We start from the raw sequence: 56,790 nt of genomic DNA, 5'->3' as shown, positions 1-56,790 counted from the left end.
CTTGGAGCCCTTGTTCTCGACCTCGATGGTGACCTTGCCGGCCGGGAACTCCGTCTGGGAGACCTCGCAGGCGCTGTCGGTCGCGTTCACGTGGATCGCGCCGGAGCCGCCCTTGTCGCTCTTCTCCGCGCATCCGGTCACTGCGGTGAGCGCGGCCGCCGCTGCTGCGGCGGTGAGGACGGTGAGGCGGGCGGGGCGCATGTGGGCTCCTGGCGGGGGTGAAGACTGGGGGGACGGGCCGGTGAGGCGGACCTAACTTAACCGAGGCTTACCTGACCGATACCCACTCGTCCAGTGATTCAGCTCTCACCTTCAGGCCCCGGACACAAGCCCGTCACGGCCCCTCCATGACCGTCTCAAGCGAGAGTCAAGCGGAAGTCAAGTGCCCGTTCGCCTTCCGAACGCCGACCCGCCTCCCGTCCGCCGGGCAGGTCCGCGGTCGCCGCGGTCCGCCCGGAGCGCGGGGCGGCGGCCGGTCGCGCACGCCGTGCTTGAATGCCAGCGTGAACGATCTAGACGTGATCAGGGTCTTCTGCGCGGGTGACGGCCGGCACGGCAACCTGCTCGGAGTCGTCCGCGACGGCCGCACCTGCCCGGACGACGCGTCCCGGCAGGCCCTCGCCGCCGAGCTGGGCTACAGCGAGACGGTGTTCGTCGACGACCCCGAGCGCGGGGTCGTCGACATCCGCACCCCCGGCACGCGCATGTCCTTCGCCGGGCACCCGCTGGTCGGGGTCGCCTGGCTGCTGGACATCGAGGAGCTCCAGCCGCCCGCCGGTCCCGTGTGGGCGCGCGACGACGGGGAGTTCACCTGGATCACGGCCCGCCCCGAGTGGGTCACCGGCAAGCGCACCGAGCAGTACCCGAGCCCCGCCGAGGTCGACGCGCTGCCCGCGCCGCCGCCCGGCGAGGGCTGGCTGTACGCCTGGGCCTGGGAGGACGAGACCGCGGGCCGGATCCGCGCCCGGGGCTTCCCGCGCCGCCCCGACGGCGTCATCGCCGAGGACGAGGCCACCGGCTCGGCGGCGATCCTGCTCACGGCGCAGCTGAACCGCGCCCTGAACATCACCCAGGGCGCGGGCTCCCAGCTCCTCACCGCCCCGAACCCCGACGGCACGGTCGAGCTCGGCGGACGGGTCCGCTTCGCCTCGTGACGCGACCGCGCGGAAGGAGGGCCGGCCGGGTGCACCCGCACCGGCCGCCGGCCCTCCTGCGCCCGCATCGCCCGGCCGGGGCCTACGCGCTCAGCCGGAACTCCTCGCCCAGCTCGCGGAAGACCGCGCCGTTGAAGTCGAAGGCCCGCTTGCACTCGTCGACGATCCGCTGCTTCTCCAGGTCGTCGGCGGCGATGGCGTCCAGCAGCTCCCGGTAACCCCGCTTGAAGGCGGCCGGGTTGGCGATGTCCGCGAAGACGTAGAACCGCACGCCGTCCCCCTTGCGCTCGAAGCCCCAGGCGCGCTCCGCCTTGTCCCGGATGATCTGGCCGCCGGAGAGGTCGCCCAGGTAGCGCGTGTAGTGGTGGGCGACGTACCCGCCAGGCCAGGAGGCCGCGCACTCGGCGACCCGGTCCGCGTACGCCCGCGTCGCCGGCAGCGCGGTGACCGCCTCCCGCCAGCCGGGGCCGAGCAGGTGCGCCAGGTCGCGTTCGATCTCGGCGACGCGCATCAGCTCGGGCCGGATGAAGGGACCCGCCACCGGGTCGTCCCGCAGGGAGCCGGCGCCCTCCTCCAGCGCCCGGTACACGAACCAGAGCTGCTCGGTGTAGCGGGTGTACGCGTCCACGCCCAGCCGTCCGCCGAGCATGTCGCTCATGAACGTGGAGGTCTCGGCTTCGGTGTGCTGCTCGTGCGAGGCGACACGGATGACCGTGGAGAAGGCGTCCAAGACTGACCTCCGGAGGAGAGGAAGCGGGCCCGGCGGCGCGGTGCCGCCACGCCCGATCCTCCTGTTTAGGTTTACCTAAGTCAATGTGTTCCCGACGTGCTGTCGGCAAAAACCCCCGCGGTGGCAAAAACTCCTGGCAGAAACTCCTACGGCAGGGTCAGGATCTCCGCGCCGGTGTCCGTCACCACGAGGGTGTGCTCGAACTGGGCGGTGCGCTTGCGGTCCTTCGTGACGACTGTCCAGCCGTCCTCCCACATGTCGTACTCGTGGGTGCCCAGCGTCAGCATCGGCTCGATGGTGAAGGTCATGCCGGGCTCGATGACGGTGGTGGCGTGCGGGCTGTCGTAGTGCGGGATGATCAGGCCCGAGTGGAAGGACGAGTTGATGCCGTGTCCGGTGAAGTCCCGCACCACTCCGTACCCGAACCGCTTCGCGTACGACTCGATGACCCGGCCGATGACGTTGATCTGGCGGCCCGGCTTGACCGCCTTGATCGCGCGGTTCAGGGCCTCCCGGGTGCGCTCCACCAGCAGCCGCGACTCCTCGTCCACCTCGCCGCACAGGTAGGTGGCGTTGTTGTCGCCGTGCACGCCGCCGATGTACGCGGTCACGTCGAGGTTCACGATGTCGCCGTCCCGCAGGACGGTCGAGTCGGGGATCCCGTGGCAGATGACCTCGTTGAGCGAGGAGCAGAGGGACTTCGGGAACCCCCGGTAGCCGAGCGTCGAGGGGTAGGCGCCGTGGTCGCACATGTACTCGTGCGCGACCCGGTCCAGCTCGTCGGTGGTCACCCCGGGAGCGATGTGCTTTGCCGCCTCCTCCATCGCCTGGGCGGCGATCCGGCCGGCGATGCGCATGGCCTCGATGGTCTCGGCGGACTGCACCTCCGGGCCGGTGTAGGGAGAGGGCGCGGGCTTGCCCACGTACTCGGGCCGGCGGATGTTTCCGGGGACGGAACGGACGGGAGAGAGCTCGCCTGGTACGAGCAGCGACTGGCCAGACATGCAAGCGAGTGTATCCAGCGGTCATGGGGCAGCATGGCGACGAGAAGCGGTATCGAACGGTATCGAGCGGCGGTACCGCGAGCCGGCGGCGAGAGGAGCCCGAAGGCGATGGCCCTGTTCAAGAAGCGCCAGGTGGGAAAGCCGGGCGAGTGGTTCTACTGCCTCGTCCACCACAAGGTCGAGGAAGGCCCCGAGTGCCCCGCCAAGGACCGCTTCGGCCCCTACGCGACCCCGGAGGAGGCCTCCCACGCCATGGCGACGGCCGAGGAGCGCAACCTCGAATGGCAGAACGACCCCAAGTGGAACGACAAGACCCGCGAGGAGGAGGACGGCGGCGGCGCCACCCCGTGACGGCCCGCACGGGACGGGCGGCGTGACGCCACCCCCGCGGCGGCCCGCGCCGGGCGGTGGGTGACGCCACCCCCGCGGCGGCCCGAGCCGGGCGGTGCAGCGGCCGGCTACCAGCGGGTGGGCGGTGGGGCGGTCAGCTGGTCGGCCAGCCGGGCCAGCCGGTCGCGCAGCCGCCGCCGCCCCCGCTGCGCCGGCAGGCCGTTCTCCCCGGCCGCCGCGCTGACCAGGTGCTGCACGGTGTCCAGGTCCAGTTCGCCGGTCGCGGCCGGCACCGACAGGGCGTCGTGCGCGAGGGTGCCGAGGTCCGGGTCCCCGCCGTCCAGGGACAGTACGGTCGCCCCCGCGCGCCGGGCGTCGCACACCCGCTCCAGCAGCCCCTCGCCGGGCCGCTCCGGAGCCACCACCAGCAGCGTGTGCCCGCGCCGGGCCGCCTCCAGCCGGCCCAGCCCCACCGACAGGTGCGGCGGCTCACCCGGCCGCACGTGATGGCGTACCAGCGTCGGCGCCAGCTCCGGCAGACCCGACCAGGCGGCCTCGTCCACCAGGTGCGCCGCCAGGTGCCAGGGCTCGTACTGCTCCGTGCCCACCAGCAGCAGGCTGCCGCCGGACGGCACCACCGACCGGCGCAGCGAGCCCGCGAAGCGCCGGGCCTCGCCCGGCCACTGGGTTCCGGCGAGCACCTCGCGCAGCAGCGCCACCCTCACGGCATCCATGGCGGCATCCTGCACCATCGCGGCGCCCGCCCGGCCCGACACGGCCCTCCTCGTCCCGGCTACCCGGCAGTACCCTCGCCCCCATGACTTCCTCAGACAGCACGCAGAAGCCGCCGGCCAAGGACCCCTGGGACCTCCCGGACGTTTCCGGCCTCGTCGTCGGCGTCCTCGGCGGCACCGGCGACCAGGGCCGCGGCCTCGCCTACCGGCTCGCCCGCGCCGGCCAGAAGGTGATCATCGGCTCCCGCGCCGCCGACCGCGCGCGGAGCGCCGCCGAAGAGCTCGGCCTCGGCGTCGAAGGCGCCGACAACGCCGAGTGCGCCCGCCGCAGCGACGTCGTGATCATCGCGGTGCCGTGGGAGGGCCATGCCAAGACCCTCGAAGCGCTGCGCGAGGACCTCGCGGGCAAGCTCGTCGTGGACTGCGTGAACCCCCTCGGCTTCGACAAGCAGGGCGCCTACGCCCTCCAGGTCGAGGAGGGCAGCGCCGCACAGCAGGCCGCCGCGCTCCTGCCCGACTCCCGGGTGACCGCCGCCTTCCACCACCTCTCCGCCGTCCTCCTCCAGGACACCTCGGTCGAGGAGATCGACACCGACGTGATGGTCCTCGGCGAGTCCCGCGCCGACACCGACGTCGTCCAGGCCCTCGCGGCCCGCATCCCCGGCATGCGCGGCGTCTTCGCGGGCCGCCTGCGCAACGCCCACCAGGTCGAGGCGATGGTCGCGAACCTCATCTCCACCAACCGCCGCTACAAGGCCCACGCGGGCGTCCGCCTCACGGACGTGTGATCCCCCACGCCCGCGGCCCCGCTCCGGCGGCGGGGTCCGGGCGGGATGGGGGACACTGGAGGGGCTCGACCCCGACCCGTGTTCCCGAGGAGCTGTTCCGGATGCCCCGCCTTGCCGTCTTCGCCCTTGTCGTCTGCGTCCTCGCCGTGGCCGCGGCCGTGGTCGCCTTCGTGGAGGGCAGCTTCCTCGGGATCGTGTGGGTGCTGCTGGCGGGCGTCACGTCCAACATGGCCTGGTTCTACGTCCGCAAGGCCAAGGCCGAGAAGCAGCGCGCGGCCTGAGGCGGTCCCCGTCGGGGCTCAGTCCTCGGGGACGGCGCAGAAGCCGTCCGAGTCCTGCCAGAAGCGGTACAGGTCGCGGCCGCAGTACGTCTCCGGGTCCGAGACGCCGAGCGCGCGCAGGACCCCGCGCACCACGTCGAAGAAGAACAGGTTGACCTCGGGGATCCACAGCAGCGCGAACACCCCGATCAGCGCGAACGGCGCCAGCGGGGCCAGCTCGCGGCGCACGCGGTGGGAGAGCCAGGGCTCGATGACCCCGTAGCCGTCCAGCCCCGGGACCGGCAGGAAGTTCAGGATCGCCGCCGAGACCTGGAGCAGCGCGAGGAAGGCCAGCGCGAAGCGGAAGTGCACCGGCACCCCGTCGAGGGCGTCCAGCCAGAACGGGGCGGTGCAGACGACGGCGAACGCCACGTTCGTCAGGGGGCCCGCCGCCGAGACGAGGCTGTGCTTCCAGCGGCCCCTGATCCGGTCGCGTTCGATGTACACGGCCCCGCCGGGCAGGCCCAGCCCGCCCAGGATCACGAAGACCACCGGCAGCACGATGCTGAGCAGCGCGTGCGTGTACTTCAGCGGGTTCAGGGTGAGGTAGCCCTTGGCCCCGACCGTGATGTCACCGCCGTGCAGCGCCGTGCGGGCGTGCGCGTACTCGTGCAGGCACAGCGAGACCACCCACGCGGCCGTGACGAAGAGGAACACGGCCAGGCCCGGGCTCGCCGCGTAGCCCGTCCACACCGCCCAGCCGGTCACAGCCATGACGGCGACGATGCCGAGGAACACGGAACTGATCTGCCGCTCGCCGCGGACGCCCTGATGACCCATGCGGCGAAACCTATCCCGGGCTCCGGGCCGCCCCGCTCCCGGGGCCGGGGACAATGGGCCGGTGCGTTACGCGATTCTCGGCACCGCCCAGGCCATCCGCGACGACGGGAGCCCCGTCGCCGTCGGCGGAGCCCGCCTGCGCGCGCTCCTTACCGCGCTCGCCCTGCGGCCGGGCCGCGCGGTCCCGGCGGGGCTGCTGGTCGCCGAGGTGTGGGACGCCGCGCCGCCGGGCGACGCCGTCGCCGCGCTCCAGGCGCTGGTGGGGCGGCTGCGGCGGGCACTGGGGCACGCGGCCGTGCGTTCCGTCGAGGGCGGGTACCTCCTGGAGGCGCAGCGGGAGGACATCGACGCGTACCGCTTCGAACGGCTCGTGCGCTCCGCCGCGGCCGACCCGGACCCGGCCCGGGCGGCGGCCCTGTACGACGAGGCGCTCGCGCTGTGGCGGGGCCCGGCGCTGGCCTCCCTCCCCGATCCGGCGGCCGAGGCCGCGCGCTGGAATGCCGTACGGATGGACGCGCGCCGGGGCCGCCTGGGCGCGGCGCTGGCGCTGGGCGAGGCGGAACAGGCCCTGCCGGAGCTGACCGAGCTGTGTGCGCGGCAGCCGCTGGACGAGTCCGCGCAGGTGCTGCGGATCCGGGCCCTGCGTGCGGTGGGCCGCCCGGCGGAGGCGCTGGCCGCCTACGAGACGGTCCGCCAGGGCCTCGCCGCCCGCCTCGGCACGGACCCGGGCCGGGCCCTGCGCGCCCTGCACACGGAACTCCTCTCCCCGCCCCCGGACGCCCCCGCCCCGGCCCCGACCGGAGTCCGGCCCGCCGCGCAGGCGGCCCCCGCCGCCCCGGCCCCCGCCCCCGCGCAGCCGGCCGCCCCCGCCCCCGGGAACCTGCGCGCGCGGCTGACCACCTTCGTCGGGCGGGAGGAGGACATCCGCGTCCTCGGCGACGACCTCGCCCGGGCACGGCTCGTCACGCTGCTCGGACCCGGCGGCGCCGGGAAGACGCGGCTCTCCCAGGAGGCCGCCGAGGCGCACGCCCGCACGGCCCGCGCCGCGGGCGGCGACGACTGGCCCGACGGGGTGTGGTTCGCCGAGCTGGCGCCCGTGGACGACCCCGACGACGTCGCCGAGGCCGTCCTGGCCGCGCTCGGCGCCCGCGAGACGAAGCTGCGCGGCGCCGCCGCGGAGGAACTGCGCGCGCTGACCGACCGGGCCGGCCACGACCCCCTCGACCGGCTCACCGAGCACTGCTCCCGCCGCCGGCTCCTGCTGCTCCTGGACAACTGCGAGCACGTCATCGGCGCCGCCGCCCGGCTCGCCGAGCGGCTCCTGACCCACTGCCCCGGCGTGCGGATCCTGGCCACCAGCCGGGAACCCCTCGGCGTGCCGGGCGAGTTCCTGCGTCCCGTCGAGCCGCTGCCCGACCCCGTCGCGCTGCGGCTGCTGGGCGACCGCGGGGCCGCCGCCCGGCCCGGGTTCAGCGTCGCCGACGACCCGGCCGCCGCCGCGGAGATCTGCCGCCGCCTGGACGGGCTGCCGCTGGCGATCGAGCTGGCCGCCGCCCGGCTGCGCCTGCTCACCCCGCGCCAGATCGCCGACCGCCTCGACGACCGCTTCCGCCTGCTGACCGGCGGCGCCCGTACCGTCCTGCCCCGCCAGCAGACCCTGCGCGCCGTCGTCGACTGGTCGTGGGAGCTGCTGGACGAGCCCGAGCGGGCCGTCCTGCGGCGGCTGTCGGTCTTCGCCGGCGGCTGCGACCTGGACGCCGCCGAAGCGGTCTGCGCCGACCCGGAGGCGGGGGCGGACGCCGACGTCGCCGACAGCATGGCGGCCCTGGTCGACAAGTCCCTCGTCGTGGCCGCGCCCGGCCCCGCCGGCGAGATGCGCTACCGCCTCCTGGAGACCGTCGGCGAGTACGCCGCCGAGCGCCTCGCCGAGGCCGGCGGCGACCGGGAGGCCACCGAGCACCGCCACCTCGTCCACTACCGCGAACTCGCCCGCACCACCGAACCCCTGCTGCGCGGCCACCGCCAGCGCGCGGCCGCCGACCGGCTCGCCACCGAGTACGAGAACCTCCGTACCGCCCTGCGCCGGGCCGTCGCCACCCGCGACGCCGGCGAAGCGCTGTGCCTGGTGCACTCGCTCGGCTGGTACTGGCACATGCAGGACCTGCGGGCCGAGTCCCGGCACTGGTCGGACGCAGCCGCCGAACTCGGCCCCGACCCGTTCCGGCCGCCCCACACCCCCGCCGAGCCCGTCCACGAACGGCTCGTCGACTCGCCCCCGCCCTACTCCGGCGAGGTGCTCGCCGAGGGCTGGCGGGCCCTGCACCTGGTACGCCTGGCCGCCCGGGACCAGACCAGCAGCGACTGGGACACCCCGGAGGTCCGCGAACGGGTGAAGGGCGTGCTCGCCACCTACCGGCCCGGACTCCCGCAGACCTGCCGCCCCCCGGCCTCCCTGTGGATCTACGCCGTGATGATCGCGGGGGACGCGGGGCTGCTCAAGCGGGTCGTGGACGCGACCGTCGACACCGCCCGCGAACTCGGCTACCGCTGGGAGCTCGCCTCCGCCCTCCAGCTGCGGGCGAACATCCTCGCCAACCGCGCCGACTGGGCCGGCGACGCCTCCCGCGACGCCGACGAGAGCCTGGCCCTCTTCCGCGAACTCGGCGACGACTGGGGCTGCGCCGAAGCCCTGTCGGCCCGCGCCGAGTCCCGGGAGAAGCGCGGGGACTACGCCCTGTCCGCCCAGGACTACCGCGAGGCGATCGAGTACGCCGAACGCCTCGGCGCCAAGGCGCAGGTGACGGTGCTGCGGGTGCGGATGGCCGGCTCCCTCGTCGAGAGCGGCCGGATCGAGGAGGCCGAGCGGATCCTCACCGAGAGCCTCACCACGGTGGAACGGTTCGGCAACGAGGCCATGCCCGCCGCCCGGATGTTCCTCGCGCACCTCTACGGCACCACCGGCCGGATCCCCGAGGCCCGCGCCCAGATCCAGCTGCTGCGCGACGAGTTCGCGCTCGGCGCGTTCGCCGTCTTCGACGTGTTCCTGCTCGCCACGACGGCCTGGCTGGACAACCGGGAGGGCAAGCACGAGGACGCCCTGGCGCTGGCCCGTGAGGCCGCGGGGGCCGTCCGCCACCCGCTGGCGATGATGGTCGCCCCCCACATGCCCTCCCTGTACCTGCTGACGGCCGCGGTGGCCCGGGTGGGCCTCGGCGGCCGGGAACAGGCGTACGCGGGGGCTCGGCTGTTCGGCGCCTACCGGGCGCACCTTCCGGCGGGGCACGTCCCGGGCTCCTCGGAGCGGCAGGACGCCGCGCTCGCCGAGCAAGCGGCGCGGGCGGCGCTGGGCGACGCCGCGTACGGGGCGGCGTACGCCGAAGGCGGCGGCCTCACCCTGGAGGAGGCCACCGCCCTCATCTGATTCCGGCCGGCTCCCCCGCGCGGTGCCGTCCGGGACGCGATCCGGACGGACCGGCCTGCCCGGGATCAGGTCTTCTGGCGGAACTTGCGGACCGCGACCGGCATGGTGACCGCCGTGATGGCGACCGACCAGCCCAGGGTGATCCACACGGAGTTGCCCAGCGGGGTGCCGTTGATCAGGCCGCGGGCCGCGTCGGCCAGATTGGACAGCGGGTTGTAGTCCGTGAAGCTCTGCAGCCAGCCGGGCATCGTCGTCGGCGGGGCGAAGATCGAGCTGCCGAACTGCAGCGGCATCAGGACCATCATCGCCATGCCCTGCACGGCCTGTGCGGTCTTCAGCGTCAGACCCAGCAGGATGAAGATCCACATCAGTGAGGCGCCGAAGACGGCCGACAGCCCGATGGCGAGGAACAGTTCCAGCACCGAGGACTTGATGGACAGGCCGAGGATGAAGCCCACGGCGAGCAGGATCGTGATGGCGACCATCATCCGGCCGAGCTCGACCACGATCTTCGCGATGAGGACCGACGACCGGGCGATCGGCATGGCCCGGAAGCGGTCCATCACGCCCTTCTTGAAGTCGTCGTTGACGCCGGTGCCCACACCCATGGCGATGTTCATGCCCATCATCGCCATCAGGCCCGGGACGACGTAGTTGACGTACTCGCCCTGGTTGCCCTTGCCGGAGATCGCGCCGCCGAAGACGAACACGAACAGCAGCGTGAAGATGATCGGCATGAACAGGACGTCGAACATCGACTCCGGGTCCTGCTTGATCTGGAGCGCGTTGCGGCGGACCAGGGCGCCGATGTGGCGCAGGTTGGCCCGCAGGCCGATCCGGCCCTCGTCGGGCAGCGGGGACGTGGCGGCGGCCGCGGCGCCGGTGCGGGGCTTCGTCGTGGTGGCGGTGCTCATGCCGCGACCTCCTGGTCCGTCTCGGTCTTCTCGGTGGGTACGGCGTCCCGCGCCGCGGCCGGCCGCTGGCCGGTGATGGACAGGAACACCTCGTCCAGGCTCGGCAGGTACGTGCCGAGGTCGGCGATCGCGTACCCGCGGGCGGCCAGCAGGCCGACCACGGCGGTCAGCTGCTCGTCGCTCAGGATGGGGACCAGCAGCACCCCCTCGTCCGGCACCGCCTGGGAGCCGGCCACGCCGTCCAGGCCGGTCTCCGCCAGAGCGCGCGCCATGCCGGGCAGGTCGGAAGCGTCCGCCGGGCGGATCCGCAGGGTGCGGCCGCCGACGCGGGCCTTCAGCTCGTCGACCCCGCCCTTGGCGATGACCTTGCCCCGGTCGATGACCGTCAGCTCGCTCGCGAGCTGCTCGGCCTCTTCCATGTACTGGGTGGTGAGCAGGACGGTGGCGCCCTCGGCGACCATCCGCTGCACCTCGTCCCACACCTCGTTGCGGGTACGGGGGTCCAGGCCGGTGGTCGGCTCGTCCAGGTAGAGCACCGCCGGGCGGCCGATCATGGAGGCGGCCAGGTCGAGCCGGCGGCGCATGCCGCCGGAGTAGTTCATCACGGCCTTCTTCGCGGCCTCGGTGAGGGAGAACCGCTCCAGCAGCTCGTCCGCGCGGGCCCGGGCGTCCTTGCGGGACAGGTCCAGCAGCCGGCCGATCATGTAGAGGTTCTCCCAGCCGGAGAGCTTCTCGTCGACCGAGGCGTACTGGCCGGTCAGGCCGATCGTGCGGCGCAGCTGCCGGGGCTGGCGGACCACGTCGAAGCCGGCGACGGTCGCCGTGCCCGCGTCCGGGACGATCAGGGTGGACAGGCAGCGGACCAGGGTGGTCTTGCCGGCGCCGTTCGGTCCGAGGACGCCGAGCACGGTGCCCTCGCGGACATCCAGGTCGACCCCGTCCAGGGCCTTGGTCTCGCCGTAGTGCTTGACCAGCCCCCGCACTTCCACGGCGTGGGAGTTCTTGTCGTTTCGCGTCATGCCGCCATGGGACCAGCCGCCACTGACAAACCGCCGACAGCCGGCCGACAGCCCGCCGACAGCGGACCGACGGGCAGCCGAAAGCCCGCCGGCCCTGTCGGCCGGCGGGCTGTCGGTACGCGCGGACTAGTGGAAGGCGTGCTCCTCCTGCGGGAACGTTCCGCCGACCACGTCCTCGGCGAAGGCCTTCGCCGCGTCACCCATCGTGCGGCGCAGGTCCGCGTACTGCTTGACGAAGCGCGGCATCTTCCCGCCGGTCAGGCCCATCATGTCGGTCCACACCAGCACCTGCGCGTCGCACTCCGCGCCCGCGCCGATACCGACGGTCGGGATGTGCAGGGACCGGGTGACCTCGGCGGCCAGCTCGGCCGGCACCAGTTCCAGGACCACCGCGAAGGCACCGGCGTCCTGCGCCGCCTTCGCGTCGCGCAGCAGCTGGTGCGCGGCCTCGTCGGTGCGGCCCTGCACCCGGTAGCCCATGGCGTTGACGGACTGCGGGGTCAGGCCCAGGTGGGACATGACCGGGATGCCGGACTGCACGATCAGCTCGGTCTGGTGCAGCGAGCGCTCGCCGCCCTCCAGCTTGACCGCCCCGACACCGGCCTCCTTCACCAGCCGGGTCGCGCTGCGCAGGGCCTGCACGGCGCCTTCCTGGTAGGAGCCGAACGGCAGGTCGCCGACGACCAGGGCCCGGCTGGTGCCCCGTACGACGGCCGCCGACAGCAGGGTCATCTCGTCCATCGTCACGGGGACGGTGGTGTCGTAGCCGAGGTGACAGTTGCCCATCGAGTCACCGACGAGGATGACCGGGATGCCGGCCTCGTCGAACACGGACGCCGTCATGGCGTCGTAGGCGGTGAGCATGGGCCACTTCTCGCCGCGCTCCTTGGCGAGGTTCAGGTCGCGGACGGTGATTCGCCGGTTGCCCGTCCCCCCGTAGAGGGTGGGGGAGGCGGCTTCGCGGGCAGGCGAAACGGCATGCGTCATTGCAACTGCTCCTTGTGTCATCTCGAGGCGCCCTCACGGCGTCCCCGGACTCACCCACCATGGTGGCACCCGTCGGGCCGTGGACGGAAGTGGCAGGGCTGCGGCGCGCTGACCCGTCCGTCACACTCCCGGCCCGCCTCCAGGCGCGCAGGAGCCAATGTGCGCGTTTCGTGACAAGCGGAACCCCGGCCGTACGACCGTTCGTCCTCTCGGTCGTACGGCCGCGAGGACGGCACGAAAGGCTTCGGACATCGCCTAGGGTCAAGGGGCGGGGACGGAGCGCGAGCACGGCAGCGAGGACATGGCATGGCACAGGCGTACATGACGGAGACGGGGAACGGCGGCTCAGAGCCCGGACCCCCCGGATCCGGCCTGAAGCGCCGGCTGGCCGAGCTGCGCGGCGACCGGGGCATCTGGAAGCGCGGGATCGTCACCGCCGCCGTCGCCGCGCTGATCTCGCTGGTCATGATCTTCCACGCGGAGCTGCCCAACGACGTGGGCAACCTCGGCAGCCTCACCGAGACCTTCCTGCCCTGGCTGGGCCTGGCCGTCCCGGTCCTGCTCGCCATCGCCGTGGTCCGCAGGTCCGCCACGGCCCTGATCGCGATACTGCTGACCGCCGTGGTGTGGGTGAACCTCTTCGGCGGCCTGCTGACGGACAAGTCGGGCGGCGGCGGCAACCTGATGGTCGCCACCCACAACGTGGACGCCGACAACCCCGACCCCCGCGGCACCGCCGAGGCGGTCGCCACGTCGGGGGCCGACGTACTGGCCCTGACCGAGCTCAAGGCCGGCGCCGTCCCCGCCTACGAGAAGGCCCTGGAGCGCACGTACAAGTACCACGCGGTCGAGGGCACGGTCGGCGTGTGGAGCAAGTACCCGCTGACCTCCAGCAAGCCCGTGGACATCCGGCTGGGCTGGACCCGCGCCATGCGCACCACGGTCGCCGGCCCGTTCGGCGAAATCGGCGTCTACGTCGCCCACCTGCCCTCGGTCCGCGTCAAGCTGAACGCCGGCTTCACCGCCAACCAGCGCGACGACAGCGCCGACGCGCTCGGCGCGGCCCTCGCCTCCGAACCGCTGAAGAACGTCATCCTGCTCGGCGACCTCAACGGCACCATGAACGACCGCGCCCTGTCCGAGGTCACCTCGCAGATGCGCTCCACCCAGGGCGCGGCCGGCGACGGCTTCGGCTTCAGCTGGCCCGCGCAGTTCCCGATGGCCCGGATCGACCAGATCATGGTCCGCGGGGTGAAGCCGGAGGCCTCCTGGACGCTGCCGCGCACGAGCAGCGACCACCTCCCGGTCGCCGCCCGGGTGACCGTGCGCAAGTGACGTGAGGGGCGCGACGCCCGCACGCGACGGAGGGGCCCGCCGCACGAGCGGCGGGCCCCTCCCGGGTGCGGCGGCTACGCGCGCTCGCGCCAGCCGTTGGTGATGGGCAGGCGGCGGTCCTTGCCGAAGCCCTTCGCGGAGATCTTGGTGCCCGGCGGGTACTGGCGGCGCTTGTACTCCGCCGTGTCCACCATCCGCAGGATCCGGGCGACCAGCTGCCGGTCGAAGCCGGCCTCGACGATCGCCTCCAGGCCCTGGTCCCGGTCCACGTACAGGGCCAGGATCGCGTCGAGCACCGGGTAGTCCGGCAGCGAGTCCGTGTCCACCTGCCCCGGGCTGAGCTCGGCGCTCGGCGGCTTCACGATCGAGTTCTCCGGGATGGGCGGGGTCTCGCCCCGCTCCTGCGCGGCCCGGTTGCGGTACCGGGCGAGCCGGAAGACGTCGCTCTTGTAGACGTCCTTGATCGGCCCGTACGCGCCGACGGAGTCGCCGTAGAGGGTGGAGTAGCCGACGGCCAGCTCGGACTTGTTGCCCGGGGCTAGCACGATGTGGCCCTCCTGGTTGGAGACCGCCATCAGCAGGGTGCCGCGCAGCCGGGACTGGAGGTTCTCCTCGGCCAGGCCGGTCAGGCCCAGCGCGCCCATGTAGGCGTCGAACATCGGCTCGATCGGGACGGTGCGGAAGTTGAGCCCGGTCCGCGCGGCCAGGTCGGCGGCGTCGCCCTTGGAGTGCTCCGAGGAGTACTTCGAGGGCATGGAGATGCCGTACACGTTCTGCGCGCCGACCGCGTCGCAGGCGATGGCCGCGACGAGCGCCGAGTCGATGCCCCCGGAGAGCCCGATCAGGACGGAGCGGAAGCCGTTCTTGCGGACGTACGCGCGCAGGCCCACCACCAGGGCGTCGTAGACCTCCTCGTCGTCGTCCAGGCGGTCGGCGTAGCCGCCGGGCACGACCGGCTCGTACGCCTGGACCGGCTCCTCGGAGAGGATCACGCGGTCGATGCGCAGCCCGTCGTCGACGACGCCCTCGGGGGCGTCGGCCCGCGCCGCCGGCAGGTCCAGGTCCACCAGCACGCAGCCCTCGGAGAACTGCGGGGCGCGGGCGATGACCTCGCCGGAGGCGTCCACGACGATCGAGTCGCCGTCGAAGACCAGCTCGTCCTGGCCGCCCATCATCGCCACGTAGGCGAGGGTGCAGCCGGCCTCCTTCGCCCGCCTGCGGACCAGTTCGAGCCGTACGTCGTCCTTGTTGCGCTCGTACGGGGAGGCGTTGACCGAGATCAGCAGCCCGGCCCCGGCGGAGCGGGTCGCCGGGACGCGGCCGCCGTCCTGCCAGAGGTCCTCGCAGATGGCCAGGGCCACGTCGACGCCGTGCACCCGGATCACCGGCTGGGTGCTGCCCGGCACGAAGTACCGGAACTCGTCGAAGACGCCGTAGTTGGGGAGGTGGTGCTTGGCGAACCGCAGCACGACCTTCCCGCCGTACAGCACGGCGGCCGCGTTCTCCGGGGAGCCGGGCGGGAGGCCGAGCCGCGGGACGGCCTTCTCGCTGCGGTCGAGGTAGCCGACGACGACGGGGAGCCCGCCGAAGCCCTCGTCCGCCAGCCGCCGGGCGAGCGCGGCCAGTGCGGTGCGGGACGCGTCGACGAAGGACTCCCGCAGGGCCAGGTCCTCGACGGGGTACCCGGTCAGCGTCATCTCCGGGAACGCCACCAGGTGGGCGCCCTGCTCGGCGGAGTGCCGCGTCCAGTGCACGACCGAGTCGGAATTGGCGGCGATGTCGCCGACCCGCGAGTCGATCTGATTCAGCGCGAGGCGAAGTTGAGGCACGGGGCCCAGTCTAATCGTCTTTCTGACGCGATGTCCTGGGCCCCGGCCGTCCGGGTACGGATCCGGGCCCGTTCAGCCGATCGGGCCGCTGAACTTCGCCGGGGGCAGCAGCACGCCGGGGGAGAGCTCCGCGCTGATGCTCCGGGTGCCCACGGGGACCTCGAAGGCGGCGCTGCCGGAAGCGGAGTGGCCCGGTTCGATGACGGTGTCGACGCGCTTGGGCATCCGGCCGTCGAAGACGAGCTTGCCGGCCTTGCCCTGGTCGTCGCGGACCTCGGGGATCGCGTGGACGACGCGGTGGGGCTCGTCCGAGGTGTTGGTGATGGTGAAGGGCACCTCCACCGCGTTGCCCACCTCGATCCACTTGCTGCTGGTCGTGTACGCCCGGGGCTGCCCGATCGTCAGCTCGATTCCGTTGGGGTAGGTGTACGTACGGCCGAAGGCGAGCGGGGTGCTCATGCCGGGGCCCGTCGACGGGGCGGGGTAGGGGGTGTCGGCGTCGGGGTCCTCGTCGTCGTAGTCGTCGTAGTCGTCGTCCTCCCATTCCCCGCCGGCCGGGCCGTGGGCGGAGCGGTCGATGGCCCGGTCGATGACGGTGACGGTGGTGAACCAGCCGCCGACGCACGCGCCGAGGCCGAGCACGCCGAGCACGGCACCCACGACGGCCATCGCCTTGCGCGGGGCGCCGGCGCGGGCGCGCACGAAGGCGGCGATGCCGAGGCCGAGGGCGGTCAGGCCGAGCAGGGCGCCGATCCAGAACACGAAGGGGACGAGGGCCACGGGGACGGCCACCAGGCCCAGGACCAGCGCGGCGACGGCCATCCCGTTGGAGGGCGCGGCGGGGGCGGGGTGGAAGCCGGGGTAGCCGGGGTATCCGCCGTACGGCGCTGCGGGCTGACCGGGCTGACCGGGCTGGCTCCAGGCGGCGGCGGGGGGCGCGGCGGAGATCGGCGCGAACTGCGGCGGGGTGGCCCCGGGGGCGGGGGTCGCGAAGGGGTTGTACTCCTCGGCCGGCGGCGGGGTCGGCGGGGCGAGGGGAGCCGGAGCGGGGGCGGGCGGCGGCGTGAGGGGCGGGATGCCCGCCTGCGGCGGCGCGACCGGCGGTACATCGGCGTGCGGGGTCGCCCCACCCGCCGGGATGGCATCCTCCGGAGCGGGGGGCGGGGTCTTCGCCAGGGACGGGCCGCCGGCCTCCGGAGCGGGCGCCGGGGTCTTCTCCAGGAACGGGCGGGTCTCCGGAGCGGGCGCCGGCAGCTTTGCCAGCGACGGGCCGGCCGGCTCGGACTCCGGCGGGGTCTTCTCCAGGGACGGGCGGGTCTCCGGAGCGGGGGGCGCCGGCGACGGGCGGGCGTCCTCCGGTTCGGGCGCCGGGGTCTTCGCCGGCGACGGGCCGGCTGGCTCCGGCTCCGGCGGGGTAGGGGCCTGGGCCCCGGGGGACTTCAGCAGCGACGGCCTTGCCGGCTCCGGCTCCGGCGCCTGCGGGGGCTCCGACGGCGACGGCTTCGCCGTCTCGGGTATGGGCGTGCCCGCGGCCTCGGTCGGCGGACCGGACGGGGGCTCGGGCGGGTTCGGGGGCGTGCTCATACCTGGCGGCGTCCTTGGGTTGTGCGGCGTACGGAGCGCGGAACGCGGTGTACGGACGATGCGGGCAGACTGCCACGCCCTCCGGCCCCCTCCAACCCCGGTACGGCCCCGGCCCCGCCCGGGGGAACGGAAATCGGCCGATGTGCCGGAATCGCGGGAACCCGGCCGGTCCCGTGCCCGTTCCCCCGGTGTGGGACTCGGCCGGATGGCCCAGCAGCGCCGCCGCCCGGGGGCGCCGCACGCCATCGCCGCATCCGCTGAGGAACAGTCACCCCATGCGCACACACCGCCCCGCAGGCGAGGAACGCCCCAGGGGCCGGACCGGGCCCGTCGCCCTCCTCGTCGGCCTCGGCGCGGCCGCGTACACCGCCTGGGTGCTCGAAGTCGTCCTCTCGACCGGCCTCAACCCCATCGAGGCCTACGTCAGCGAACTCGCCGCCCAGGACCAGCCCCTCGGCGGCCTCTTCCGGGCCACCGACTTCACCGCGGGCCTGCTCGTCTTCCTCGGCGGGCTGCTCGCCCTCGCGCGCGTCCGCGGCCCCGCGTCCAGGGGCGCCTGGGCCGTCGCCGGCTGGGCCGGGGTCACCCTCTTCGGCGCGGCCACCGCCGCCGACGCCTGGCTGCCGCTCAGCTGCCGGCCGACCGTCGACCCGGAGTGCGCCGCCCGCGAGACCGCCGGACTGGTCCCGGCCACCCACCAGGCGCACGCCGTCAGCAGCAGCCTCGCGATGGCCGGCGCCCTCGTCGGGACGGTGGCCCTCACCGTCGCCGCCCGCCGCTACGGGCGGCATGCCCCGCTCGCCCGCCACGGCCCGGCCCTCGTCGTCCTCGAACTGCTCGCCACCGCCTGGACCCTGACCGCGATCTCCCTGTTCACCGCCGGGCGCGGGACCTGGGCGCTCGGCGCCGGGCAGCGGCTCCAGGTGCTGCTGGTCGCCCTCTGGCTGGGGCTGCTGGCGTACTCCGTCCACCGGGAGCGCCGGACGTGAGCGGCCCGGCCCGCTTCGTCCGGGTGGACGGGGTCCCGCTGCACGTGGTCGTCGAGGGCGCCGGGCCCCCGGTGGTGCTGAGCGCCGGCCTCGCCATGGCCTGGTTCGACTGGGACCCCGTCGCGGCCCTGCTCGCGGCCCGGGGCCGCACCGTGGTCCGGTTCGACCGTCCGGGGCACGGGCTGAGCGGCCCCGCGGCCGGGCCGTCGGGCGCCGCCGCGGAAGCCCGCCGCATCGCCGGGCTGCTGGACGCGCTGGGGCTGGGCGGCGCACCGGTGACCGCCGTCGGGCACTCCATCGCCGGGTTCCACGCCGAGGCCTTCGCCCGCCTGTACCCGGAGCGCACCGCCGCCCTCGTCCTGGTCGACGCCAGCGTGGAGGAGGCCCCCCGTACGGTGCTGCCCGCCGCGCTGCGCACCGGCGCCGCCCGCGCCCTCGGCCGGGCCGTGACCGCCGCCGGGCTCCCGGCCGCGCTGGGGCCCGCGCTGCGGCGCGGCGCCGTACGGGCCTCCCGGGCGGGGCGGGCCGCCGACCCGGCCGCGCGGGACCTCGTACGCCGCTGCTACCGCACGGGCCGGGTCTGGCGCGGCGCCCTCCTGGAGAACGCCCGCTACCCTGACACCGCCGCCGAACTGCTCGTCCTGCGCGGGGAGCACCCGCTGGCGGCCCCCGCCACCGTCCTGGCCGGCCACGACGGCTCGGCCGGGGGCGCCGCCCTGCGCTGGCTCGGCCGTCAGGCGGCGCTGGCCGACCTGCTCGGCGCCCGCTTCGAGGTCGCCGTACCGGCCGGGCACCTGGTCATGCTGGACCGCCCGCACGAGGTGGCCCGGGCGGTCCTGCACACGGCATAGGGGGCGTCCGCAGTCCCGCCTGCCCGTCGGGCGGCCGGCGCTACTTCGCGGACACCCCCTGGCACCAGCCGGCGTTCGTGCGCCCGGTCCGCGCTCACCCGCGCGGAGCGGCCCCGCGCTGCTTCAGCATGTCCGCCATCAGGGTCAGCTCCGACTGCTGCGCCTCGGCCATGCCCTGCGCCAGCGCCCGCTCCGCGGGCGTGCCGCACTGGCGGGCGCAGGCCTCGGCCATGGAGACGCCGCCCTTGTGGTGGTCGGTCATCAGCTGGAGGTAGAGCACCTCGGCGTCCCGGCCGCCGGCCGCACCCAGCCGTTCCAGTTCCTCCTTGGTGGCCATACCGGGCATCAGCGCGCCGGGCTTGGTGCCGACGTGCCCCTCGTGGCCCCCGTGACCTCCGTGCCCCTCCGAGGACTGCATCCAGGACATCGGCGGCTCGTCGGCCACCACCTTCGGCAGCCCCCAGAGGTCCAGCCAGCCCAGCAGCATGCCGCGCTGGTTGGCCTGGGTGTTCGCGATGTCGTACGCGAGGCCGCGCACGGGCTCGTCCTGGGTGCGGTCGCGGACGATGAAGGACATCTCCACCGCCTGCTGGTGGTGCACCGCCATGTCCCGGGCGAAGCCCGCGTCCGGCGAGTACAGCGCGGGCGCGGCGCGGTCGCCGCCGCCGTCCGGGCCGTTCGCGGTGGCGACCGTGGCCCCCACCGCGAACAGCACCGCCAACACGACGGCCGCGCCCGCCGCCCAGTACGTACGGGTCACTTCTCGCCCAGCCCGTTGGTGCAGGCCGCGCCCGGCTCGGGGGTCTGCTGGCCCTGCACGTACTTGGTGAAGAACTGCGCCACCCGCGGGTCGTCCGCCTTGTCCACCGTCAGCTGCTTGCCCCAGGCGCTGAGCATGATCGCCCCGGTCTGCTCCTTGACGGGGCTCATCAGCGTGTACGGGGTCTTGGTGACCTTCTCCCTGAGCTTGTCGAGCTCGCCCGCCGCGGCCTTGTCGCTGTACGTCACCCAGACCGCGCCGTGCTCCAGCGAGTGGACGGCGTTCACCTCGGGGACCGGGTTCTTGTAGACGTCGCCGTTGCAGTTCATCCAGCGGGGGTGGTGGTCGCCGCCGACGGGCGGGTTCATCTCGTACTTGACCGGGGTCTCGACGTGGTTGCGGCCGAGCTTCTTGGCGTCCCAGGTCTGCTCGCCCGACACGGGGGCCTTGCGGGCCGCCTCCGCGTCCTTCTCCTTCTGCTTCTGGTCGATCAGCACCCAGGCCCCGAACCCGACGAGTCCGGCGACGATCGCCGTGGAGATGCTGATCGCGAGGATCTTGTTGCGCCGCTCGCGCGACTGCTCGGCGCGGCGCATCTCGGCTATGCGCTGCTGGCGGGAGTTCTGGTCCGACGTCCTGCTGGCCATGTGCCCTGGTTCCTTCTGCTGAGGGGGGTGTGGGGGTGGAGCCGGTGGTGCCGTCCGGTGCGCCGGAGCGCTCAGGTCCGCAGCACTTGCAGGACGTGCAGCCCGGGGGCGCGCGCGAGGGTCCCGGGCGGCCGCACCGGCCCCGCGGCCGCGCCCGGGCGGACGGCGGGCGCCGGTCCGCTCCGGGGCAGGGCCACGGCGGGCGGCGGGGCGGGCAGCACGGCCGGGGTCACATGGGAGAGGGGGGAACAGCCCGGCAGGTCCTGCGGGGACACGCACGTGGCGTGCGCGCCGTGCCCGGCGTGCACCCGTCCGGGTTCCGCCACGGGCCGCACGCACAGCAAGGCCACGCCGGCCGCCACGCCGACGGCGACCAGCAGTGTCAGGACGGCGCGCCGAAGGGGGCGCCCGTGGCGCCCGCTCCCCGTGTGCTCCCAGCCCCCCATGGGCGCCGATGGTAATGCTCATGACGGCTCCGAGGTCAGAGCGGGGGTGCCATCGGCTTTGGGGGGTGCGTAATGTGGCGGAAACCACCACTGGCGATACTGGACGGGCCCGACTGCGCCCCCCGTCCTTTTGGGGTGGTGGTGCACAGATCGTCTGAACTGCGAGGATGAAGGCATGGACAAGCAGCAGGAATTCGTCCTCCGGACGCTCGAGGAGCGCGACATCCGCTTCGTGCGCCTGTGGTTCACCGATGTGCTGGGCTTCCTGAAGTCCGTCGCGGTCGCCCCCGCCGAGCTGGAGCAGGCTTTCGACGAGGGCATCGGCTTCGACGGCTCCGCGATCGAGGGCTTCGCCCGGGTCTACGAGTCCGACATGATCGCCAAGCCGGACCCGGGCACCTTCCAGATACTGCCGTGGCGCGCCGAGGCCCCCGGGACGGCCCGGATGTTCTGCGACATCCTGATGCCGGACGGCTCCCCGTCCTTCGCGGACCCCCGCTACGTCCTCAAGCGCATCCTCGCCAAGACCTCCGACCTGGGCTTCACCTTCTACACCCACCCGGAGATCGAGTTCTTCCTGCTGAAGGACAAGCCGCTGGACGGCACCCGGCCGGTCCCGGCCGACAACTCCGGCTACTTCGACCACACTCCGCAGAACGTGGGCATGGACTTCCGCCGCCAGGCGATCACCATGCTCGAATCCATGGGCATCTCCGTGGAGTTCAGCCACCACGAGGGCGCCCCGGGCCAGCAGGAGATCGACCTGCGCTACGCCGACGCCCTCTCGACGGCCGACAACATCATGACCTTCCGCCTGGTCATGAAGCAGGTCGCGCTGGAACAGGGCGTCCAGGCCACCTTCATGCCGAAGCCCTTCTCCGAGTACCCGGGCTCCGGCATGCACACCCACCTGTCCCTCTTCGAGGGCGACCGCAACGCCTTCTACGAGTCGGGCGCCGAGTACCAGCTGTCCAAGGTCGGCCGCTCCTTCATCGCGGGCCTCCTGCGCCACGCGGCGGAGACGGCGGCGGTCACCAACCAGTGGGTCAACTCCTACAAGCGCATCTGGGGCGGCTCCTCCCGCACCGCCGGCTCCGGCGGCGAGGCCCCCTCGTACATCTGCTGGGGCCACAACAACCGCTCGGCCCTGATCCGCGTCCCGATGTACAAGCCGGGCAAGACGGGCTCCTCCCGGGTCGAGGTCCGCTCGATCGACTCCGGCGCCAACCCGTACCTCACGTACGCCGTACTCCTGGCGGCGGGCCTCAAGGGCATCGAGGAGGGCTACGAACTCCCGGCGGGCGCCGACGACGACGTCTGGGCCCTCTCCGACGCCGAACGCCGCGCGATGGGCATCGAACCCCTCCCGCAGAACCTGGGCGAGGCCATCTCCCTGATGGAACGCAGCGAACTGGTCGCCGAAACCCTCGGCGAACACGTCTTCGACTTCTTCCTGCGCAACAAGAAGCAGGAGTGGGAGGAATACCGCTCGGAGGTCACGGCCTTCGAACTCCGCAAGAACCTCCCGGTGCTGTAAGGGCAGGTCAGCGGCGGTACCCCAGTCAGACGGCACCCCGGGCCAGCGGCAGTCAGCCGCTGGCCCGGATCCGTCTCACCCCTCCTGGGCCGTCTGTGGGCCGTCGCCCGTCGGATCGGCGGCCTTGTAGACCTCGTCCACGGCCCGCAGCGTGCGCTCGTGGCCGCTGACCCTCTCCGCGAGCGGGGACCGGGACGCCGACCTGAAGTTCTGGCATCACGGCGGCGAGAAGCTCGCCTGCACCACGGACGCGGGCGAGGAGAAGCTCCGCGACCGGCTCGCCGGCCTCGCGGACGTGGTCTCCACGGGCAGGACGACCTTGCCGCCCGCGGCATAGAGCGGCTGATGGTCGAGGGCGGGGGCCAGATCCACACGGCGTTCTTCTCCCAGGGCTTGGCCGATGAGATCCACCTCGCCATCGCCCCCCTAGTGGTCGGCGACCCGGGCGCCCCCGCTTCTTGCACCCCGCCAGCTACCCGGGCGGCTCCACCCGCCGGATGCACCTCGCCGAGGCCACCACCATCGGCGACGTGGTCCTGCTCCGCTACCTGCCCAAGCAGGAGGGATCCGCGTGACACGCCGACGACTTGATGTGGATGGAGCGGGCCATCGAGCTCTCCCGCAAGTGCCCGCCGGCGGACGGCGCGTTCTCGGTCGGCGCCATCATCGTGAGCGTTGACGGCGAGGAGCTCGCCAGTGGCTACTCCCGCGAGACGGACGCCCACGTCCACGCCGAGGAATCGGCCCTGGCCAAGCTCCCGGCGGACGACCCGCGCCTGGCCGACGCCACCATCTACAGCACCCTGGAGCCCTGCTCCGAACGCCGCTCCCGCCCCCTCACTTGCACCCAGCTCATCCTCCGCTCTCCGATCCGCCGTGTCGTCATCGCCTGGCGCGAGCCGAGCCTCCTGGTTGCCGACTGCGTGGGCGTCGAAACCCTTCGCTCGGAAGGTGTCGAGGTACTGGAACTCACAGATCTGGCCTACAACGCTCGGATGGTGAACTCCCACCTGCTCTCGTGAGCAGGGGTTGGCACTGAAGCTGACTAGCGACCCCTACATTGACTTCTGAGTATATTTGGTCGGGTTTAGGAAGGTATCTGCAAACTCTGGCCCTCTGCGAGGTTGGAGGATTGCCTCTGTGGCAACCACTTTGAGTTCGCGTTTACTGCAACAGTAACGCCCCTGACGCTTACGGTGAGGGGCCTACCCTCTTCGTCTCCGGTATGGGTTCCATCGGGCTTGAACTGCATGTGGTTCTTAACTTTTTCCTCGAATTCTGCGGCCTCATCTGGCGGTACACCCATCGCCATCAGCCCAAGGCCAGGTTCCCACAGGAACCATCGGGTTCCGCCATTTGGGTAGATTGCGAGGATCGTAGTTGCAGGCAATGGGGGAGTTTCAGGCCATAGGTTCCTGTCGGCCCACTCGCAAGCGTCCTTGTACACCCCCCACCCGGAGATCAGATCGTTCAGGGTGGCTACCAGGTTGCGAGAATCGATTCTCGTGCGAGAACTGATCTGCTGACACAGGTCTCGAAAGAATGAGAGTCCTTCCGGGTAGGAGAGTGCTGCCAGTTCGAGGGATGGTCCAATCCGGTGGATGGCGGGTCCCAGAGTCCGGCTAAATGTGCCGAGGGTCCCACCTACACTGCCGTGCGTCACCTGCGACAACAGTCGGTATGTATCGTAGTCCGACTCGAAACCGTTCTTCTTTGCGCGATCGTAGAGGTTCTCCCTCGCCCAATCCTTCTTGAAAGCGTTTCCGTATCGAGTGATTGAAGCGGAGTAGTCCGCTAGTCCATCGCGTCCGAGCTTCCTTCTTCTGTGAAGCTCTCTCTTCTGCTGTGCACTTCGGAGAAGAGGGAGTCGCTTGGTTGTTCTCGCTAGTATTTGATTGGTGATCGTTCGGTGTGCAGTGTAGCGCTCCGAGGCTTCGCTTTCAGCCGCCACATAGCAGTAGTTCACGAGGTGTTCGTAGAGCGATCTCGATGTGCGGGCCGCACTTCGCCCATCGCCATCCCACAGGGATTTTAGTAGGATTGTGAAGTCGTTTAGGGCGTGATTGAAAATGAAGGAGCATGCTTCGTCTTCTGTGTGATTCCAAAAGGATCGAGAGAATATGTGAAGCTCGACTTGCGTGGCGTTGAGTGTATCGCTGAGCACTGATAGTTTCGCCTGGAGCGCGTTTTCCAGCTCTCTGCCTACTGAGATTCCAAATCGGCGAGAGGGCGGGACTGAAAGATCGACACGACTGAAGAGGTCCATCGCGCTCCTATGTGAAGGTGCCTTCTTGTGAAAGGGGTTCCGCGGCTTCGCCTGCTAGTCGGGGTCTGGCAAGGCTGGTAGCTGTCCTCCGAATTCCTGGCGCGATTCTGATTAGCTGTTCGGCGATGAAATTAACATCCTGGTGAATGTTTCGGTAGTCGAACCGCAGATACTGTAGGCGGGCCAGTCGTGCCAAATTTTCGGGAAGGGCCTCGTGATTTAAACGAGAAGCCCCGGAGAGGAGGATGGGAATTACCTTGCGGTCGAGCTGGAGGGCTTGTTCGATTTCCCATGAGACCCACACTCGCTCCGTGGCGGGCGTGGATGCTTCTTCGGTGAGCTTAGCCGACCAGTCCGGATCTATGATGGCGAGCAGAATTTCACAGCCGGCTATCGCGTCTGAGATTGCCTCAGCATAGTCGGCGCCGGGGTCGATAGACCTAGCTGCTCGGAATGTGCTTCCTTCCGCAAGGCGCGCTGACAGCAATTCGTCAAGTAGAGCGGCGGCGTAAGCTCCGCCCTCTTTGCGGTAGTTGATGAATATTTGGGACAATTTTCCATCTTTCGTGCCAGCGTGATCCGAAATCCTCTTTCTGGAAGGTCTCATGCTTAACTCTCCGCTGCCCTAGGGTAATAGCTGATGTGGTTGCGCTGGATGTTGAGCGTGGCGCCGTGCCAAGCGCCTGGAGGAGAGGGTGACCTTGACGGAACCTCAAGGTGAGAGGTCCGCGCCGGAGTCGAGCGGAGTGCGACCCCGTGTTCCCGCGCAAGGTGTCGGCGGCGTGCTGTCTCGCGAGGATTTGCTGGACTTGACGAAATGGCACATTGACAGGTATGACCGCCTGCGTTCTTCGACGTCCGTTCGGGCCTCCGTTCTGCTTGGGGCAAACGCCATTCTGGCTACTAGCTCACTGATTCTCCTGAACTATCACTTGCAGAAGGTCAGAACCTCACCCGTGTGGTGGGTGGAGTTACCGTTCGGCCTGATGGCCGCCGCCGCGCTGTCCCTAATCCTGAAGAGTCTCTGGAGTTCGATCAACGCCATTGCGGCGCGGAAGACGGTGCGGTCGCTGCATGCGGCTGAGATTCCTTCGAGGTTCTTGTTCAACTGGGGTGACACGCTAAAGTCCGTCGATGGGCATAGCGACTTTGTGGGAAAAGTGAGGGTGCTTGATCTTGACGCGATACTAGGTCACGCTGTTGCAGAGCTATGGACTGATATTCTTCAACACTCTCAGAGGCATCAGCACCTCCGATCGGCAATCGGCACATTCCGCTACTGCGTCCTAACTTTGGCGCTGCTTGCTGTCTTTACGTTTGCTACAGCGCTGCGCTAGAGCCTTCTTTCAAGAAGCCTTGGTGGATTTCCTTGATGGGGTGAGCGCGGGGTAGAGAATTCTATTTTCGAGTCGCGTGACATCGGCGGAACGCTGGCCTGCGCATCGCGTCTAATGCAGGCCTGAGGTGTAGCTTCACGCACTGCAAATCTGCTGCGCGAGAAACTGGCTGCTTGGTGAGGTTACACCTGCGGAATGCTCGGATACTGGGAGGGGGCTTTGCAAGAAGATGGTGCTGCGTTGGCGTATGAAGAGCAGATCGTGTGGACAGAGGAGATCGAAGAGTTCGACTACGTTCGGCAGTCCTGCACCTAGCGTCTTCGACGCGGCGAGGGCCTGTGGCTTGGAGGGTGCCGGCGCGTGGGTACGCCGTCCTCAAGCGCGATGCCCCGAGCGGGGTCGTGCCAGGCAAGTTCGTGAGGCGGGTCTTCTGGGTGAAGGAGCACGACCGCTCCGAGCAGCCGCGCGGCATCTACCGGACCTCGGCTCCAAGCGGGGCTGTTGACGCGCGGACCGTTGCGCCCGGCGTCTGGGGTGAGCTGACGGAGCGGGCTTGGGGGTGTCCGCTACCTGCCGAGTAGGGAAGTCTGCCGGGCATGGGCTGCCGCCTCTGGGCCCGTCGGAGGGCGCCCGGGGCGACCAGCGTCGACTAACTACGACGTCTACGACGCTGCCGGGTGCAGGTCAGATGGCGTGGGCCGCAGGTGGCTGGAGCCGGGCATGACTTCCTGCGCAACAAGAATCAGGAGTGGGAGGAGTACTGCTCGGAGGTCACGGCCTTCGAACTCCGCAAGAACCTCCCGGTGCTGTAGCCGCAGCTCAGCGGCAGTACCCCCGCACCACGACCCTCCGGGCCGACGGCACTCAGCCGTCGGCCCGGAGCCGTTTCAGGTCCTGGGCGTTCCTGCGCCAAGGGGGTGCGCGCGGTGAATGGCTACGGCTTGGCGCACGTGAGGGTGACCTGGTCGCTGCGGGCGCTCAGGTTGGCGGACGGGACGTGCAGGGTCATGAACACGCTCTGGGAGGCTCCGTTCACGGTCGGCGACAGCTCGACCACCTTGAGCAGGGAGACGCCCTGGGTGCCGGAGTCGAAGTGGGCCGTGCCCTTCGCGAAGGGTTCGGAGCTGGAGGCGTACGTCCAGTAGTAGGCGACGTCACCCGTGCCGGTTCCGGTGATCTTGCCGTCGAACTCCGCCTTGTTCGGCTTGGAGCAGTCGACCACAGTGCCCGGCTTGGTGAGGGTGACGACCTCGACCTTGGTGACCTTCACCTTGCCCTGCTTGCCGCCGCCGTCGTGTTCGCCCCGGGCCGGGGTGAGGCAGCCGATGCGGTTGCCCTTGGAGTTGACGGTGTACTTGCCGTAGCGGACGCCCTGCTTGTCGAGGGTGCCCTCGTCGCCGACGCGGGTGCGCTGGTCGGTGCGCGGCCCCTTGATCGTGACGGACTGGCCCGGCTCGAACCCCTCCAGTACGAGGGTGTACGAGGTGTTGCGGCCCTCGCCGGTCGCGACCAGCTCGCAGGAGGCGGCGGGCAGGGCCGCCGGTGCGGCGAAGGCCGGGGTGAGGGTGGCCGCGGAGAAGAGGAGCGGGGCGGCGAGAAGAATGAGGTGGCGGTGCTTCATCGTGCTGCCCTCCGGGACGGAAAAGCCCCCGATGTGCCGTTCCCAGGATATCGGCGGCGGCCGGGCGGGGCAGGCCGGGCGGCTCCGCCCCGGCGGAGGTCAGGTGCCGGGCGGAAGGACGGCCGGGTGCCAGGTGGGGTGGGGGGCGGTGGGGCGGGTCGTGGTGGTGTGGAGCCGGGCGTCCAGGCCCAGGACCGCTGTGGTCGTGGTGCCGGCCGGGTCGAGGACGGCGGAGGGGGCGCCGGCGTAGAGCATCCGGGACTCCGTCCAGGCGGGCGGGCCGCCCAGGGTGGTCGCCGCGACGGTGCCGGTGTCCGCGCGGCCAGCCACCGTGCGGCCCGCGACGCCGACCGCGCCGTAGCCCGCACGGCCGCCGGACTCGGAGACGCCGGAGACCTGTGGGCCGCCCGTGCCCGCACCCGCCGTGACCAGCGCGCTGCGGACCACCCCGGAGTCGGGGCGGCGGAAGTAGAGGCGGACGCCCGCGCCGTCCCGGGCGGCCGAGAGCGGCACGGTGGTGGCCGGCAGGCCCGTGGGGAAGGGCCCGGCGAGCGGGGCGCCGGGGGCCGGCTGCGTCCAGGCCAGGACGGACGTGGTGGTGGTGGCGTAGACGTGGCGCCGGCCGGCCGCGTCCACGACCGCGACCGGGTCGCTCTGGAGGTCCTCGCCGCCCAGCTGCTGCCAGTCGGTGAAGGCCCCCGACGGCTGCTGGAGGCGGGCACGCAGGGTGCGGCGGGTGTCGCGGAGGTAGACAGTGAGGCGGCCTTCGGCGTCGACGGCGGCCGAGGGGGCGCTGACGGCCGAGGTGCCGGGCTCGTCCCCCGGCTCGGGGGTGCCGAGCGAGGTCCACGCCCCGAACGGGCCGTCGGGCGCGGCCTGGACGGCGTACACGACCTCGCGCCGGTAGTCGGCCGGCCGGGCGCCGAGCGTGGTGCGGGTGGCGAGGACCGCGACGCGGCCGTCGGGGAGGCGGGCGGTGGTGGCGCCGGGGTCGATGCCGGTGCCGGGGAGCAGGGCGGGCCCGGTCCAGGCCCCGGCCCGGTCCCGGCTCCAGACGGCCATCCGGCCGTCCAGCGCGGCGAAGGCCCACAGCCGGCCGGGGGTGCCCTCGGTGAGCCAGGAGGTGGTGTCGGCGCGGGCGTAGCGCAGGGACTGGGCCCAGTTGCGGCCGGTGGGGCTGCCGGCCACCTTGCGGTCGCCGCAGCCGGAGGGGGAGCCGCAGTAGTCGGCGCGGTCCTGCCAGGCGTAGGTCTTCAGGAAGCCGGTCTTCGTCTCGGCGGTCTGCGGGTCCAGCGCGTGCGGGAGGGTGCCGTTGTGGTAGCCGAGGTAGTTCTGGACCGAGAACCGCGGCCGGTCCGCGACGCGCTCGGCGTACACGGCGGTGGCGGCCTGCACGAAGCGGGCGCCGTACATGTGGTCCTGGTGGTCGGTGTACTTGCCGGTGTCCGCGTAGCGGTTCGGCGTCGGGTCCTGCATCCGTATCGTCGTCGGCCGGTACCGCTCCAGGACCCCGGCTATGGACTCGACCACCTGGTCCCTCGTGTACGAGAACTCCTCCTTGACCGGAGTGCCCGTGGTGAGCTGGGAGCCCAGCGCCGCTATCCGGCCGTTCCACAGGCCGCGCAGGCTGTCCGGGTTCTCCGCGGCCGGGTTGCGGGCCTCGCGCAGCTGGAGCCAGACCAGGTGGACCTGGGGGCGGGCGACGAGGACGTCGAGCTCGGCCTGTCCGCCGCCCGCGGTGGGTATGACCGTACGCTGCCACGCGCTGGTGCGGTCTCCGGTGGCCATCTGGGCGTAGGCGGAGCGTATGCCGTTCTGCCGGGCCTCCGCGTACCGGGCGCGGTCGGCGGGCTGTTCCGGGTCCTTGGCCTCGCCGCCGCGCGCCTCGTTGCGGCCGTCGGCTTCGCCGGAGGTGAGGTAGGCGGTGGTGACGGGGACGCCGGCCAGCAGGGAGCGGCTGAGGTCGGGGTTCATGAAGAACAGGTCGTCGTCGGGGTGCGCGACGATCTGGACGACCGTGCCGGAGGTGGTGCTGGCGGGGAGGGCTGCGGCGGGGTTCTTCCCCTGGCTGGTCTCGGCCGCGGTCTGCTGGCCGGAGGCGAGGGACAGGACACCGGAGGCGCCCACGGTGAGCATGGGCAGCACGGCCGCGAGGAGGAAGCGGCGGCGGGAAAGGGGCATGGTCACGGCCTCTTGAGGTCGCTTCGGGCAGGAAGAACCGCTGTGCAGTCAGTGAGAGGCCAAATCGGGGGAGTTGGTTCACCGATTTCGCCGATGACGCGTGCTTTTCCGAAAACGACCGGTTGTGATGGTGCCCTTTCGTGTCGCCGCGGCGCCCAACGGTCCGGATCGTGGACGCGGTTGGGGGTCGGCCGGACCCGGGGGCGCCGCGCGGCTGTCCCCCGCGGACGTCTCACGTGAATGCGGGCGGGTCGTTCCCCCGCACGCCGTTGGATTCAGTCCGAAATAGTCACAAACGCCGCATACTTCGCCGGTCCCGAGGGCGCGAGGGGCGCTCGTCCCGGCGCTCCCCGCGAGCGCCGCCGGGGCCGACCTGCCCGAGTGCTTCGGCCGCCGGGCGACCGCGACCGGCTCCGGGGCGGCAGGGGGAACGACACGCTCCGGGCGGGCTCCTCCGGCGACCGCCTCGACGGGGGGCCGGATGCCGACGACTGCGACGGCGAGGCGGGCTCCGGCGACGTCGCGAGGAGGTGCGAGACGGTGGGCGGCCTCCCGTAGACCGCCGCGCGGGCTCGCGCAGGACCGGAGACGGGACACCCTCCCCGACGCGGCGTCCCCCGCACGCGTCACGGCCCGACGGGCGCCCGCGCGCCCGGGGCCGGCCGGGACGCGGGGCCCCTACGGAGCGGTGTTGCGCGGCCCCACCGGCTGCCACGGCGCCAGGTAGGCGTCGGAGTCCTCCGCCGAGGACGTGACGTACAGCCGTGCGTCGAGGCCGACCACGGCCAGGCTGACCAGGTTCCTCCCCGTCATCGTGCTGGACGGGGCCCCGACGAACATCAGCGGCGAGCGCTGCCACGCCCCGCCCGGGCCCAGGTCCGAGCCCAGCTGCCCGCCCGCCGAACGGCCCGCCAGCACGTGCCCGCTGGCCGTCACCGGGCCGAAGCCCTGGAGGCCGCCCAGGTCGGTGAGGTGGTTCACCTTCAGCCCGCCGTCGCCCGTCACCAGCGCCGAGCGCACGTTGCCCGACCCCGGCTTGCGGAACCACAGCCGTACGCCGCCCTCGCGCCCCTGCGCCGTCAGCGGGAGCGTGGTGTCGGGCAGCCCGGTGGCGGTGGGCGGGCCCAGCGGGGCGCCGGGCTCCGGCTGCGCCCAGCCGGTCACCGTCTTCGTGGTGGCGGCGAAGACCATCCGCCGCCCGGCCCCGTCGGTCGCGGTGGCCGGGGTGCCGTGCAGGTCGGAGCCGCCGAGGCTCTCCCACGGGCCCCACTCCCCGTCCGGGCGCCGGACGCGGCCGCGCAGGGTGGAGGCCCCGTCGCGCACGTACACGGCCAGGGCGCCGGTGCCGTCGACGGACACGGCGGGGGCGCTGATGTCGGAGGTCCAGGCGTCGTCGGCGGCCTCCGGGGTGCCGAGCGACTCCCAGGGGCCGAACTCCTCGGAGCCGGGGGCGCGCTGGACGGCGTACACGATCTCGCGCAGGTAGTCGGCCGGCTTGTCGCCGAAGGAGGTGCGGGTGCCGAAGGCGGCTATCCGGCCGTCGGCGAGGGTGACGGTGGAGATGCCCTGGTCCATGCCGGTGCCGGGCAGCAAACGGGGGCCGCTCCAGGCGCCGATCAGGCCGCTGCGGTGCCAGAGCGCGACCTGGCCGTCGAGCACCTTGAAGGCCCACAGGCCGTGCTCCCCGTCCGAGGCCAGCCAGGAGGTGCTGGTGCCGCGCGCGTAGTTGACGGTCTGCGTCCAGCGGTTGCCCGAGGGGTGGTCGGCGACCTTGAGGTCGCCGCAGCCGGCCTCGCTGCCGCAGTGGTTCTCCTGGTCGAGCCAGGCGTAGGTGTCCAGGATGTCCAGCTTCTCTTTGGCCTCGCCGGGGTCGAGGGTGCTGGGGAGCGAGCCGTTGAAGTAGCCGATGTAGTTCTGCACGGCGAAGTGCGGGCGGTCCTTGACCTCCCGCGCGTAGGCGGCCGTGGCCATCTGCACGAAGCGGGCGCCGTAGAAGTGGTCCTGGTGGTCGGTGTACCGCTTGGTGCCGGGGTACCGGCCGGGGGTCGGGTCCTGGGCGCGGACGGTGGTGGGCCGGTACCGCTCCAGGATGCCCCCGATCGTCCGGACGACCTGCTCCTTGGTGTACGTGAACCCCTGCTTGACCGGGGAACCGGAGGCGAGCACCGACTCGAGGTGCGGGACCCGGCCGTCCCACAGGCCGTGGAGGCTGTCGGGGACGTCGGTGTAGACGTTGCCCGCCTCGCGCATCTGCAGCCAGACGAGGTTGATCTCGGGCTTGGCGACGAGGACGTCGACCTCGGCCTGTCCGCCGCCCGCCGTCGGGATCACGGTGCGCTTCCAGGCGCTGCTGCGGTCGCCGGTGGCCATCTTGGCGTAGGCGGCGCGGATGCCGTTCTGGCGGGCCTCGGCGTAGGCGGGCTTGTCGGGCGGGGTGGAGGCCTGCTTGGCGGCGCCGGCGTTGATGCCGTCGGCTTCTCCGGAGGTGAGGTAGACGGAGGTGACGGGGTGGCCGGCGGCTATGGAGTACCGCAGGTCGGGGTTCATGAAGTACAGGTCGTCGTCGGGGTGGGCGACGATCTGGAGCACCCGGCCCGGGTCGGGGGCGTCCACGGCGGTGGCGGTGGTGGCCCGGGAATCGGCGGCGGTCGGCGCGTCGAAGGCGGCGAGGGCCTCGTTGCCCCGGAGGATGAGCATGCCGGCGGCTGCCGTGGCGGCGACGAGGCCGACGGCCTTGACGGTCTTCCGCGCGGCGGGGTGGCCTGCGGCCGCACCGCGACTCCGGCTCGGCACGTGCCACCCGGCGGCTTCGGCGGGCTCGGCGGCTCCGGCGGTGTTCGCCGTGGCTTCGGTCGGGCTCGCGGCGGCTTCGGCGGTGCTCGCCGTGGCTTCTGCGGTGCTCGCGCCGGCTCCGGCGTCGGCGCTTCGCGCCGCAGCCGGTACGCCGGGCGCGGCAGCGGGGCCGGCGGCGGCGCTGTCGCCGGGTTCGCCCTTGGCAGGGCGAAGGGCGGAGGTCCCGCGCTGGTGGGGGAAGCGTCCAGCGGGGCTCGACACCCGGTCGGGCTCCGGCGAGGAGAAGGGCGTCGCGGCGGAGCGGACGGGTCCGTCGGACATGGGGGCTCCTCGCGGCCGGTCGGGTGGGGACCGGGCCCCCTCAGGCATAGATCTACAAGTAAGCAGATAATCCGATAAGCCGCCTCATGATATCGGCCACGGTGACCGGTGAGTCGAACGCCTGCTCCGGCTAGGCTCGCTCCCAGGCCGGCGGCCAGACCAATCCGCAGCGACACACTCGGGAGGCGGCGGGATGACAGTCCCGGGACGCAGGAGCAGCACTTTCATCAGGCTGCTGCGCAGCGGGTTCACCGACCCCACGCACGCCGCCCGGCTCCTCGACGCCGACGCGCTGGCCGCCGTACGCGCCGACCCGGTCCTGCTCGACGCCCTCGGCGCCACCGCCGACCCGGACCTCGCCCTGCACGGGCTGGTGCGCCTCGCCGAGGCCCAGACCCCCGAGGACCTTCCCCGGCTCCTCGACACCCTGGTCAGCGCCAAACCCCTGCGCGACCGGCTCCTCGGCGTACTCGGCGCCTCCGAAGCCCTCGCCGACCACCTCGCCCGCCACCCCCGCGACTGGCATGCCCTGGTCACCTACGAGGCCGCCGACCTGCACCCCGGACTCGCCGAGTTCGAGCAGGGCCTCGCCGACGCCCACGACCCCGTCGGCCTGCGCGTCGCCTACCGCCGCTGCCTGCTGTCCATCGCCGCCCGCGACGTCTGCGGCACCACCGACGTCGCCCAGACCGCCGCCGAACTCGCCGACCTCGCCACCGCCACCCTCCGCGCCGCCCTGCGCATCGCGAGCGCCGCCGCCCCCGAGGACGCCGCCTGCTGCCGGCTCGCCGTCATCGCCATGGGCAAGTGCGGCGGCAACGAGCTCAACTACGTCTCCGACGTCGACGTGATCTTCGTCGGCGACGCCGCCCCCGGAGCCGACGAGGGCAAGGCGCTCCAGGCCGCCACCCGCCTCGCCTCCCACCTCATGCGGATCTGCTCCGAGACCACCGTCGAGGGCACCATCTGGCCCGTCGACGCCAACCTCCGCCCCGAGGGCAGGAACGGCCCCCTCGTCCGCACCCTCTCCTCCCACCTCGCCTACTACCAGCGCTGGGCCAAGACCTGGGAGTTCCAGGCCCTGCTCAAGGCCCGCGCCGTCGCCGGCGACCCCGACCTCGGGGCGCAGTACGTCGCCGCCATAACCCCCCTCGTCTGGCAGGCCGCCGAACGCGAGAACTTCGTCGCCGACGTCCAGAAGATGCGCCGCCGCGTCGTCGACAACATCCCCGCCGCCCAGGTCGACCGGGAACTCAAACTCGGCCCCGGCGGCCTGCGCGACGTCGAGTTCGCCGTGCAGCTGCTCCAGCTCGTCCACGGCCGCAGCGACGCCACCCTGCACTCCGGCACCACCCTCGACGCCCTGCACGCCCTCGCCGCCGGCGGCTACGTCGGCCGCGCCGACGCCGCCCAGCTGCACGACGCGTACCGCTTCCTGCGCGCCATGGAGCACCGCATCCAGCTCTACCGGCTGCGCCGCACCCACCTCGTCCCCGAGGACGAGTCCGACCTGCGCCGCCTGGGCCGCTCCATGGGACTGCGCACCGAACCCGTCGCCGAGCTCAACAAGGCCTGGCGCCGGCACGCCTCCGTCGTGCGCCGCCTCCACGAGAAGCTCTTCTACCGGCCCCTGCTCGACGCCGTCGCCCAGCTCGCCCCCGGCGAGACCCGGCTCTCCCCGCGCGCCGCCGGCCAGCGCCTCGAAGCCCTCGGCTACGCCGACCCGGCCTCCGCCCTGCGCCACCTGGAGGCCCTCGCCTCCGGCGTCAGCCGCAAGGCCGCCATCCAGCGCACCCTGCTGCCGGTCCTCCTCGGCTGGTTCGCCGACTCCGCCGACCCCGACGCCGGACTGCTGGGCTTCCGCAAGGTCTCCGACGCCCTCGGCAAGACCCCCTGGTACCTGCGGCTGCTGCGCGACGAGGGCGCCGCCGCCGAGAACCTCGCCCGCGTGCTCTCCGCCGGACGCCTCGCCCCTGACCTGCTCATGCGAGCCCCCGAGGCGGTCGCCCTGCTCGGCGACCCCGAAGGCCTCCAGCCCCGTACGGCCGAGGCCCTCGAACAGGAGGTGCTCGCCGCCGTCGGGCGCGCCGACAGCGCCGAAGCCGGCGTCGCCGCCGCCCGCGGGGTCCGCCGCCGCGAGCTGTTCCGCACCGCCGCCGCCGACATCATCGGCTCCTACGGCACCGAGGACAATCCCGCCGAAACAGACCCCGGCGCCCTCGTCGACCGGGTCGGCGACGCCGTCTCCGACCTCACCGCCGCCACCATCGCCGGAGCCCTGCGGGCCGCCGTGAGCGACCAGTGGGGCGAGACCCTCCCCACCCGCTTCGCCGTCATCGGCGTCGGCCGCTTCGGCGGACACGAGCTCGGCTACGGCTCCGACGCCGACGTGCTCTTCGTCCACGAACCCCGCGAGGGCGTCGACGAACAGGAAGCCGCCAGGGCCGCCCAGACCGTCGTCGCCGAGATGCGCCGGCTGCTCCAGCTGCCCACCGCGGACCCGCCGCTGCTCATCGACGCCGACCTGCGCCCGGAGGGCCGCTCCGGACCCCTCGTACGCACCCTGTCCTCCTACGCCGCCTACTACCGGCGCTGGTCCCTGACCTGGGAGAGCCAGGCCCTGCTGCGCGCCGAGCCCGTAGCCGGCGACACCGATCTGGGCAGCCGCTTCATCGAGCTGATCGACCCGCTGCGCTACCCCGCCGAAGGCCTCGGCGAGGACGCGGTCCGCGAGATCCGCCGGCTCAAGGCCCGCATGGAGGTGGAACGCCTGCCGCGCGGCGCCGACCCCACCCTGCACACCAAACTCGGCCGCGGCGGCCTCAGCGACGTCGAGTGGACCGTCCAGCTGCTCCAGATGCAGCACGCCTGGGCCGAACCGGGCCTGCGCACCACCCGTACCCGCGCGGCCCTGGCCGCCGCCCACGCCGCCGGACTGCTCCCCACCGAGGAGGCGCAGACCCTTGACGAGGCCTGGGTCCTCGCCACCCGCGTCCGCAACGCCGTCATGCTGGTCCGCGGCCGCGCCGGCGACACCTTCCCCTCCGACGCCCGCGAACTGGCGGCCGTCGGCCGCTACCTGGGCTACCCGGAAGGCAGGGTCGGCGAGATGCTGGACGACTACCGCCGCATCACCCGCCGCGCCCGCGCGGTGGTGGACGAACTGTTCTACGGGGCATAGCGGCTGACTGGTGGTCAGCCCGTCGCTCCCGCATGGTCCAATGGCCCGATGGCATGGGACGAGTGGGACAGGGCGAAGGCCGATGCGGCGGCCCGCAACACGCCGATGCGGCTCAACCAGGTGCCGGGAGGAGCGGCCGACGCCGACCTCGTGGTGCACCAGGACGACCTCGGCGCGGTGGGCCACGAGGCGTTCGCGCTGCACGGCCGGCTCCAGAAGCAGGCCGACATCGCGGGAGCGGGCATCGACAACGCGGGCTCCGGCTCGACGATGCAGGCCGCCGCGGCCTTGAAGGCGAGCGGCTTCGCGCTCGGCGGCGAGCTGGAGACGACGGTGTCGGTGTGGACCTCGCAGGTCAAGGCCGTCCTCCAGGCGTGCGCGCACATCTCGAACCACCTGGACTACTCGAAGAAGGCGCACGCCGCTGACGACGACGCCATCGCGGCGTCCCTGCGCAACCGGGACGGCTCGGCCGTTGCGGTCTCGCGCCTCACCGAGTACTTCAGGTAGGGGGACGGGCGTGAACTACGACCAGCTCATGCAGGTCGACCTCGCCAAGCTGGGAGCGGCGGTCGCCGACTGGAAGCGGATGGCGGGTGACGTGCAGCGCCTCGGGGGCGATGCCCGCGACGGGCTGAAGGCGAAGGCGGCGGGGGCCCGGTGGGAGGGCGTCAACGCGGGAGTGACGCGGGCATTCGTCGACAAGACGGTGAAGGAGTTCGAGGACCTCCACACCGAGGCGCGGAGCGTCTTCAGCGTGATGGACGACGCCCACGCCGAGCTCAAGGGCTTGCAGCAGCGGGCGAGGAACCTGACGGAGGACGCCAAGGAGAACGGCTTCACCGTATCGACGGGAAATGGCGGGGCGGTGGTCATCGCCGAGGCCGTGGAGTGCTCGGCATCCCGCGACCAGCGCACCGCCGACCTCATGCGGTGGTACGCCGACGCGCTCACCGACGTCGTGACCCACGCGGCAGAGGTCGACGCGGCCGCCGTCAAGGCCCTCCGGGCCAACCACGGCGGCGACCCCCACAACGCAGGGCACGCCGCGTACACCTCGCTCGACCAGGACATGCTCCCGAGGGCCCTGAAACTGGCCGCCCTGGGCGAGGACACCAACGAGAAGCAGCAGAAGGAACTGCGGCGCCTGTGGCAGTCCCTCGGCCCCGAGTCCCGTGCACAGCTGTGGACACGGCACAAGGACGACCTGATCGCAGCCGGCCTGCTGACGCCCCAGGTCAAGAGGGTGGCGGCAGATCCGGGAGCAGGTCCGTACGACGTGGAGTCTCCGGGGCCGTCGGACTACTGGAAACTGCTCCAGGCCAAGGGGATCTCCAACGCGGGAGACTTCCTCGGGATGCCCGACGCCGCTCGGCACATGGACCACTACCTGCGGGGCATGGGTACTCCGCTTGATCTCGATGTCGACCGGATGCTGACGGATGACGCCCTCCTGCGGCAGAGGTCGGAGGCCCAGCGTGCTGCGGAAGAGGGCGAGTGGCGCCGCCAGGCAGTGGAAGCCTTCGAGAAATCGGGCGGTAAACCGGTCGCCATCCCGGTCGAGACCGCGGGAACCGGCTACAAGCACGCCGACGGCGTGGGCCCCGAGCGGAACTGGTACCTGGCGGTCGGTGCAGGAATGACGAACACGACCGGGGTCGTGACAGCGGTCCCCGGCCCCGACGGCAAGCCGCAGGTGGCCGTCGACTACCAGGTGAACGTCTGGGACCGCTACAACTGGGACGCGGGGAAGTTCACGACCATCGGCCCGACCGAGGTGACCGATGCGGACATGGCCCGGTTCCACACGACCGGCCTGGCGAGGGAATTCGACATGAGGGGAAGCAGCTCGGTGCAGCAGCACGACCTGGACTCCGGTGGCCCGGGACCGGCCCCCGTGGAGCCGGGCCGTGACGGCACCCGCGCCGACCTGGGCCGGAACGGAGACGCACGGTGAACGTGAGCCGTACGAGGCTCGGGGCGTTCTGCGGCGGCCTGGCGGTGGCGGCCGGCACGGTTGCCGGGTGCACGGGCGGCCCGGCCCAGCAGAGGGTGCCGTACTTCAAGGAGGGGGTCACCGCGTCGGCCGTGGCGGAACACCTGCGCGTGGCCCTGCCGGCTACGGCGACCGATGCCAGGGCCGCGCACCAGGTCGCCCACCACGACGACTCGCTCCTGCTGTCGTTCGTCTTGCCGACCGGAGAGGTCGACGCCTTCGTCACTCAGCTCCAGTCCGAGAACCCGGTACGGACCGGTAGCCCCATCGGCACTGCGGAGAGGGCGTTCGCCCCGCTCGGCCTGCCGGAACCGGCCACGATGCCGGGCGTGCGGGGAGCCCAGCTGTGCGCACCGTGCATGGAGAGGGACCTGGACTTCCTCGACCTGGCGGTGGCACCGCTCGACGAGAAGAGCAGCCGGGTCTACCTCCGGGCCGTCGACTGAGGAAGCCGCGTCCCCCGCCCTTGACCGGGCCGTGCGGGGCTAGACCCGCCGGAAGCGGTTCAGGAGTTCCGTTGCCGGGTGGGGGCCCGTCGGGAGGGGGCGGCGGGGGAGGTGGTGGGGGAGCGAGCCGTACCAGGTGCGGGAGACGGCGAAACCGAAGGCCAGGCACAGCACGCCGCCGACGGCGTCGAGCCAGAAGTGGTTGGCGGTGGCCACGATCACGACCAGGGTCAGCGTGGGGTAGAGGAGGCCCAGGATGCGGGCCCAGGGCGCGGAGGCGACCGCGAAGATCGTCAGCCCGCACCAGAGCGACCACCCTATGTGCATGGACGGCATCGCCGCGTACTGGTTCGACATCTGCTTCAGGTTCCCGGAGGCCATCGAGCCCCAGGTGTGGTGCACCAGCACGGTGTCGACGAAGTGCTGCCCGTTCATCAGCCGGGGCGGCGCGAGCGGGTAGAGGTAGTAGCCGACCAGGGCCACGCCCGTGGTGGCGAAGAGGACGAGGCGGGTGGCGGCGTAACGCCCGGGATGGAAGCGGTAGATCCACACCAGCACGCCGATCGTCACGATGAAGTGCAGCGTCGCGTAGTAGTAGTTCATGCCGACCACCAGCCACGTCACCGAGTTCACGGCGTGGTTGACGGTCTGCTCCACGGCGATGCCGAGCCCGCGCTCCACGCTCCAGATCCAGTCGGCGTTCGCGAGCGCGGCGGCCTTCTGCTCGGGCACGGCGTTGCGGATCAGCGAGTACGTCCAGTAGCTGACGGCGATCAGCAGGATCTCGAACCAGATCCGCGGCCGACGCGGGGCCCGCAGCCGGGTGAGCAGCGCGGGGTGCGGCTCCGGACGGGAGTCGATCACGGCCACGGTGGGTGACGAGACGTCCGTCCCGGTATCCAGTGTCTTCACGCTCGCTTCACCCATGGGGAGAGAGTCTGCCAGATGCCTTCCCGCCTCCGATCATCCCTCGGGACGGTCTTCGGCGCCTCCCCTCAACCCTGCGGACTACCCTCCGCAGCGACCCGTGGCACCTAGGTGCTACGCCGCTGCCCCGGCCCCGAGGCGGTCGAGCCGCGGACCACCAGCTCGGGCAGGAAGACGAACTCGCTGTGCGGGGCCGGGGTGCCGCCGATCTCCTCCAGCAGGGTCCGCACGGCCGCCTGCCCCATGGCCTGCACCGGCTGGCGGATGGTGGTGAGCGGCGGATCGGTGAACGCTATGAGGGGGGAGTCGTCGAAGCCGACCACCGACACGTCCTGCGGCACCCGCAGCCCCTGCTGCCGGGCGGCCCGGATCGCGCCGAGCGCCATCATGTCGCTCGCGCACACCACCGCCGTGCAGCCCCGCCCGATGAGCGCGGCCGCCGCGGCCTGACCGCCCTCCAGGCTGTAGAGGGAGTGCTGGACCAGCTCCTCCACCTCGGCCTCGCCGAGCCCGAGCCGCTCCCGCACCGCCGTCCGGAAGCCCTCGATCTTGCGCAGCACCGGCACGAACCGCTTGGGCCCGACCGCGAGCCCGATCCGGGTGTGCCCGAGCGCCGTCAGGTGGGTCACGGCGAGCTGCATCGCCGCGCGGTCGTCGGGGGAGACGAAGGGGGCCCGCACCTTGTCGGAGAAACCGTTGATGAGGACGTACGGGACGCCCTGGCCGCGGAGTTGGTCGTAGCGGCCCATGTCGGCGGTGGTGTCGGCGTGCAGGCCGGAGACGAAGATGATCCCGGAGACCCCGCGGTCCACCAGCATCTCGGTCAGCTCGTCCTCGGTGGACCCGCCGGGCGTCTGCGTCGCCAGCACCGGCGTGTACCCCTGGCGGGTCAGGGCCTGGCCGATGACCTGCGCGAGGGCGGGGAAGATGGGGTTGTCCAGCTCGGGGGTTATCAGCCCGACGAGGCCGGCGCTGCGCTGGCGCAGCCGCACGGGGCGCTCGTAGCCGAGTACGTCGAGCGCGGCCAGCACGGACTCACGGGTGCCGGCGGCCACGCCGGGCTTGCCGTTGAGCACGCGGCTGACTGTGGCTTCGCTGACCCCCGCCTGGGCTGCGATGTCGGCAAGCCGTGCGGTCACGGGATTGGACTGTACCGGTAGCCGGCTCACATCGCCCACCACGTGCAGGAATCCGCGGGAAGACGGACCGTGCGGCCGTCCGTCTCCACCGGGGCGCTGGAGAGGACGGGCCGGCCGGGGGAGGGGAGCTCCACGGGGGTCGGCCGGGTGTTGAGGGTGCAGGCGAAGCCGGGGCGGGTGAAGAGGAGGACGCCCTCGGGGGCGGGACACCAGCGCATGCCCCGGGCCCGGACGGCGGGTCCCGCGCCCGCCCCGGGCCACTCGTCGCGCGGCCCGCCCTGCCCCGACTCCGGCGCCCCCAGCCCCGGCATGGCCCGGCGCAGCTCCAGGGCGGCGCGGTAGAGCTCCAGGGTGGAGTGCGGGTCGCCGGTCTGCGCGGCGACGCTCAGCCCCGCCCATCCCCGGGGCTGAGGGAGCCAGCTGCCGCCGGCGCCGAAGCCGTACGGGGGCTCGTCGCCCGACCACGGGATCGGTACGCGGCACCCGTCGCGCAGCCCCTCCTGCCCGTCGGCCCCCTCCTGCCCGTCGGCCCCGCCGCTCCCCACCGCGGGCCGGCGGCGGAACGCCGGGTCCTGGCGGGCCCCGTCCGGGATGTCCGTCACCTCCGGCAGGCCGAGCTCCTCGCCCTGGTACACGTACGCCGACCCCGGCAGCGCCAGCATCAGCAGCGCGGCCGCCCGCGCCCGGGCCAGCCCCCGCGCCCCGCCCCCGTACCGGGTGACGTGCCGTACGACGTCGTGGTTGGACAGCACCCAGGTCGTCGGCGCGCCCACGGAGGCGGTGGCGGCCAGGGACTCGTCGATGACGGTCCGCATCGCGGCCGGGTCCCAGGGGCAGTTCAGGAAGCGGAAGTTGAAGGCCTGGTGCAGCTCGTCGGGGCGCACGTACAGCGCGAGCCGCTCCGAGGTGGGCGCCCACGCCTCGGCGACCCCGATGCGCTGGCCCCCGTACGAGTCGAGGAGGCGGCGCCAGGAGCGGTGGATCTCGTGGACCCCGTCCTGGTCGAAGAAGGGCAGCGGCTCCGTGCCGATCAGCGTGGCCTGCGCGCCGCGGCCGATGTCGGGCAGGCCCGGTGCCTTGACCATGCCGTGGGCCACGTCCACCCGGAAGCCGTCGACGCCCAGGTCGAGCCAGAAGCGCAGCACCGAGGCGAATTCCCGGGCGACCTCCGGGTGCTCCCAGTTCAGGTCGGGCTGCTCGGGCGCGAAGAGGTGCAGGTACCACGCGCCGTCCGGCACCCGGGTCCAGGCGGGGCCGCCGAAGACGGACTCCCAGTCGTTGGGCGGCAGCGCCCCGTCCGCGCCGCGCCCCGGCCGGAACAGGTACCGCTCGCGGGCCCCGCTGTCCCCGGCCAGGGCCTCGCGGAACCAGGGGTGGTCCTCGGAGGTGTGGTTCGGGACCACGTCCACGATCACCCGCAGGCCGAGCGCGTGCGCGGCCCGTACGAGGTCGTCGGCGTCGGCGAGGTCGCCGAAGAGGGGGTCGACGGCGCGGTAGTCGGCGACGTCGTAGCCGCCGTCCGCCTGCGGGGACACGTAGAAGGGGGTCAGCCACACGGCGTCCACCCCGAGGCGGGCCAGGTGGGGGAGCCGCTCGCGCACCCCGCGCAGGTCCCCGACGCCGTCGCCGTCGCTGTCGGCGAAGGAGCGGACGTACACCTGGTAGATGACGGCATCGCGCCACCAGCCGACTCCGACCGTCGGGTCGCTGGAAGCTCTTGCAAGCGGGACGGCCGTCAACTCGTGCTTCATACCGCAGTCAACGCGCGTACACGCCCCGTGGTTGCGGGCCTGTGGGGTCGAAGCGGACTCGGAATCACAGCAAGCTGCGGCAACCGTCCGGACACACGGATGTAACGATCAGCTCCGCTTGCAGAAAATTGCCGCAAGGTCTTTCCGTCGGCTTTCAGGCTTGTTACGTTCCTCGCAACTCGGGACCGCGAGGGCGCGGCCGGGATCATCGAAGGAGTTCATATGCGGCGTGGCATAGCGGCCACCGCGCTGGTCGCGACCCTGGCGCTCGCGGCGACGGCTTGCGGCGGTGACACCGACGACAACGGTGGCGGGACGAAGGCCGGCGGCGAGCTGTCCGGCACCGTCACCTGGTGGGACACCTCGAACGACGCCGAGAAGGCCAGCTTCCAGAAGATCGCCGAGGCCTTCACCGCGAAGCACCCGAAGGTGACCGTCAAGTACGTCAACGTCCCGTACGGCGACGCGCAGAACAAGGTCAAGAACGCCTTCAGCAGCGGCGCCGACGCGCCCGACGTGATCCGCGCCGACGTCGGCTGGGTCGCCGACTTCGCCTCCCTCGGCTACCTCGACGAGGTCCCCGCGGACACCGCGAAGAAGATCGACGCCGAGTTCCTGCCGCAGGCGGCCGCCAGCGGCAAGTTCGACGGCAAGACCTTCGCCGTCCCGCAGGTCATCGACACCCTCGGCCTCTTCTACAACAAGAAGATGCTCGCCGACGCCGGCGTCCAGCCGCCCAAGACGCTGGAGGAGCTGAAGACCGCCGCCGCCGCCATCAAGGCCAAGAGCGGCAAGACCGGCCTCTACCTGCGCGGCGACGACTCCTACTGGTTCCTGCCCTTCATCTACGGCGAGGGCGGCGACCTCGTCGACGCCAAGACCAAGACGGTCACCGTCGACAACGCGGCCGGCGTCAAGGGCTTCAAGGCCGCCCGCGACCTGGTCGCCTCGGGCGCGGCGGTCACCAACGCCACCGACGGCTGGACCAACATGCAGACCGCCTTCAAGTCCGGGGAGGTCGCCATGATGATCAACGGCCCCTGGGCCGTCGCCGACAGCTACGCGGGCGAGCAGTTCAAGGACAAGTCGAACCTCGGCGTCGCCCCCGTCCCGGCCGGGTCCGCCAAGGCCGGCGCCCCGCAGGGCGGCCACGACCTCGCCGTCTACGCCGGCTCCAAGAACACCGCCGCCGCGCACGCGTTCGTCGAGTACATGACCTCCCAGGAGGTCCAGGTCCAGTCCGCCAAGGACCTGAGCCTGCTGCCGACGCGCACCGCCGCCTACGAGCAGCCGGACGTCAAGAGCAGCGAGATGGTCCAGTTCTTCAAGCCGGCCGTCGACAAGGCCGTCGAGCGCGCCTGGATCCCGGAGAACGGCTCCCTCTTCGAGCCGCTGAAGGTCGAGTACACCAAGGCCGTCACCGGCACCTCGACCCCCGAAGAGGCGGCCAAGGCGGCCGGCGTCGAGTTCCGCAAGATCCTCAAGGGCTGGAAGTAGTACGAACGATGGCTGCTGACACCAGCCGGTCGGTGGCGAAGGCCGCGGACGGCGAGACGACCCTCGCCGGCCGCGGCCCCAGCCGCACGACTGCCAGGAGCAACCGCGGGAACGGCGGCGCGGGCAACCGCGGCCTCGCCCGCGCCCTCGCCACGCACTGGTACGCCTGGGCCATGACCGCCCCGGTGGTGCTCGTCCTAGGAGTGATCGTCGGCTGGCCGCTCGTACGCGGCGTCTACCTGTCGCTGACGAACGCCAACGAGCGCAACGTCGCCCGCACCATCGGCGTGCGCCACATCGACGCCACGTACGAGTTCGTCGGGCTCGACAACTACACGGCGGTCCTCGGCGACCCCGTCTTCTGGCAGCGGCTGGTGTGGACGGTGGTGTGGACCGTCGCCTGCGTGTCGATCACCTTCGTCCTCGGCCTCACCCTGGCCACCATGCTCAACCGGCAGTTCCGGGGCCGCGCCGCCTACCGGATGGCGCTCATCCTGCCGTGGGCCGTGCCCGGCTTCGTCTCCGTCTTCGCCTGGCGGTTCCTCTTCAACCGCGACAACGGCATCCTCAACAAGGTCCTCGACGGCGGCGGCATCGCAGCCGTCCCGTGGCTCGACGACCCCACCTGGGCCAAGCTCTCCGTCATCGCCGTCAACGTCTGGCTCGGCATCCCCTTCATGATGGTCGCCCTGCTCGGCGGCCTCCAGTCCATCCCCGGCGAGCTGTACGAGGCCGCCGAGATGGACGGCGCCGGACCCTGGCAGCGGTTCCGGCACATCACCCTGCCCGGACTGCGCGCCGTCAGCATGACGGTGATCCTGCTCTCCACCATCTGGACCTTCAACATGTTCCCGGTGATCTTCCTGCTGACGCGGGGCGGACCGGGCGACTCCACCGAGATCCTGGTGACCCAGGCCTTCCGCGAGGCCTTCATCGCGAGCCCGCGCGACTTCGCCGGCTCCGCGACGTGGGGCGTCCTCATCCTCGCCCTGCTCATGATCTTCGCGCTGGTCTACCGGCGCTCGCTGCGCAAGCAGGGAGAGGTGTGGTGACCATGACCTCCAGCCGTACCGCCGGGGCCGCGCGTCCGAGGGGCAGCCGCTCCCCGCTCGCCTCCTTCGGCCTGCACGCCACGCTCGTCGCCGCGTCCGTGATCGCCGTCTTCCCCGTGCTGTGGATCCTGCTGACCTCGCTCAAGCCGGCCGAGGACGCCATCAGCACGGACTTCGTGAAGGAACCCACCCTCGCGAACTACCACTACCTGCTCGAGTCGAGCCACTTCCTCAGCTGGTTCGCCAACTCCGTCCTGGTCGCCGGCGTCACCACCGTCCTCGGCGTGTTCATCGCCGCGACCACCGGATACGCGGTCAGCCGCTTCAAGTTCCCCGGCATGAAGCCGCTGATGTGGACCCTGCTCATCACGCAGATGTTCCCGATGGCCATCCTGATCGTCCCGCTCTACAACCTGATGGGAGAGCTCGGGCTGCTGAACCAGCCGCTCGGCCTGATCATCACGTACCTCACCATCGCCGTGCCGTTCTGCGCCTGGATGATGAAGGGCTTCTTCGACACGATCCCGGTCGAGATCGACGAATCCGGCCGCGTCGACGGCCTCAACCCCTTCGGCACCTTCTGGCGCCTGATCCTGCCGCTCGCCAAGCCCGGCCTCGCCGTGACCGGCTTCTACGCCTTCATCACCGCCTGGGGCGAGGTCGCCTACGCCTCCGCCTTCATGGTCGGCGAGGAGAACCTCACCCTCGCGGGCGGGCTGCAGACCTTCGTCACGCAGTACACCTCCAACTGGGGCGCCATGAGCGCGGCTTCCGTCCTCATCGCGATCCCGGCGGCGGTCTTCTTCCTCTTCGCCCAGCGTCACCTCGTCGCCGGCATGACGGCGGGCGCCACCAAGGGCTGACCACCCGGCGCCCGCCCCCGTACGACCGGCCCGACCTCTCCAAGGACACCATGACCCAGCACCTCGCCGACGCACTCCCCACCCCGACCGGCACCCAGCCCGGCTGGTGGAGAGACGCGGTGATCTACCAGGTCTATCCGCGCAGCTTCGCCGACTCCAACGGGGACGGCATGGGGGACCTCGAAGGCATCCGCACCCGGCTGCCCCACCTGCGCGACCTGGGTGTCGACGCCGTGTGGCTCAGCCCCTTCTACGCCTCCCCGCAGGCCGACGCCGGCTACGACGTCGCCGACTACCGGGCCATCGACCCCATGTTCGGCACCCTGCACGACGCCGACGCCGTGATCCGCGAAGCGCACGCGCTGGGCCTGCGAATCATCGTGGACCTCGTCCCCAACCACTGCTCCGACCAGCACGAATGGTTCAAGCAGGCCCTGCGGGAAGGCCCCGGCAGCACCCTGCGCGAACGCTTCCACTTCCGGCCCGGCAAGGGCGAGGACGGTGCGCAGCCCCCGAACGACTGGGAGTCCATCTTCGGCGGCCCCGCCTGGACCCGCGTCGCCGACGGCGAGTGGTACCTGCACCTCTTCGCCCCCGAACAGCCCGACTTCAACTGGGAACACCCCGCCGTCCAGGACGAGTTCCGCTCCGTCCTGAGGTTCTGGCTGGACCTGGGCGTCGACGGGTTCCGCATCGACGTCGCCCACGGCCTCGTCAAGGCCCCCGGCCTGCCCGACCTCGGCCGTGACGAGCAGCTCAAGCTCCTCGGCAACCAGGTGCTGCCCTTCTTCGACCAGGACGGCGTCCACGAGATATACCGCTCCTGGCGGCAGGTGCTGGACGAGTACGCCGGCGAACGCATCGGCGTCGCCGAGGCCTGGGCCCCCAACGTCGCCCGCACCGCCCTCTACGTGCGCCACGACGAGCTGCACCAGGCCTTCAACTTCCACTACCTGACCACCGGCTGGGACGCGGCCGCGCTGCGCGCCACCATCGACGACTCGCTCGACGCGATGCGGCCGGTGGGCGCCCCGACGACCTGGGTGCTGTCCAACCACGACGTCGTGCGCCACCGCACCCGCCTCGGCGGCCTGGACCGGGCGCGCGCGGCCGCGCTGCTGATGCTGGCCCTGCCCGGGTCCGCGTACGTCTACCAGGGCGAGGAGCTCGGCCTGCCGGAGGTCGTGGACCTGCCCGACGAGGTGCGCCAGGACCCCTCCTTCTTCAAGGCGAACGGGCAGGACGGGCTCCGCGACGGATGCCGCGTGCCGATCCCGTGGTCCGGCGACGAAGCCCCGTACGGCTTCGGCGAGGGCGGCAGCTGGCTGCCGCAGCCCGCGGAGTGGGCGGGTCTGAGCGTCGCCGCCCAGACCGGCGACCCGCGGTCCACGCTGGAGCTGTACCGCACCGCGCTGCGGATCCGGCGCGAGCACGCCGACCTGGGCGCCGGGGACGCGGTGGAGTGGCTGGACGCGCCCGAGGGGGTGCTGGCGTTCCGCCGGGGCTCCTTCGTGTGCACCGTCAACACGACGGACGCCGCCGTACGCATCCCCGCGCCCGGTTCCGTGCTGCTGGCGAGCGGCGACCTGGCGGCCGGCCCCGACGTCCTGCCCGGCGACACGGCGGTGTGGTGGCAGGGGTGAGCTCCCCGCTGCGGCTGACGGACATCGCCTCGCAGGCCCAGGTCAGCGAGGCGACCGTCAGCCGTGTGCTCAACGGCAAGGCGGGCGTGGCGGCCGGCACCCGGCACCGGGTGCTGGCCGCCATGGACCTGCTCGGCTACGAGCGGCCGGTCAGGCTCAAACGGCGCAGCAACGGGCTGGTGGGACTGCTCATACCCGAGCTGACCAACCCCATCTTCCCGGCGTTCGCCCAGGTCATAGAGCAGGCGCTGGCAGGGCACGGCTACACGCCGGTGCTGTGCACCCAGACCCCGGGAGGGGCCACCGAGGACGAGCTGGTCGAGCAGCTGGAGGAGCGCGGGGTCACCGGGATCGTCTTCCTGTCCGGCCTGCACGCGGACGCCTCGCAGGACCCGTCGCGCTACCAGCGGCTCTCGGCCCGGGGGCTGCCGTTCGTCCTCATCAACGGCTTCAACGAGGCGATCAGCGCCCCCTTCGTCTCCCCGGACGACCGGGCGGCCGCCGACATGGCCGTACGGCACCTCGAGGAACTGGGACACCGGCGGATCGGGCTGGCCATCGGGCCGACGCGGTACGTCCCCTCGGCGCGCAAGGAGCAGGGGTTCCTTGCGGCCCGGCCGGGGGCGGCGGAGGAAGGCCTGGTCCAGCGGACGCTGTTCACCGTCGAGGGCGGCCACGCGGCGGGCGGCGCCCTGCTGGAGCGGGGCTGCACGGGCGTGGTCTGCGCGAGCGACATGATGGCGCTCGGCGTCATCCGCGCCGCCCGCGAGCGGGGGCTGCGGGTGCCGGAGGACGTGTCGGTGGTCGGCTTCGACGACTCCCCGCTGATCGCCTTCACGGACCCCCCGCTGACGACGGTCCGCCAGCCGGTCCGCTCGATGGCCACGGCGGCGGTCGGAGCCCTCCTGGAAGCGGTGGCCGGCACCCCGGTCCAGCGCACGGAGTACGTCTTCCAGCCGGAGCTGGTGGTCCGGGGCTCGACGGGGCCGGTGGGGGGGTAGGGGGGCTCGGTGGGGCGGGGCGCGGCGGGGGTGGGGGAGCGGGGTTTCGGTGGGGCGGTGTCGGGGAGGGTTTGGGGGTTTCCCGGCAGTCCCATCGTCGTTCCGGTTCGGGTCGGTCCCTCAAGGGCGCTCCTTCGTCGCGTCGCTTCGCGATCGCCTTCGGCGACCCTTGACCGACCGACCCGCCCCGGAAAGCCGAAAGACTGCCGGGAAGCCCCCAAAAGAACGGTCACGGGGCAGGCGAGGCAGGAGCGGGCCCTCAGCGATGAGGCGAGGGGCCGGGGGCATGGCTACCTGCACGAAAAATGGTGACCAGGACAGCACGGCCAGCGCCCCGGCGCGACAGATCGCTACGCGCTCCTCATTGCTTGGCGTCCGGCGGCCGTCTGGGGCTGATACCCGCACCAGACGGTGACCGGAGCGAGGCGGCGGCCGGGTACGCGGGGAAAGGCCGCGGGGACGGCCCGGCGGTTGCCGGTCCGTCCCCGCGGTGGGAGCCGCTTCGGGTCAGGCGCCCAGGTGGTAGTTCTTCGCCCACTCCTTCGCGCCGGTCTTGTCACAGCTCGAGCTCCAGACCGGGCCCGCGAACGCCGGGAGGTTGTGCGGCACCGCGGCGAACGAGGTGCAGCTCGACGCGAAGCCGGCACGGCCGCCGTCGAAGTAGTTGAGGTCGACGTCGTCGGCCAGGGCGGCGCCGGCCCCGCTGAGCAGGATGCCGGCAGCCAGGAGGGACGCGGTGACAGCAGAACGAATACGCATGACTCCCCTTAAGGATCTGTGGAACGACGCGCCGGTCGGTCTGGGCGTCGGCCGGTCCAACGGTCGGGGAGTGCGGTGGGGAACGGGTGTTCACTCCAATGCCCGCAGCTGTATCGTTTCCGCGCCCTGCGTCCACCCCTGATGGCCAATCTTCCGCTAGCGCATGTCACAAGCTCCTGATCAACGTCTGGTGCAGGTATCAGCCCCCGGCGGTCGGCAGTCGCCGAGATGTGAGAAGCGTGTAGCGATCTGTCGCGCGCGTGCGCTCCCGCGCTGCTCTGGTTGCTGTTCGGTGCGGGTGGGGCCGGGCCCCCGACCCTGGGCGAGGGACGGGGGGCCCGGGTGCCCGGCGGGCCATGGCCCCGGCCCCTCGCCTCGTCCCTGAGAGACCCGCTCCTGCCTGTCCTCCCTGGTGACCGTTCTTTTGGGGGGTTCCCGGCAGTCTTTCGGCTTTCCGGGGCGGGGCGGTCGGTCAATGGTTGAGCGCAGCGAAATCGCGTAGCGACGCGACGAAGGAGCGCCCTTGACGGGCCGGCCCGACACGGAATGACGATGGGACTGACGGGAAACCCCCAAACCCTCCCTGATCCGGCCCAGTCGGGACACGGCTCCCGGGGCTCCGCCCCCGGTTCGGTCGCCCTTCGCCCACCTGCCGGAAACAATTCTGCAATCTCTTGCGCAAGGTCTTGCAACACTCCTGGGCGCCCCCTACGGTCGCGTGCAACCCCCACACCTCTCCCCGCCAGGAGGATCCCCACATGTCCCCGTCCCCGCGCGCCCGAAGAAGCCCCGCCCGCCGCTCCCCGGACCGCTCCCCGGACCGTTCCAGCCGCCGCCCCGCCCGGTCCCTGCTGGCCCTCGCCGCCCTGACCGCCCTCGCCGGTAGCGCGCTCGCCGGGCAGGCGCCGCAGGCGGTGGCCTCCGCGCCCGGGGGGAAGGACGTCACCGCCGTACTGTTCGAGTGGCGCTTCGACTCCGTCGGCAAGGCCTGCACCGAGTCCCTCGGGCCCGCCGGGTACGGGTACGTCCAGGTGTCGCCGCCGCAGGAGCACGTGCAGGGGGCCCAGTGGTGGACCTCGTACCAGCCCGTCAGCTACAAGATCGCCGGGCGGCTCGGGGACCGGGACGCCTTCAAGCGGATGGTCGACACGTGTCACGCCGCCGGGGTCAAGGTCGTCGCGGACTCCGTCATCAACCACATGGCCGCCGGCGACGGCGTCGGGACCGGCGGGTCTTCGTACACGAAGTACGGCTACCCGGGGATCTACTCCGGCTCCGACATGGACGACTGCCGGGCGACGATCTCGAACTACCAGGACCGCGCCAACGTCCAGAACTGTGAGCTCGTGCAGCTCGCGGACCTGGACACCGGCGAGGACCACGTACGCGGGCGGATCGCCGGCTACCTCAACGACCTGCTCTCCCTCGGCGTCGACGGTTTCCGGATCGACGCCGCCAAGCACATGCCCGCCGCCGACCTGGCGAACATCAAGTCCCGGCTGGTCAACCCGGGCGCGTACTGGAAGCAGGAGGCGATTCACGGGGCCGGGGAGGCCGTGTCGCCCTCCGAGTACCTCGGCACCGGGGACGTGCAGGAGTTCCGGTACGCCCGGGACCTGAAGCGGGTGTTCCAGAACGAGAACCTCGCCTACCTGAAGAACTTCGGCGAGGGCTGGGGGTACATGGCGAGCGGGCAGTCCGCCGTCTTCGTCGACAACCACGACACCGAGCGCGTCGGCGACACCCTGAACTACAAGGACGGCTCCGCCTACACCCTCGCCAGCGTGTTCATGCTGGCCTGGCCCTACGGCTCCCCGGACGTGCACTCCGGGTACGAGTGGAGCGACAAGGACGCCGGGCCGCCCAACGGCGGTGCCGTGAACGCCTGTTACGCCGACGGGTGGAAGTGCCAGCACGCCTGGCGGGAGATCTCCTCCATGGTCGGCTTCCGCAACGCCGCCCGCGGGCAGGGCGTCACCGACTGGTGGGACAACGGCGGCGACCAGATCGCCTTCGGGCGCGGGGCCAAGGCGTACGTCGCCCTCAACCACGAGACCGGCGCCCTGACCCGGACCTTCCAGACCTCCCTCGCCGCCGGGACCTACTGCGACGTCCAGAGCGGCCGCGCCGTGACCGTGGACTCCGGCGGCCGGTTCACCGCCACCCTCGGCGCGGGGACCGCCCTCGCCCTGCACGTCGGTGCCCGTACGTGTGCGGCGTCCCCCGCCGGGGCCTCCTTCACCGTCGACGCCACCACCTCCCCCGGCCAGAACGTGTACGTCGCCGGCGACCGCCCCGAGCTCGGCGGCTGGAACACCGCCGCCGCCCTCAAGCTCGACCCGGCCGCCTACCCCGTGTGGAAGCTCGACGTGACCCTCCCGCCCGGGACCTCCTTCGCCTACAAGTACGTCCGCAAGGACGCCTCCGGCAGCGTCACCTGGGAGAGCGGAGCCAACCGCACCGCCACCGTCCCCGCCAACGGCCAGGTCACGCTGACCGACACCTGGCGCAGCTGACCCCCCGCACCTCACCCACCGAGGAGAGACCCCTTGATACGCCCCGCCGCAGGAGCCCTCGCCGCCGCCCTGGCCGTGACGCTCCTGCCCGCCCTCCCCGCGGCCGCCGCCGCCCAGGCGCAGCCCCCGGCCCCGCCGTCGGACGCCAAGCTGGCCGCCGAGCCCGCCCGGCACGACCTGACCCGGGAGCAGTTCTACTTCGTGCTCCCGGACCGGTTCGCGAACGGCGACCCGCGCAACGACCGGGGCGGGCTGGCCGGCGGCCGCCTGGAGACCGGCCTCGACCCGACGGACAAGGGCTTCTACCAGGGCGGGGACCTCAAGGGGCTCACCGACCGGCTCGACTACATCAAGGGGCTCGGCACCACCGCCATCTGGCTGGCGCCGATCTTCAAGAACCAGCCCGTGCAGGGTGAGGGCGCCAACGCCTCGGCCGGCTACCACGGCTACTGGATCACCGACTTCACGCAAGTCGACCCGCACTTCGGCACCAACGCCGACCTGGAGCGGCTCATCGACAAGGCGCACAGGAAGGGGATGAAGGTCTTCTTCGACGTCATCACCAACCACACCGCCGACGTCGTCGACTACCGGGAGGGCTCCCACACGTACCTGTCGAAGGGGGCCTTCCCCTACCTGACCAAGGACGGGGTCCCCTTCGACGACGCCGACTACGGCGACGGGACCGCCGGGGCCGGCGGGAAGAAGAAGTTCCCCGCCACCGGTCCCGGCACCTTCCCCCGCACCCCCTTCGTGCCGGAGGGCAAGAAGGACCTCAAGGTCCCCGCCTGGCTCAACGACCCGGCGATGTACCACAACCGGGGTGACTCCACCTTCGCCGGGGAGTCCTCCGAGCAGGGCGACTTCTCCGGCCTCGACGACCTGTGGACCGAGCGTCCCGAGGTCGTCAGCGGCATGGAGAAGATCTACGAGAAGTGGGTCAGGGACTACGACATCGACGGCTTCCGCATCGACACGGTCAAGCACGTCAACACCGGTTTCTGGACCCAGTGGGCCACCGCCCTCGACGCGTACGCCGCCAAGCGCGGCCGCGAGGACTTCTTCATGTTCGGCGAGGTGTACTCCGCCGACACCGCCGTCACCTCCCCGTACGTCACCCGCGGCCGCCTCGACGCCACCCTCGACTTCCCGCTCCAGGACGCCGTCCGCGCGTACGCCTCCCAGGGCGCGCCCGCCGGCCGGCTGGGCTCCGTACTCGCCGAGGACTACCGCTACACCACCGACAAGGCCAACGCCTACGAGCAGGTGACCTTCCTCGGCAACCACGACATGGGCCGCTTCGGCTCCTTCCTGAAGCAGGACCGGCCCGGCGCCGGCGAGCAGGAGTTGCTGGAGCGCTACCGGCTCGCCAACGAGCTGATGTTCCTCTCCCGGGGCAACCCGGTGATCTACTCGGGTGACGAACAGGGCTTCACCGGCGCAGGCGGCGACAAGGACGCCCGCCAGCCGCTCTTCGCCACCCGCGTCGCCGACTACCTGGACGACGACCAGCTCGGAACGGTGCGCACACACGAGAGCGACGCCTACGATCCGGAGCACCCGCTCTACATGCAGATCAGTGCTCTCTCGAAGCTGACCAAGGCCCACCCGGCCCTGCGCGACGGCATCCAGACCGAGCGCCTCGCCGACGGGTCCGCGTACGTCTTCGCCCGCACCGACCCCAAGACCCGCACCGAATACCTCGTCGCCGCCAACAACAGCGGCACAGCCCGCACCGTGGAGATCGACGCCCCGCCCGGCGCCCGCTACCGCCCCCTGTACGGAGCCACCGGCCCCCAGGGCACCCCCTACGCCGGTCCCGCCCCGGTCACCGCCTCCCCGGCCGGCAAGCTCACCGTGCAGCTGCCCGCCCTCGGCACCACCGTCCTCCGGGCCACCGCCCCCCTGCCCGCCCCCGCCGCCAAGCCCGCCCTCACCCTCAAGGCCCCGGCCCCCGGCGCCTCCGGCACCGTCGAGCTGTCCGCCGACGTCACGGCCGGCGCCGGCCCCGGCGCCCTCACCCGGGTCGTCTTCGCCGCGCAGACCGGTACCGGCCCCTGGCAGGTCCTCGGCTCCGCCGACCACGCCCCCTACAAGGTCACCCAGACCATCCAGCCCGCCACCCCCGCCGGAACGCCCCTGCGCTACAAGGCCGTGGCCGTCGACTCCGCCGGCCGCACCGCCGGCGCCCTCGCCGCGTCCGCGACCGGCCAGACCCCGCCGCCCACCGTCCCCACCGCCACCCAGCGCGACTACGCCGTCGTCCACTACCACCGCCCCGACGGCGACTACGCGAACTGGCGCCTGTACGCCTGGGGCGACCTCGCCGACGGCGAAGCCACCCCCTGGCCCGAAGGCCACCCCTTCACCGGCCGCGACGCCTACGGCGCCTTCGCGTACGTCCGCCTGAAGCCCGGAGCCTCCTCCCTCGGCTACCTCGTCATCGACAAGGACGGCACCAAGGACGTCGCCGCCGACCGCACCGTCGACCTGACGAAGACCGGCGAGATCTGGCTCGAACAGGGCCAGGAGCCCGCCCGCACCGACCGCCCCGCCCACCCGCCCCAGGACCAGACCAAGGCCGTCCTGCACTACCAGCGCCCCGACGGCGCCTACGACGGCTGGGGCCTGCACGTGTGGACCGGCGCCGCCACCCCCACCGACTGGTCCAAGCCGCTGCTCCCGGTGCGCACCGACCCCTACGGCGCCGTGTACGAGGTCCCCCTCGCCGCCGGCGCGACCAGCCTCAGCTACATCCTCCACAACGGCGACCAGAAGGACCTCCCCACCGACCAGTCCCTCGACCTCAAGGCCACCGGCCACGAGGTGTGGATGCTGGGCGGCCGCGAGAAGTACCTCCTCCCGCAGCCCGCCGGATCCGCAGCCGCCCTCGACCTCGCCAAGGCCGAAGCCGTCTGGATCGACCGCGACACCCTCGCCTGGAACGCCCCTCCGAGTGCCGCCTCCGTCCAGCTCCTCGCCTCCCGCGACGGCCGGATCACCGCCGACGGCGGCATCCTGCGCGAGGGCGGCGCCCAGTGGCTGCGCCTGACCCGCTCCCCGCTCACCGCCGCCCAGAAGCAGAAGTTCCCGCACCTGGCGGCGTACGGCGCCTTCAGCGTCGACCCCCGCGACCGCGACCGGGTACGCGAAGCCCTGCGAGGCCAGCTCGTCGCGAGCGCCCGCGCCGCGAACGGGGCCGTACTCGCCGCCACCGGCGTCCAGCTCGCCGGCGTCCTCGACGACCTGTACGCCAACGGCACGCCGCTGGGCCCCGTCTTCAAGGACGGCCGCCCCACCCTCTCCGTCTGGGCCCCCACCGCCCAGCAGGTCTCCCTCGAACTCGACGGCCGCACCGTCCCCATGCGCCGCGACGACACCACCGGCGTCTGGTCGGTGCGCGGCGAACGCTCCTGGACCGGCAAGCCCTACCGCTACGCCGTCACCGTCTGGGCCCCCAGCACCCGCCAGGTCGTCCGCAACCTGGTCACCGACCCCTACTCCACCGCCCTGACCGCCGACTCCACCCACAGCCTGGCCGTCGACCTGGCCGCCCCCGAGCTCGCCCCGCCCGGCTGGAAGGAGCTGCGCAAGCCCGCAGCCGTCCCCTTCACCGGCGCCCAGATCCAGGAGCTGCACATCCGCGACTTCTCGATCGCGGACGCCACCACCCGCCACCCCGGCCAGTACCTGGCCTTCACCGACACCGGCTCCGCCGGCATGCGGCACCTGCGCGAGCTGGCCGCCGCCGGCACCTCCTACGTCCACCTGCTCCCGGCCTTCGACTTCGGCACCGTCCCGGAGAACCCGAAGGACCGCACCGAACCGGCCTGCGGCCTCGAGCCGTACGCCCCGGACTCCGAGGAGCAGCAGGCCTGCGTGGCCGCGGCCGCCGCGAAGGACGGCTACAACTGGGGCTACGACCCGCTGCACTACACCGTCCCCGAGGGCTCGTACGCGAGCGACCCGAACGGCACCGCCCGTACGGTGGAGTTCCGCAGGATGGTCCAGTCCCTGAACGGGGCCGGCCTGCGCACCGTCATGGACGTGGTCTACAACCACACCGTCGCCTCCGGGCAGTCGGACCGGTCCGTCCTCGACCGCATCGTCCCCGGCTACTACCAGCGCCTGCTGGCCGACGGAAGCGTCGCCACCTCCACCTGCTGCGCCAACACCGCGCCCGAGAACGCCATGATGGGCCGGCTCGTCGTGGACTCCCTCGTCACCTGGGCCCGGCAGTACAAGGTCGACGGTTTCCGCTTCGACCTGATGGGCCACCACCCGAAGGCCAACATCCTCGCCGTCCGCAAGGCCCTCGACGAGCTCACCGTCGCCAAGGACGGGGTCGACGGGAAGAAGATCGTCCTCTACGGCGAGGGCTGGAACTTCGGGGAGGTCGCCGACGACGCCCGCTTCGTCCAGGCCACCCAGAAGAACATGGCCGGCACCGGCATCGCGACCTTCTCCGACCGGGCCCGCGACGCCGTGCGCGGCGGCGGCCCCTTCGACGAGGACCCCCGCGTCCAGGGCTTCGCCTCCGGCCTGTTCACCGCCCCCAACGGATCACCCGCGAACGGCACCCCGGACGAGCAGCGCGCCCGCCTGCTGCACGCCCAGGACCTGCTGAAGGTGGGCCTGACGGGGAACCTGGCCCCGTACGCCTTCACCGACTCCGCCGGCCGCCGCACCAAGGGCTCCGAGGTGGACTACAACGGCGCCCCGGCCGGCTACGCGGCGGCCCCCGGCGACGCCCTGGCGTACGCCGACGCCCACGACAACGAGTCCCTGTACGACGCCCTGGCCTACAAGCTGCCCGCCGGCACCTCCACCGCCGACCGGGCCCGCATGCAGGTCCTGGCCATGGCGACGGCCGCCCTCTCCCAGGGCCCGGCCCTCTCCCAGGCGGGCAGCGACCTGCTCCGCTCGAAGTCGCTGGACCGCAACTCCTTCGACAGCGGCGACTGGTTCAACGCCCTGCACTGGGACTGCCGCGCCGGCAACGGCTTCGGCCGGGGCCTGCCGCCCGCCGCCGACAACCGCGCCAAGTGGCCGTACGCCAAGCCCCTGCTGAGCGGCGTCCCGGTGCCCGGCTGCGCGGAGATCGACGGCGCCTCCGCCGCCTACCGCGACCTGCTGAGGATCCGTACGACGGAAGCCGCCTTCGCCCTCACCACCGCCGAGGCGGTCCAGCAGCGGCTGTCCTTCCCGCTCTCGGGGCCGGGGGAGACCCCGGGCGTGCTCACCATGGCCCTGGGCGACCTGGTCGTGGTCTTCAACGCCACCCCCGCCGACCAGCACCAGCGCGTCCCCGCCCTCGCCGGCGCCGGCTACGCCCTGCACC

At 72.2% G+C, this 56,790-nt stretch carries 47 protein-coding genes and 2 pseudogenes (2 of these 49 cut by a window edge); 26 read left to right on the top strand and 23 right to left on the bottom strand.

Annotated elements, in window-relative coordinates:
• A protein-coding gene (gene efeO, locus ACZ501_RS02380) for an iron uptake system protein EfeO (protein WP_468791872.1) crosses the window boundary here: on the bottom strand, window positions 1–201 show its start. It extends 951 nt beyond the left edge of the window; only the first 201 of its 1,152 coding nucleotides appear in the window; its start codon is at window positions 199–201; its stop codon lies off the left edge, out of view.
• A gap of 302 nt (window positions 202–503) precedes the next feature.
• On the opposite strand from efeO, the gene ACZ501_RS02375 reads away from it, so the two are divergent.
• A complete protein-coding gene (locus ACZ501_RS02375; RefSeq protein ID WP_362459528.1) occupies window positions 504–1,154 on the top strand; it encodes a PhzF family phenazine biosynthesis protein in 651 nt (216 codons plus the stop codon).
• An 82-nt stretch (window positions 1,155–1,236) separates the two neighbouring features.
• Here ACZ501_RS02375 and ACZ501_RS02370 read toward each other — a convergent pair whose 3' ends face one another.
• Both ACZ501_RS02370 and map read right to left on the bottom strand, forming a co-directional pair.
• On the bottom strand, window positions 1,237–1,884 hold the full coding sequence (locus ACZ501_RS02370; protein WP_468791869.1) for a biliverdin-producing heme oxygenase: 648 nt from the start codon (window positions 1,882–1,884) through the stop codon (window positions 1,237–1,239).
• A 146-nt stretch (window positions 1,885–2,030) separates the two neighbouring features.
• Complete coding sequence (map, locus tag ACZ501_RS02365) at window positions 2,031–2,888, bottom strand: type I methionyl aminopeptidase (RefSeq protein WP_361607314.1); 858 nt, start codon at window positions 2,886–2,888, stop codon at window positions 2,031–2,033.
• A gap of 108 nt (window positions 2,889–2,996) precedes the next feature.
• On the opposite strand from map, the gene ACZ501_RS02360 reads away from it, so the two are divergent.
• A complete protein-coding gene (locus tag ACZ501_RS02360) occupies window positions 2,997–3,239 on the top strand; it encodes a hypothetical protein (protein WP_361607311.1) in 243 nt (80 codons plus the stop codon).
• Between the two features lie 107 nt (window positions 3,240–3,346).
• On the opposite strand, the gene ACZ501_RS02355 is transcribed toward ACZ501_RS02360, so the two are convergent.
• A complete protein-coding gene (locus ACZ501_RS02355; protein ID WP_361607308.1) occupies window positions 3,347–3,952 on the bottom strand; it encodes a hypothetical protein in 606 nt (201 codons plus the stop codon).
• An 83-nt stretch (window positions 3,953–4,035) separates the two neighbouring features.
• Here ACZ501_RS02355 and npdG point away from each other — a divergent pair, with 83 nt between their 5' ends.
• Together npdG and ACZ501_RS02345 are read left to right on the top strand one after the other, a co-directional pair.
• Window positions 4,036–4,740: an NADPH-dependent F420 reductase gene (gene npdG, locus ACZ501_RS02350; RefSeq protein ID WP_361607305.1), complete on the top strand. Its 705-nt coding sequence runs from the start codon at window positions 4,036–4,038 to the stop codon at window positions 4,738–4,740.
• A gap of 101 nt (window positions 4,741–4,841) precedes the next feature.
• On the top strand, window positions 4,842–5,021 hold the full coding sequence (locus tag ACZ501_RS02345) for a hypothetical protein (protein ID WP_361607302.1): 180 nt from the start codon (window positions 4,842–4,844) through the stop codon (window positions 5,019–5,021).
• An 18-nt stretch (window positions 5,022–5,039) separates the two neighbouring features.
• Here ACZ501_RS02345 and ACZ501_RS02340 read toward each other — a convergent pair whose 3' ends face one another.
• The gene (locus tag ACZ501_RS02340) at window positions 5,040–5,840 is read right to left on the bottom strand and encodes a site-2 protease family protein (protein WP_362459541.1); all 801 of its coding nucleotides are present in this window, start codon (window positions 5,838–5,840) and stop codon (window positions 5,040–5,042) included.
• A gap of 61 nt (window positions 5,841–5,901) precedes the next feature.
• Between ACZ501_RS02340 and ACZ501_RS02335 the strand changes: the two genes are divergently transcribed.
• Window positions 5,902–9,261, top strand: a complete 3,360-nt coding sequence (locus ACZ501_RS02335) for an AfsR/SARP family transcriptional regulator (protein WP_468791866.1) — start codon at window positions 5,902–5,904, stop codon at window positions 9,259–9,261.
• Between the two features lie 65 nt (window positions 9,262–9,326).
• Here ACZ501_RS02335 and ACZ501_RS02330 read toward each other — a convergent pair whose 3' ends face one another.
• The 3 genes from ACZ501_RS02330 to panB all read right to left on the bottom strand — a co-directional run bounded on the left by ACZ501_RS02330 (window position 9,327) and on the right by panB (window position 12,181).
• Window positions 9,327–10,175 (bottom strand): ABC transporter permease, encoded by an 849-nt coding sequence (locus ACZ501_RS02330; protein ID WP_468791863.1) that lies wholly within the window; start codon window positions 10,173–10,175, stop codon window positions 9,327–9,329.
• Window positions 10,172–11,194, bottom strand: coding sequence for an ATP-binding cassette domain-containing protein (locus tag ACZ501_RS02325; RefSeq protein WP_361607053.1), 1,023 nt, complete (start codon window positions 11,192–11,194; stop codon window positions 10,172–10,174). Before ACZ501_RS02325 ends, ACZ501_RS02330 begins: the two co-directional genes overlap by 4 nt.
• Window positions 11,195–11,320: 126 nt before the next feature.
• Window positions 11,321–12,181, bottom strand: coding sequence for a 3-methyl-2-oxobutanoate hydroxymethyltransferase (gene panB / locus ACZ501_RS02320; RefSeq protein ID WP_361607056.1), 861 nt, complete (start codon window positions 12,179–12,181; stop codon window positions 11,321–11,323).
• A 306-nt stretch (window positions 12,182–12,487) separates the two neighbouring features.
• On the opposite strand from panB, the gene ACZ501_RS02315 reads away from it, so the two are divergent.
• The gene (locus tag ACZ501_RS02315; protein ID WP_361607059.1) at window positions 12,488–13,516 is read left to right on the top strand and encodes an endonuclease/exonuclease/phosphatase family protein; all 1,029 of its coding nucleotides are present in this window, start codon (window positions 12,488–12,490) and stop codon (window positions 13,514–13,516) included.
• Window positions 13,517–13,590: 74 nt separating this feature from the next.
• Here ACZ501_RS02315 and ACZ501_RS02310 read toward each other — a convergent pair whose 3' ends face one another.
• Together ACZ501_RS02310 and ACZ501_RS02305 are read right to left on the bottom strand one after the other, a co-directional pair.
• Window positions 13,591–15,345, bottom strand: coding sequence for an NAD+ synthase (locus ACZ501_RS02310; protein WP_362459556.1), 1,755 nt, complete (start codon window positions 15,343–15,345; stop codon window positions 13,591–13,593).
• A gap of 72 nt (window positions 15,346–15,417) precedes the next feature.
• Entirely contained in the window at window positions 15,418–16,929 is a 1,512-nt protein-coding gene (locus ACZ501_RS02305) for a hypothetical protein (RefSeq protein ID WP_468791860.1), read from the bottom strand.
• A 275-nt stretch (window positions 16,930–17,204) separates the two neighbouring features.
• Here ACZ501_RS02305 and ACZ501_RS02300 point away from each other — a divergent pair, with 275 nt between their 5' ends.
• Together ACZ501_RS02300 and ACZ501_RS02295 are read left to right on the top strand one after the other, a co-directional pair.
• Complete coding sequence (locus ACZ501_RS02300) at window positions 17,205–17,918, top strand: DUF998 domain-containing protein (RefSeq protein WP_468791857.1); 714 nt, start codon at window positions 17,205–17,207, stop codon at window positions 17,916–17,918.
• Window positions 17,915–18,769 carry an alpha/beta fold hydrolase gene (locus tag ACZ501_RS02295; protein WP_468791854.1) on the top strand — a complete coding sequence of 285 codons (855 nt, stop codon included), beginning with the start codon at window positions 17,915–17,917 and terminating at the stop codon, window positions 18,767–18,769. Before ACZ501_RS02300 ends, ACZ501_RS02295 begins: the two co-directional genes overlap by 4 nt.
• A 94-nt stretch (window positions 18,770–18,863) precedes the next feature.
• Here the strand turns inward: ACZ501_RS02295 and ACZ501_RS02290 are convergent, their stop codons facing one another.
• The 3 genes from ACZ501_RS02290 to ACZ501_RS02280 all read right to left on the bottom strand — a co-directional run bounded on the left by ACZ501_RS02290 (window position 18,864) and on the right by ACZ501_RS02280 (window position 20,622).
• Entirely contained in the window at window positions 18,864–19,529 is a 666-nt protein-coding gene (locus ACZ501_RS02290) for a DUF305 domain-containing protein (protein ID WP_361607073.1), read from the bottom strand.
• Window positions 19,526–20,176 carry a DUF3105 domain-containing protein gene (locus ACZ501_RS02285; RefSeq protein WP_361607076.1) on the bottom strand — a complete coding sequence of 217 codons (651 nt, stop codon included), beginning with the start codon at window positions 20,174–20,176 and terminating at the stop codon, window positions 19,526–19,528. Before ACZ501_RS02285 ends, ACZ501_RS02290 begins: the two co-directional genes overlap by 4 nt.
• 71 nt (window positions 20,177–20,247) lie before the next feature.
• Window positions 20,248–20,622 (bottom strand): hypothetical protein, encoded by a 375-nt coding sequence (locus ACZ501_RS02280; protein ID WP_468791851.1) that lies wholly within the window; start codon window positions 20,620–20,622, stop codon window positions 20,248–20,250.
• A 175-nt stretch (window positions 20,623–20,797) separates the two neighbouring features.
• Here ACZ501_RS02280 and ACZ501_RS02275 point away from each other — a divergent pair, with 175 nt between their 5' ends.
• The 4 genes and pseudogenes from ACZ501_RS02275 (at window position 20,798) to ACZ501_RS02260 (ending at window position 23,181) form a co-directional block, all read left to right on the top strand.
• Window positions 20,798–22,159, top strand: coding sequence for a glutamine synthetase family protein (locus ACZ501_RS02275; RefSeq protein WP_007263785.1), 1,362 nt, complete (start codon window positions 20,798–20,800; stop codon window positions 22,157–22,159).
• A gap of 151 nt (window positions 22,160–22,310) precedes the next feature.
• A complete protein-coding gene (locus ACZ501_RS02270) occupies window positions 22,311–22,496 on the top strand; it encodes a hypothetical protein (protein ID WP_468791848.1) in 186 nt (61 codons plus the stop codon).
• Window positions 22,497–22,504: 8 nt separating this feature from the next.
• A pseudogene (locus ACZ501_RS02265) lies at window positions 22,505–22,573 on the top strand (deaminase); the annotation flags it as partial.
• A gap of 176 nt (window positions 22,574–22,749) precedes the next feature.
• Window positions 22,750–23,181 (top strand): cytidine/deoxycytidylate deaminase family protein, encoded by a 432-nt coding sequence (locus tag ACZ501_RS02260; RefSeq protein WP_468792652.1) that lies wholly within the window; start codon window positions 22,750–22,752, stop codon window positions 23,179–23,181.
• A gap of 65 nt (window positions 23,182–23,246) precedes the next feature.
• Here ACZ501_RS02260 and ACZ501_RS02255 read toward each other — a convergent pair whose 3' ends face one another.
• From ACZ501_RS02255 to ACZ501_RS02245, 3 genes are all read right to left on the bottom strand, one after another.
• Window positions 23,247–24,425 carry a DUF5677 domain-containing protein gene (locus tag ACZ501_RS02255; protein WP_468791845.1) on the bottom strand — a complete coding sequence of 393 codons (1,179 nt, stop codon included), beginning with the start codon at window positions 24,423–24,425 and terminating at the stop codon, window positions 23,247–23,249.
• A 7-nt stretch (window positions 24,426–24,432) separates the two neighbouring features.
• A complete protein-coding gene (locus tag ACZ501_RS02250) occupies window positions 24,433–25,032 on the bottom strand; it encodes a toll/interleukin-1 receptor domain-containing protein (protein WP_468791843.1) in 600 nt (199 codons plus the stop codon).
• 321 nt (window positions 25,033–25,353) lie between these two features.
• On the bottom strand, window positions 25,354–25,533 hold the full coding sequence (locus ACZ501_RS02245; RefSeq protein WP_468791840.1) for a hypothetical protein: 180 nt from the start codon (window positions 25,531–25,533) through the stop codon (window positions 25,354–25,356).
• Window positions 25,534–26,025: 492 nt separating this feature from the next.
• On the opposite strand from ACZ501_RS02245, the gene ACZ501_RS02240 reads away from it, so the two are divergent.
• Together ACZ501_RS02240 and ACZ501_RS02235 are read left to right on the top strand one after the other, a co-directional pair.
• Window positions 26,026–26,343, top strand: a complete 318-nt coding sequence (locus tag ACZ501_RS02240; protein WP_468791837.1) for a DUF6009 family protein — start codon at window positions 26,026–26,028, stop codon at window positions 26,341–26,343.
• 144 nt (window positions 26,344–26,487) lie between these two features.
• A pseudogene (locus ACZ501_RS02235) lies at window positions 26,488–26,574 on the top strand (glutamine synthetase); the annotation flags it as partial.
• Window positions 26,575–26,696: 122 nt separating this feature from the next.
• Here the strand turns inward: ACZ501_RS02235 and ACZ501_RS02230 are convergent.
• Both ACZ501_RS02230 and ACZ501_RS02225 read right to left on the bottom strand, forming a co-directional pair.
• Window positions 26,697–27,383: a hypothetical protein gene (locus tag ACZ501_RS02230; RefSeq protein WP_361607082.1), complete on the bottom strand. Its 687-nt coding sequence runs from the start codon at window positions 27,381–27,383 to the stop codon at window positions 26,697–26,699.
• Between the two features lie 99 nt (window positions 27,384–27,482).
• On the bottom strand, window positions 27,483–29,564 hold the full coding sequence (locus tag ACZ501_RS02225; protein ID WP_468791834.1) for a PIG-L family deacetylase: 2,082 nt from the start codon (window positions 29,562–29,564) through the stop codon (window positions 27,483–27,485).
• Window positions 29,565–29,804: 240 nt separating this feature from the next.
• Here ACZ501_RS02225 and ACZ501_RS02220 point away from each other — a divergent pair, with 240 nt between their 5' ends.
• The gene (locus ACZ501_RS02220; RefSeq protein ID WP_361600926.1) at window positions 29,805–30,122 is read left to right on the top strand and encodes a hypothetical protein; all 318 of its coding nucleotides are present in this window, start codon (window positions 29,805–29,807) and stop codon (window positions 30,120–30,122) included.
• Window positions 30,123–30,242: 120 nt separating this feature from the next.
• On the opposite strand, the gene ACZ501_RS02215 is transcribed toward ACZ501_RS02220, so the two are convergent.
• Window positions 30,243–32,678 (bottom strand): PIG-L family deacetylase, encoded by a 2,436-nt coding sequence (locus tag ACZ501_RS02215; RefSeq protein WP_361600923.1) that lies wholly within the window; start codon window positions 32,676–32,678, stop codon window positions 30,243–30,245.
• A gap of 193 nt (window positions 32,679–32,871) precedes the next feature.
• Here ACZ501_RS02215 and ACZ501_RS02210 point away from each other — a divergent pair, with 193 nt between their 5' ends.
• Genes ACZ501_RS02210 through ACZ501_RS02195 form a run of 4 tightly spaced genes read left to right on the top strand, consistent with a single transcriptional unit; the run spans window position 32,872 to window position 38,301 of the window.
• Window positions 32,872–35,859, top strand: a complete 2,988-nt coding sequence (locus ACZ501_RS02210; protein WP_361600920.1) for a bifunctional [glutamine synthetase] adenylyltransferase/[glutamine synthetase]-adenylyl-L-tyrosine phosphorylase — start codon at window positions 32,872–32,874, stop codon at window positions 35,857–35,859.
• A 48-nt stretch (window positions 35,860–35,907) separates the two neighbouring features.
• Window positions 35,908–36,369 (top strand): hypothetical protein, encoded by a 462-nt coding sequence (locus ACZ501_RS02205; RefSeq protein ID WP_361600917.1) that lies wholly within the window; start codon window positions 35,908–35,910, stop codon window positions 36,367–36,369.
• Window positions 36,370–36,379: 10 nt separating this feature from the next.
• Entirely contained in the window at window positions 36,380–37,816 is a 1,437-nt protein-coding gene (locus ACZ501_RS02200; protein WP_361600914.1) for a hypothetical protein, read from the top strand.
• 2 nt (window positions 37,817–37,818) lie between these two features.
• On the top strand, window positions 37,819–38,301 hold the full coding sequence (locus tag ACZ501_RS02195; protein ID WP_468791831.1) for a hypothetical protein: 483 nt from the start codon (window positions 37,819–37,821) through the stop codon (window positions 38,299–38,301).
• A gap of 39 nt (window positions 38,302–38,340) precedes the next feature.
• On the opposite strand, the gene ACZ501_RS02190 is transcribed toward ACZ501_RS02195, so the two are convergent.
• From ACZ501_RS02190 to ACZ501_RS02180, 3 genes are all read right to left on the bottom strand, one after another.
• Entirely contained in the window at window positions 38,341–39,228 is an 888-nt protein-coding gene (locus ACZ501_RS02190) for a phosphatase PAP2 family protein (protein ID WP_468791828.1), read from the bottom strand.
• 107 nt (window positions 39,229–39,335) lie between these two features.
• Window positions 39,336–40,367: a LacI family DNA-binding transcriptional regulator gene (locus tag ACZ501_RS02185; protein ID WP_361600905.1), complete on the bottom strand. Its 1,032-nt coding sequence runs from the start codon at window positions 40,365–40,367 to the stop codon at window positions 39,336–39,338.
• Window positions 40,368–40,393: 26 nt separating this feature from the next.
• Window positions 40,394–42,118 (bottom strand): glycoside hydrolase family 13 protein, encoded by a 1,725-nt coding sequence (locus ACZ501_RS02180; protein WP_468791825.1) that lies wholly within the window; start codon window positions 42,116–42,118, stop codon window positions 40,394–40,396.
• 222 nt (window positions 42,119–42,340) lie between these two features.
• On the opposite strand from ACZ501_RS02180, the gene ACZ501_RS02175 reads away from it, so the two are divergent.
• From ACZ501_RS02175 to ACZ501_RS02155, 5 genes are read left to right on the top strand one after another with little or no spacing between them, the layout of a single operon-like run.
• Complete coding sequence (locus tag ACZ501_RS02175; protein WP_361600899.1) at window positions 42,341–43,615, top strand: extracellular solute-binding protein; 1,275 nt, start codon at window positions 42,341–42,343, stop codon at window positions 43,613–43,615.
• Window positions 43,616–43,623: 8 nt separating this feature from the next.
• The gene (locus ACZ501_RS02170; RefSeq protein ID WP_361600896.1) at window positions 43,624–44,667 is read left to right on the top strand and encodes a carbohydrate ABC transporter permease; all 1,044 of its coding nucleotides are present in this window, start codon (window positions 43,624–43,626) and stop codon (window positions 44,665–44,667) included.
• A gap of 2 nt (window positions 44,668–44,669) precedes the next feature.
• Complete coding sequence (locus ACZ501_RS02165) at window positions 44,670–45,530, top strand: sugar ABC transporter permease (protein ID WP_361600893.1); 861 nt, start codon at window positions 44,670–44,672, stop codon at window positions 45,528–45,530.
• A gap of 50 nt (window positions 45,531–45,580) precedes the next feature.
• Entirely contained in the window at window positions 45,581–47,173 is a 1,593-nt protein-coding gene (locus tag ACZ501_RS02160; protein WP_468791822.1) for a glycoside hydrolase family 13 protein, read from the top strand.
• On the top strand, window positions 47,161–48,174 hold the full coding sequence (locus tag ACZ501_RS02155; RefSeq protein WP_361600887.1) for a LacI family DNA-binding transcriptional regulator: 1,014 nt from the start codon (window positions 47,161–47,163) through the stop codon (window positions 48,172–48,174). The genes ACZ501_RS02160 and ACZ501_RS02155 overlap by 13 nt, the downstream gene beginning before the upstream one ends.
• A 507-nt stretch (window positions 48,175–48,681) precedes the next feature.
• On the opposite strand, the gene ACZ501_RS02150 is transcribed toward ACZ501_RS02155, so the two are convergent.
• A complete protein-coding gene (locus ACZ501_RS02150) occupies window positions 48,682–48,933 on the bottom strand; it encodes a hypothetical protein (protein ID WP_468791819.1) in 252 nt (83 codons plus the stop codon).
• Between the two features lie 758 nt (window positions 48,934–49,691).
• On the opposite strand from ACZ501_RS02150, the gene ACZ501_RS02145 reads away from it, so the two are divergent.
• Window positions 49,692–51,449, top strand: a complete 1,758-nt coding sequence (locus tag ACZ501_RS02145) for a carbohydrate-binding module family 20 domain-containing protein (protein ID WP_468791816.1) — start codon at window positions 49,692–49,694, stop codon at window positions 51,447–51,449.
• A gap of 33 nt (window positions 51,450–51,482) precedes the next feature.
• Window positions 51,483–56,790 carry the 5' portion of a pullulanase-type alpha-1,6-glucosidase gene (pulA, locus tag ACZ501_RS02140; RefSeq protein WP_468791813.1) on the top strand. 110 nt of this gene lie beyond the right edge of the window, so 5,308 of the gene's 5,418 nt are visible here — the first part of the coding sequence; its start codon is at window positions 51,483–51,485; the stop codon falls past the right edge of the window.

This window comes from Streptomyces sp. NPDC034085, assembly GCF_055575555.1.
The sequence above is the reverse complement of the archived record's forward strand: the minus strand, read 5'-3'. Positions and strand labels throughout refer to the sequence as shown.

Excerpts from the sequence above, each read along its gene's own strand:
- ACZ501_RS02355 (WP_361607308.1), bottom strand. The coding sequence starts at position 3,952 with ATGGATGCCGTGAGGGTGGCGCTGCTGCGCGAGGTGCTCGCCGGAACC.
- ACZ501_RS02165 (WP_361600893.1), top strand. The coding sequence starts at position 44,670 with ATGACCTCCAGCCGTACCGCCGGGGCCGCGCGTCCGAGGGGCAGCCGC.
- map (WP_361607314.1), bottom strand. The coding sequence starts at position 2,888 with ATGTCTGGCCAGTCGCTGCTCGTACCAGGCGAGCTCTCTCCCGTCCGT.
- ACZ501_RS02260 (WP_468792652.1), top strand. The coding sequence starts at position 22,750 with ATGTGGATGGAGCGGGCCATCGAGCTCTCCCGCAAGTGCCCGCCGGCG.
- ACZ501_RS02345 (WP_361607302.1), top strand. The coding sequence starts at position 4,842 with ATGCCCCGCCTTGCCGTCTTCGCCCTTGTCGTCTGCGTCCTCGCCGTG.
- ACZ501_RS02145 (WP_468791816.1), top strand. The coding sequence starts at position 49,692 with ATGTCCCCGTCCCCGCGCGCCCGAAGAAGCCCCGCCCGCCGCTCCCCG.
- ACZ501_RS02150 (WP_468791819.1), bottom strand. The coding sequence starts at position 48,933 with ATGCGTATTCGTTCTGCTGTCACCGCGTCCCTCCTGGCTGCCGGCATC.
- ACZ501_RS02255 (WP_468791845.1), bottom strand. The coding sequence starts at position 24,425 with ATGGACCTCTTCAGTCGTGTCGATCTTTCAGTCCCGCCCTCTCGCCGA.
- ACZ501_RS02340 (WP_362459541.1), bottom strand. The coding sequence starts at position 5,840 with ATGGGTCATCAGGGCGTCCGCGGCGAGCGGCAGATCAGTTCCGTGTTC.
- ACZ501_RS02205 (WP_361600917.1), top strand. The coding sequence starts at position 35,908 with ATGGCATGGGACGAGTGGGACAGGGCGAAGGCCGATGCGGCGGCCCGC.
- ACZ501_RS02210 (WP_361600920.1), top strand. The coding sequence starts at position 32,872 with ATGACAGTCCCGGGACGCAGGAGCAGCACTTTCATCAGGCTGCTGCGC.
- ACZ501_RS02180 (WP_468791825.1), bottom strand. The coding sequence starts at position 42,118 with ATGAAGCACGAGTTGACGGCCGTCCCGCTTGCAAGAGCTTCCAGCGAC.
- ACZ501_RS02275 (WP_007263785.1), top strand. The coding sequence starts at position 20,798 with ATGGACAAGCAGCAGGAATTCGTCCTCCGGACGCTCGAGGAGCGCGAC.
- ACZ501_RS02175 (WP_361600899.1), top strand. The coding sequence starts at position 42,341 with ATGCGGCGTGGCATAGCGGCCACCGCGCTGGTCGCGACCCTGGCGCTC.
- ACZ501_RS02325 (WP_361607053.1), bottom strand. The coding sequence starts at position 11,194 with ATGACGCGAAACGACAAGAACTCCCACGCCGTGGAAGTGCGGGGGCTG.
- ACZ501_RS02230 (WP_361607082.1), bottom strand. The coding sequence starts at position 27,383 with ATGAAGCACCGCCACCTCATTCTTCTCGCCGCCCCGCTCCTCTTCTCC.
- npdG (WP_361607305.1), top strand. The coding sequence starts at position 4,036 with ATGACTTCCTCAGACAGCACGCAGAAGCCGCCGGCCAAGGACCCCTGG.
- ACZ501_RS02360 (WP_361607311.1), top strand. The coding sequence starts at position 2,997 with ATGGCCCTGTTCAAGAAGCGCCAGGTGGGAAAGCCGGGCGAGTGGTTC.
- ACZ501_RS02300 (WP_468791857.1), top strand. The coding sequence starts at position 17,205 with ATGCGCACACACCGCCCCGCAGGCGAGGAACGCCCCAGGGGCCGGACC.
- ACZ501_RS02225 (WP_468791834.1), bottom strand. The coding sequence starts at position 29,564 with ATGCCCCTTTCCCGCCGCCGCTTCCTCCTCGCGGCCGTGCTGCCCATG.
- ACZ501_RS02190 (WP_468791828.1), bottom strand. The coding sequence starts at position 39,228 with ATGGGTGAAGCGAGCGTGAAGACACTGGATACCGGGACGGACGTCTCG.
- ACZ501_RS02315 (WP_361607059.1), top strand. The coding sequence starts at position 12,488 with ATGGCACAGGCGTACATGACGGAGACGGGGAACGGCGGCTCAGAGCCC.
- panB (WP_361607056.1), bottom strand. The coding sequence starts at position 12,181 with ATGACGCATGCCGTTTCGCCTGCCCGCGAAGCCGCCTCCCCCACCCTC.
- ACZ501_RS02330 (WP_468791863.1), bottom strand. The coding sequence starts at position 10,175 with ATGAGCACCGCCACCACGACGAAGCCCCGCACCGGCGCCGCGGCCGCC.
- ACZ501_RS02305 (WP_468791860.1), bottom strand. The coding sequence starts at position 16,929 with ATGAGCACGCCCCCGAACCCGCCCGAGCCCCCGTCCGGTCCGCCGACC.
- ACZ501_RS02280 (WP_468791851.1), bottom strand. The coding sequence starts at position 20,622 with ATGGGGGGCTGGGAGCACACGGGGAGCGGGCGCCACGGGCGCCCCCTT.
- ACZ501_RS02285 (WP_361607076.1), bottom strand. The coding sequence starts at position 20,176 with ATGGCCAGCAGGACGTCGGACCAGAACTCCCGCCAGCAGCGCATAGCC.
- ACZ501_RS02160 (WP_468791822.1), top strand. The coding sequence starts at position 45,581 with ATGACCCAGCACCTCGCCGACGCACTCCCCACCCCGACCGGCACCCAG.
- ACZ501_RS02250 (WP_468791843.1), bottom strand. The coding sequence starts at position 25,032 with ATGAGACCTTCCAGAAAGAGGATTTCGGATCACGCTGGCACGAAAGAT.
- ACZ501_RS02220 (WP_361600926.1), top strand. The coding sequence starts at position 29,805 with ATGCGGGCGGGTCGTTCCCCCGCACGCCGTTGGATTCAGTCCGAAATA.
- ACZ501_RS02215 (WP_361600923.1), bottom strand. The coding sequence starts at position 32,678 with ATGTCCGACGGACCCGTCCGCTCCGCCGCGACGCCCTTCTCCTCGCCG.
- ACZ501_RS02170 (WP_361600896.1), top strand. The coding sequence starts at position 43,624 with ATGGCTGCTGACACCAGCCGGTCGGTGGCGAAGGCCGCGGACGGCGAG.